Below are 57,671 nucleotides of genomic sequence, written 5' to 3'. Positions count from 1 at the left end.
GTACCAGTTGGTTGCCAGCGGGTTGCGGCTGGAGAGCACCATATCCACCAGACCGGCACTGAAACCGAAACCGGCCATCCAGTGCATGGAGGCAGCGATGAACACGGAGATACCGGTCAGCACGGCGTGGATGACATACAGTACCGGAGCTACGAACATGAAGGAGAATTCGAGCGGCTCGGTTACACCGGTGAAGAAGGATGCAAAGGCAGCAGCGATCATGATGGACGCAACTTTCTCTTTGTTCTCTTTCTTGGCGGAGTGGTAGATGGCCAGAGCGGCACCCGGCAGACCGAACATCATGATGGGGAAGAAGCCAGCCTGGTACATACCGACCACGCCTTTCACCTGATCCAGGCTCTTGCCAGCGGCCAGAGCGGCATCGATGGTAGCCTGACCACCCAGGAAGTTCGGGATGTCGTTGATACCGGCCACGTTGAACCAGAACACGGAGTTCAGGGCGTGGTGCAGACCAATCGGGATCAGCAGACGGTTGAAGAAGGCGTAGATACCGGCGCCGGTGGAGCCCAGGCTCACGATGGACTCACCGAAGGAGACCAGACCACCGTAGATTGCCGGCCATACTGCCATCAGGATGAAAGATACGACGATCATCACGACGGAGGTTACGATCGGTACCAGACGACGACCGGAGAAGAAGGAGAGAGCCTTGTGCAGCTCGACGCTGCTGAAGCGGTTGTACAGCTCAGCGGCGATAACACCACACAGGATACCGACGAACTGGTTGCTGATCTTGGCAAACGCGGCAGGAACCTGCTCCACCGGGATGCTCTTGATCTGGGCCACAGCGCCCGGGCTCAGCAGGGTGGTAACGACCAGGAAGCCGACCAGACCTGCCAGAGCAGCAGAACCGTCTTTATCCTTGGACATACCGTAAGCAACACCGACTGCGAACAGTACGGACATGTTATCAATAATGGCGGCACCCGCTTTAATCAGGAAGGCAGCCAACGCGCTCTCACCACCCCAACCATTCGGGTCAATCCAGTAGCCAACCCCCATCAGGATCGCGGCGGCAGGCAATACCGCTACCGGCACCATCAGGGCACGGCCGATCTTTTGCAAATAACCGAGAATGTTCACGGTTCCTCTCCTTAGTTAATGTTTTTCTAGAAATTAAGTGCTTATCACGTTTGACGCATAAGCCATCAAGGCTTGATTTGCAGTCTAGGGCTTTTATTTCGCTGCGCAAATTAATAAACCGATAATCGTGATCGTTATCACCCAAACAAGATAAAGGTGGTGGATAGATGTGGCTTAGTTCGCAATCTTTATTTACGCTATAAAACAACTTAAATTCGTCTTAGCCCATTGCCACCGTCAAGCCGGTCGCAACCCGACACAGAGGTATCCATATGCGCCTGATTCCGTTGAAGTCCGCCAGCCAAGTAGGCCTGTGGTCTGCCCGTTACATCGTTGACCGTATCAATGCCTTCAAGCCGACAGCAGACCGCCCCTTCGTACTGGGCCTGCCCACCGGTGGCACTCCGCTCAATACCTACAAGCGTCTGATTGAGTTGCACAAGGCTGGCGAAGTGAGCTTCCAGAACGTGGTCACCTTCAACATGGACGAGTACGTCGGCCTGCCGGAAGATCACCCGGAGAGCTACCACAGCTTCATGCACAACAACTTCTTCAGCCACATCGACATCCGTCCCGAGAACATCAACATTCTCAACGGCAATGCCGAAGATCTGGTGGCCGAGTGCAAGCGCTACGAAGACAAGATCAAGTCCTACGGCAAGATCAACCTGTTCATGGGCGGCGTGGGTAACGACGGCCACATCGCGTTCAACGAACCTGCCTCTTCCCTCTCCTCCCGCACCCGGGTCAAGACCCTGACCGAAGATACCCGCATCGCCAACTCCCGCTTCTTCGGTGGCGATATGGAGCAGGTGCCCAAGCTGGCGCTGACCGTGGGTGTCGGCACCCTGATGGATGCGGAAGAGATCATGATCCTGGTGACCGGCCACGGCAAGGCACTGGCTCTGCAGGCCGCCGTGGAAGGCAGCGTCAACCACATGTGGACCATCTCCACCCTGCAACTGCATCCGAAAGGAATGATGGTGTGTGACGAGCCCTCCACCATGGAGCTCAAGGTCAAGACCGTTCGCTACTTCCAGCAGCTGGAAGCCGCCAACATCGGCCGTCTGTAAGGAGCGCCCATGTACGCATTGACCAACTGCACTCTCTATACCGGCAGCTGCGTGCTGACCGGTTACGGGGTGCTTATCGAGGGCGACAAGATTGTCGCCATCTCCCGCGAGGCCGAGCTGCCTGCGGGTATCGAACAGATTGACCTCAAAGGCGCCAATCTGACCGCCGGTTTCATCGACGTGCAGCTCAACGGCTGTGGCGGCGTGATGTTCAATACAGAGATCACCACCGAAACCCTGGCCACCATGCAGGCGGCCAACCTGAAATCCGGCACCACCAGCTTCCTGCCGACCCTGATCACCAGTCCGGATGCGGACATGAAGCAGGCCGTTGCCGTCACCCGTAACTACATGGCCGCCCACCCCAACGAGGTGCTGGGTGTCCATCTGGAAGGTCCCTACACCAACCTCAAGCGCAAGGGTATCCACCCTGCCGCGCAAATCCGCCAGCCAGCGGACGAGATGATCGACTTCTTCTGCGCCAACGCGGACGCCATTGCCAAGATCACCCTGGCACCGGAGCGCAACGATCCGGCCCACGTTCGCCGTCTGGTGGATGCGGGGATCCTGGTCTCTGCCGGCCATACTGCAGCCAGTTATGACCAGGCGATGGCTGGTTTTGACAACGGCATTCGCTTTGCCACCCACCTCTACAACGCCATGACCCCGACCCTCAACGGTCGCGAGCCGGGTGTGGTGGGCGCCATTTATGACCGCAAGGATGTCTACGCTGGCGTCATCGTCGATGGCCACCATGTGCACTGGGCCAACGTGCGTCTGGCACACAAGATCCTTGGTGAGCGACTGGTGCTGGTTACCGATGCCACTGCTGCGGCAGGGGCACCGGAAGGGTTTGAGAAATTTGATTTTTGTGGCACCACCGTCTTTTTGCGCGATGGTCAGTGCATTGACGAGAATGGTACACTCGGCGGCTCCTCCCTCACCATGATTGAAGGGGTGGAGAATCTGGTCAAGCAGGTCGGATTACCGCTCGATGAAGCACTGAGAATGGCCAGCCTCTATCCCGCGCGCGCCATTGGATGGGACTCACGTCTCGGTAGTATCCAGGTCGGTAAAGTAGCCAACCTCACTGTCTTCGATCAGGACTTCACGGTCCGTGGGACCGTGGTTAACGGACACTACACACAACAGTGACATCATGACTGGCGGACAAATAGCAAACGTAGATCTTATCAAGCAGGTCAACAGTGCAGCCGTATATCGGCTCATCGACCTGCAAGGCCCCATCTCGCGGGTCAAAATTGCCGAGTTGAGTCAGCTGGCCCCGGCCAGCGTGACCAAAATAACCCGGCAACTGATCGAGCATGGCCTGATCAAGGAGACCTCTCCGCAAGCCTCCACCGGCGGGCGGCGAGCCATCTCGCTGACCACCATCAAGCATCGCTTTCAGTTTGTCTCCGCCAAGCTGGGCCGTGGCTACCTGCAGCTGAGTCTCTATGATCTCGACGGCAAGGAGCTCGACCAGCACGTCATTCAGGTGACCGAGATCGACCAGCAGCCCGTGGTCGACATGCTGCTGCGGGAAATTGGCGCCTTCATCGACGCCAACGCCGAGCGCAGCCGCAATCTCATCAGCATCGCCCTCACCATGCCGGGTCTGGTCAATCCGGAATCCGGCATGGTCATCTATACCCCCAAGTACCAGATCCGTAATCTGGGACTGGCGAAGCTGCTTGAGAACCACTTTAACCTCCCCTGCTACGTGGGCAACGACACCCGCTCGCTGGCGCTGGCCGAACACTTCTTCGGCGAGTCCCGCGACTGCATGGACTCAATTCTGGTGAGCGTCCACCAGGGCACAGGCTCCGGGATCATCACCAAGGGTCAGGTGTTCCTCGGCCAGAACCGCAACGTCGGCGAGATCGGCCATATCCAGGTCGAGCCGCTCGGCAAGCGCTGCCACTGCGGTAACTTCGGTTGCCTTGAGACCATCGCCTCCAACGAAGCGATCATCGACAAGGTGAAGGAGCTTATCAGCCGCGGCCACCAGAGCTCGCTGCAGGAGAAGCACATCACCATTCAGGAGGTGTGCAAGGCGGCGCTGGCGGGCGACGAACTGGCTCGCAGCGTCATCGAGAACGTCGGCGAGCATCTGGGACGGGCGGTAGCCATCACGGTCAACCTGTTCAACCCGCAAAAGGTGCTGATCGCCGGCGAAATCACCGCAGCCGAAGAGATCCTCTTCCCGGCTATCCGCCGCTGCGTAGAGCACCAGTCCCTGCCAAGCTTCCACCGTGGCCTGCCCATCGTGAAGGCGCGCTTCCAGAACCAGCCGACCTATGGTGGCTTTGCGCTGGTCAAACGTGCCCTGCTGGAGGGAGACCTGCTGCAGATCATCATGGAGCAGAAGTAAGGTTTATCTTTTGCAATAAAAAACGGCAGCCAGTGGCTGCCGTTTTTTATTGGGCGAATCTCGACCCCTTATTACTGACTTCTGCAGGCTTTGAAAAGATCCAGCTCCCCGTCGTAGACCTTGGTCTGCACATCCATGATCCCCAGCATCGAGTGGAACAGGTTGTCGTGGGAGAAGCGCTTGCTGCTCGCCTCCCCGGCCAGGCAGCTCATATCCAGCTGACGGGCGGCCACCATTTGCGGAGAGAGCCAGGTCAGCAGGGGGACTTTGGTCTGATCGTCCGGCGCGAACTTGTAGGGTGTGCCGTGCAGGTAAAGCCCCATGGCCCCTAGCGACTCACCGTGATCCGAGAGGTAGAGCAGGCCGGTGTTGTACTTGCTCTCCAGAGCCTTGAGCTTGTCGATAAGCTGCGCCACCACCTTGTCGGTATAGCGGATAGTGTTGTCATAGGTGTTGACCAGCTCCTCGTCGCTGCAGTTTTCAATGTCGCTGCGCGGGCAGTCGGGCACGAATACCCGATCACTGGCTGGATAGCGGCGATAGTAGGTCGGACCATGGCTCCCCATCAGGTGAAAGACCACCAGCTTATTGCCCTTCATTCGGGCGATCTGCTGATCCAGCCCTTCCAGCAGTACCTCGTCATAACAGGAACCACCCTTGCAGAAGGCCGGATAATCCTTTGGCGCTATATCGATGGTCGGCACATTGCGGCATACCCCCTTGCAACCGGCATCGTTGTCCTTCCAGAGCACCGAGATGCCGGCATGCTGCAGCACATCGAGCAAGCCATCCTGAGCGTTCGCCTGCTGCTCGTCATAGCCACGGCGAGTCAGGTTGGAGAACATGCAGGGCACCGAAACCGCGGTGGCGGTGCCGCAGGAGCGCACATCCCGAAACGAGACGATCCCTTCCTCTTTATCGGTAAAGCTGTTGGTCGGTTTGTCATAACCGTTGAGGGAGTAGTTTTTGCTGCGTGCCGTCTCCCCCACCACCAGAAACATCAGGGTCGGTTTATCCCCTTTGGCGATGACTTTGGCATCCGTCCCCAAGGGTTGATAAGGGATGGGAGTGGCAAATACCACGTCGCGGGCATATTTGTAGATGCCGTTGACATAGTTGGCCGGCACTATCTGCTTGCCCAGGATCCGATGATTGCGGCCGATCGAGACGTAATCCTGATAGTAAAGTGCGGCAACACCTCCTACGAACAGCAGCGAGAGGGCCAGTGCGCCAGCCCTGATGGCCAGCCCCTTGTACCAGTTTTCCGGATAGCGCACCTTCAGCGACCAGAGCACCACCATGGGTAACACGCCGGTCAGCAGGAACCAGAGCACAACCGGCACATTCAGGTAGGAGGTCGCCTCGCTGTTGTTGGTCTCCACTATGTTCTGGATCATGCTGGCATCGAAGATGACGCCGTACTTGAGCATGGCGTAACTGACGATGGAGCCCGTCAGGATCAGCAGCGAAAAGAAGGGCTTGAGCAACCAGCGGAAGGTAAAGGGGATAAAGACAGCGTTGAGTGCGGCAAGCAGCACCAGAGGAACCGAGATAACGAAACCGGCCCGGACATGTTCCAGGCCACTGATAACAGAATAAAAACGAAGAAAGAAAGGCCAGTTCAGCACCAGTGCAAAAAAGAGCACCAGCAACAAATTCACCTTCATCACACCGAGCGTGATGCGCATAGAAGACTCCTGAATGCCGGACGACACAATAAATGGCGGGGCAACACTACCAGAAACAGTGCCGCCAGCGTAGAAGGCAAAAATTAAGCGCGAATTAAGAGATAACGCAGCGCTCCGTGCGCATCATCACAGCCTCGCATCCAGTCAGCCGTTGCCTTGGTTTTTTTGTTGTCTATCCATCGGATTTTGCTAGCTTGTTGGGTAGGCATTCAAGAAATGCGAGTTGATCAATGGCACTGATCGAAGCCTCTATAGAACAGCTGAGGGTTGGCCACTTTATCCATCTTCCCACTGGATGGACAAACCATCCTTTTATGTTCAATGCCTTCAAGATCAAGGATCAACAGCAGCTGGACATCATTCGCCACCTTGATCTGAACCTCATGATGGTGGATCCCGACAAGAGCGACCTGCCGATCGAGCCGCTGCTGCGCGGCGATGTGCCCGATGCCGGCCCCGACCTCGAAGAGCTGGAAGAGCTGATCGCCTCGGGCCCGCCCCCCTTTGACGAAAAAGCCTTCCGCCGCTCCATGCGTGCCGCCGACAAGGCATTTGGCCAGTCAATGAGCGAGTTGCGCGACGCATTGGGATCCCTCAACCTGAAACCGGACGAGGGACTGGCCAATACCGCCCAGATTGTTCGCAATGCCGCCCTCCAACTCAGTCAGCATGAGGGTCCGCTTGGGCTGCACCTGATCCGCAACCCCCACACCGACATTTTGCTGCAGCACAGCCTCAACGTGGCATTTATCGCCATGCTGATGGCACGCGAACTGGGCATGAACCCCATCGAACTGGAAGAGACCGGTCTGGCCGGACTTATCCACGATATCGGCGAGCTCAAGATACCGAGCCAGATCATCCAGAAGCGTGGTGAGCTCAGCAAGGCAGAGCAAAATTTTCTCAACATGCACCCGCAATACGGGCTCGACATGCTGACCCAGCTCAATGCCTTCGAGCCCAAGATCCGTCAGGTGGCACATCTGCACCATGAACGGCTCGACGGCAGCGGCTATCCGCTGGGGATCAAGGGAGGGGAGATACCACCGCTGGCACGTCTGATTGGACTGGTGGACTTTTATGACGAGCTGCTGCATCCGCGCAGCAGCGCCAATCCGGCGGCGCCCAGCCAGGCCATCAGCCAGCTCTACAAACTTTCCCAGAAGAAGTTCGATCAGACGCTGGTCAAGCTGCTGGTCAAGGTGCTGGGGGTTTATCCACCGGGATCGCTGGTGAAACTCTCGGACGAAACGGTGGCGCTGGTGTTGTCCACCGAACCGACCATGCCGCTCAAACCGAAAATTCTCACCTATATCAAGGGACAGCGCCCGGAAGCCGTACCGATGATCGATCTGCGCGAGGACGAGCGCACCATCACCGCCTTTATCAAGCAGGAAGAGCTGGATGAGGGGCAACGGCTCTTCTTCAATCTGACCCGTCGCTTCTGTTACTACTTTGCGTTTTGAGTTATCCCCAGAAGCTGGGGATAACTCATTGGACAAACCGGAATAATTGCTCGAAGACCCGCCGAAAGGTTGTCATCTGACCATGTATAAAAAACGCCCAGCCATTGGGCCGGGCGGAGCATGCCACCTCCGTGTGGCGTATCCAGCGGATACATTCATGCTCCATCCACCAATACCAACCCCGGTGCGCTTACACAAATATCAATTTAACTTGCTGATTTAATATGGTTTTATCCATCCGTTCTGGCAAACTGGCAGACCGTGCCGCCCCGTTCGGCCGCCAGAACAAGATCCTGATCACACTTATGCACGGACTGGCGATTATTTCACCCGACTTATGAGGAGCGTTTTTTATGCAGTTGGTCCTCTCCTTGCTGCAGCAGATGAGCGTCAGTCTGGTGATCGCCTACCTCTTTTCCAAAAGCCCGCTGCTGCGACCGCTTGCCAACTATTCTGTCAGACTACCTCACAAGGTACTGATATACATTATTTTTTCCAGCTTCTGCATCCTTGGCACCTATGTCGGCCTCGACATTGATGACGCCATCGCCAATACCCGGGCCGTCGGGGCCGTACTGGGCGGCTTGCTGGGTGGTCCGCTGGTGGGATTTCTGGTCGGACTGACCGGGGGTTTGCATCGCTATACTCTGGGGGGATTCACCGATCTCGCCTGCGCCATCTCCACCACCTGCGAAGGGCTCTTGGGCGGCATAGTGCACTGGCGTCTGATGCGGGCCGGCAAGATGGATGCACTGTTCGAACCGCGCATCGCCTTCTTTACCACCCTCTATGCCGAAATCCTGCAGATGGTCATCATCCTGCTGGTGGCGACCCCGTTCGACAAATCCCTGCTGCTGGTGCGTACCATCGCCACCCCGATGATTTTGGCCAACTCCTGCGGTGCAGCGCTCTTTATCAGCATGATCCGCGATCAGCAGCAGATGTATGAGAAGTTCTCTCGGGTCTTCTCCGCCAAGGCGCTCAATATCGCCAACCGAACCGTGGGGATCATGAGTCAGGGCTTTACCCCCGAGGCGAGCCACAAGATAGCCCGCATCATTCAGGAGGAGACCGGCGTCGGCGCCGTGGCCATTACGGATACCGACAAGATCCTTGCCTTTATCGGCACCGGCGAAGATCACCACTTGCCGGGCACGCCCATTACCTCTGCCATCACCATGCGCGCCATAGAGCGCAACAAGGTGTTGTTCGCCGATGGCAATGCTCAGCCCTATCGCTGCAGCCTTTCGCCTCAATGCCAGTTGGGCTCGGTATTGGTGATCCCGCTGCAGGGGGACAAAGGAGTGATCGGCACCATCAAGCTCTACGAGCCCAAAAAGCGGCTCTTTCTCAAGATCAACCACACCCTGGGAGAAGGGATTGCCAACCTGCTGTCACAACAGTTGCTGGCCGGTCGGCTGGAGCAGCAGCAGCGGCTGCTGGTGCAGTCCGAACTCAAACTGATCCAGGCCCAGATCAACCCCCATTTTCTGTTCAATACCCTCAACACCATCAGCGCCATCACCCGCCAGGATCCGGGCAAGGCGAGGGATCTGCTGCTGCATTTGTCGCGATTTTTCCGCAAGAATCTCAAGCGCCAGAGCGGCCTTACCACCCTGCAGGAGGAGCAGGAGCACTGCCGCTCCTATCTGGAGATCGAGCTGGCCCGCTTTGGCGATCGACTGACGGTGCAAAACGATATTCCGGCCCATCTGGCCACGCTGCAGTTGCCAAGCTTCACCCTGCAGCCCCTTATCGAAAATGCCATCAAGCACGGCATCTCCACCCTGCTGGAGAAGGGGTGCCTGCATCTCTACACGGAAGAGACACAGGAGACAGTAACCATCCATGTGAAGGACAACGCCGGTGCCTGGCAGCCACGTCCGGCCGGAGATGGACTGGGAATGACCATAGTGGATCGGCGCCTCAAGAGCGCCTTTGGCGAGCGCTACGGGGTGACAGTGAGCTGCGAGCCGGAGCTGTGGACGCGCGTCTCCGTCACCTTGCCCAAGGAGCAACCATGATCCGGACCCTGATAGTCGATGATGAACACTACGCCCGCGAAGAGCTGAAACAGCACCTTGCCTGTGATCCCGCCATCGAGATAGTGGGGGAAGCAGGCAATGCCATCGAGGCGCTGCCGCTTATTCAGCGCCTCAAGCCAGACGTGGTCTTTCTCGATATCCAGATGCCAAAGCTGAGCGGCATGGAGCTGGTCGCCATGCTTGACCCCCTGCCCCGCATCGTCTTTGTCACCGCCTTTGACGAGTACGCCATTCAGGCCTTCGAGGAGAACGCCTTCGACTACCTGCTCAAGCCGGTGGAACCGGCGCGGCTGGCCAAGACCCTCGCCCGTCTCAAGCAAGATATCTCCCCACAACCGGTCGAAGCGCTGGCCCCTGCCATCCGCCATATTCCCGGCTATCTGCACAACCGGGTACGGCTGCTGCCCATTGCGCAGGTGGAGTATGCCTTCTCCGATCTGGGCGGCGTCCATGTCGCCTGTCAGGGCGAACTGTTCCACACCCAGCTCACCCTCAAATCCCTGGAGGAGAAGAGCCCGCTGCTGCGCTGCCACCGTCAGTATCTCATCGCCCCCGACGCCATCTTCGAGATCCGGCTGCTCGATAACCAGCTGGCGGAGATAGTCACCCCGAGCGGCGCCCGGGTGCCAGTCAGCCGCCGCTACCTGAAAGAGCTGAAGGAGCAACTAGGGCTGGAGTAAACCGTGGAGTGTGCGCCTGATCACAGCCGCCGACCGCTCGGCACGCCATGGCGCCGCTCATCTTTTTTCACCTGCCATTAACAGCCCAACGTCCTAGAGTGGCTGCGCACACCTAAAAATAACAATGCAGGAGCGTAGCAATGATCTGGTTCTTCCTCTGTGTCGGCTTACTTGTGGCCGGCTACTTCATATACGGCAAATTCATCGAACGGATATTCGGCCCGAAACCGGAGCTGAAAACCCCCGCCATCACCATGGCTGACGGGGTGGACTATGTCCCCATGTCGGACAAGAAAGTCTATCTGGTTCAACTGCTCAACATCGCCGGCGTCGGCCCCATCTTCGGCCCCATTCTGGGTGCCCTCTATGGCCCGGTCGCCATGCTCTGGATCGTCTTCGGCTGCATCTTCGCCGGTGCGGTTCACGACTACTTCTCCGGCATGCTGTCGGTGCGCGCCAGAGGTGCCTCGGTACCGACCGTAGTCGGTGAGCATCTGGGCAATGCCGCCAAACACTTCATGAACCTGTTCGCCGTGGTGCTGCTGATGCTGGTCGGCGTGGTGTTCGTGCTAAGCCCGGCAGGGCTGCTCGCCAACCTCACCTCCACCGATCTGGTCTACTGGATCATGGCGATTTTTGCCTACTACATCCTCGCGACCATAGTCCCCATCGACAAGATCATCGGCCGCTTCTACCCCATCTTCGGCGCCCTGCTGGTCTTCATGTCGGTCGGCCTTATCATCGGTCTGATTGTCTCCGGCAAAGGCTTCTACAACACCGGGATGGACTTCTCCAATCTGCATCCGACCGAGCTGCCGCTCTGGCCGCTGCTGTTCATCACCATCGCCTGTGGCGCGGTATCCGGCTTCCACGCCACCCAGTCACCGCTGATGGCGCGCTGCATGCAGAACGAGAAGTCAGGCCGTTTCATCTTCTACGGCGCCATGATCGGTGAAGGGATCATCGCCCTTATCTGGTGCACCCTGGGTCTCTCCTTCTACGACAGCACCGAAGCGCTCAACGCCACCATGGCCAACGGCGGCCCGGCGGCCGTAGTGCACGAAGTCTCCACCAGCCTGCTCGGCACCGTGGGCGGCATTCTGGCCATTCTCGGTGTGGTGATCCTGCCTATCACCTCCGGCGACACCGCGTTTCGCAGTGCCCGCCTCATCGTGGCGGACTTCCTGAAGCTGACCCAGAAACCGATGGCCAAGCGACTGCTGATCGCCATCCCCATGTTCATTCTTGGTTTCATCATCTCCAAGGCCGAGTTCGGGGTGATCTGGCGCTACTTCGGCTGGGCCAACCAGACCACCGCCGTCATCATGCTGTGGGCCGCTGCCGCCTTCCTCATCAAAGAGGGCAAGCTGCACTGGGTCTGCACCATCCCGGCCATGTTCATGACCGCCGTGGTGTTTACCTACCTGGCCAACGCCCCCATCGGGTTCGGGCTGGAGATGGGGATCTCGACCATCATCGGTCTGGCCGCCACCACCATGATTACCGTGGCCTTCCTGGTGAAATTCCGCCAACCGCTGGTCAGCAACCCCAGCGAAGGGTGATGCCGGTATCCGGTTGTAAAAAAGGGGGCCAACAGGCCCCTTTTACATTGACAAAAAAGCCAATAAAACAACCCGTTATTCCCTTAAGCTCCTATACAGCACAAGCCCTTAAGATTCCGTGCGGCCTGACGATAAATATGTGATTTTCAATTGCTTTCCCGAATATATGAATCAATGATAAAGCTGTGCTTGAAGCCAGTGGAGGTTATGCATGTTCCTTGATTACTTTGCCCTTGGCCTGCTCGTCTTTGTCGCGCTGGTCATCTTCTACGGAGTCATCGTGATCCACGATATTCCTTACGAAATCGCCAAACATCGGAATCACCCTCATCAGGATGCCATCCATGTTGCCGGCTGGGTCAGCCTGTTTACGCTGCACGTGTTGTGGCCGTTCCTCTGGATCTGGGCCACCCTCTACCGCCCTGATCGGGGCTGGGGCTTTAACCAGCGCCTGCAAAAAGATGAAGACGATATCGCGGCCCTCAGAGAGGAGCTGGCAGAGCTGAAAGGCCGTCTCAACCATATCGAACAGCAAGAGCAACAGGGATAAATCATGGACCTGCTACTGATCCTGACCTACACGGCACTCTGCGTGGCCATCTTCAAAATCTTCCGGATCCCGCTCAACAAGTGGACTGTTCCCACCGCAGCGCTGGGTGGCGTGATCCTCATCGGCACCCTCATCATGCTGATGAACTACAACCACCCCTACTCCGAGATGGCGCGCAACTACTACCTCTCAACCCCCATTGTGCCGCTGGTCAAAGGCCGGGTGGTCGAAGTGCCGGTACAAGCCAACCAGCCGGTGAAAAAGGGCGACGTGCTGTTTCGCCTCGATGACGAGCCTTTCAGACTGAAAGTGGATAGCCTGACTGCCCGCCTCGATGCCAACAAGGATCAACTCAAGTCGATCGATGCCAGACTGCGCTCCGCCAAGCTGGATCGGGATCGCGCCAGCGACCTGATGCGCCGTGGCGTCGGCAAGCAGCGTGACCTCGACGTCACTCAGGCGAGCGTGGACGAGATCGCCGCCCAGATGGATCAGCAACGCGCCATGCTGGAAGATCTGCAGGCTCAGCTCGATGAAGCCAAATACCAGCTGGCCCAGACCGTGGTCTATGCCCCGAGTGATGGCCATGTGGTGCAGCTCGCCCTGCGTCCCGGCATGATCGCCACCCCTTTCATGTATCGTCCGGTGATGACCTTCATCCACAAGGATGAGACCGCCTATGTCGGCTGGTTCTGGCAGAACAGCATGCAGCGTCTGGCGGTGGGTGACGAGGCCGAAGTGGTGATCGACGGTATCCCCGGCAAGATCTTCAAGGGCAAGGTGACCGCAGTGATCCCGGCCATCGCCGCCGGTAACGTGCAGGCAAACGCCATGCTGCTGGATCAGACCAGCGCTATCCGTCCGGGCCGCATGCCGGTGCTCATCTCCATCACCGACCCCGAGTGGGCCAAGTATCAGGTGATTGCCGGTGCCAGCGGACAGGCCGCCGTCTATACCGAGTACTTCCACCACGTCTCGGTGATGCGCAAGGTACTGCTGCGCATGGCAAGCTGGATGAACTACATCTTCCCCTTCCACTAAGCACAATCTATTCAACGGGCCGGCATCATGCCGGCCCGCTGTTTTTGTGGCGGCAAGACCCCTATAATGGCGCCATCCTACCCTGCCCCGCGCCAAACCTGCATGTTCGTTCTCAGACCCTACCAGACCGACGCCGTCAACGCCGTTATCAGCCACTTTCGCAAACACCCGGATCCCGCCGTGGTGGTGCTGCCCACCGGGGCCGGCAAGAGTCTGGTGATCGCCGAACTGGCCCGCAAGGCACGTGGTCGGGTGCTGGTGCTGGCCCACGTCAAGGAGCTGGTGGAGCAGAACCACGCCAAGTACGAGGCGTGGGGGCTCAAGGCCGACATCTTCGCCGCCGGGCTGGATCGCAAGGAGGCAAGCGCCCAGGTGGTGTTTGGCTCGGTGCAGTCGGTTGCCCGCAATCTGGATGCCTTCGACGGGGCGTTTTCGCTGCTCATCATCGACGAGTGCCACCGGGTCTCGCTCGATGACGACAGCCAGTACCATCAGGTGTTAGGCCACCTCAAGGCCGCCAATCTGGCCCTCAAGATCCTCGGTCTCACCGCAACCCCCTATCGGCTCGGGCTGGGCTGGATCTACCGGCGCCACTACCACGGCATGGTCAAAAGCCACGGTGAGCGGCTGTTCGGCGACTGCGTGTTCGAGCTGCCGCTGCGTTTTATGGTCAAAAACGGCTACCTGACGCCGCCGCGCATGGTGGATGCCCCCATCGTTCACTACGACTTCAGCAAGCTGGTGCCGCGGGAGAACGGCCTCTTCAGCGAGGCGGAGCTCAACGGCGAGCTCAAGCGGCAGGAGCGGGTTACACCCCATATCCTGAGTCAGGTACTGGAGTATGCCGCCGACCGGCAGGGGGTAATGATCTTTGCCGCCACCGTCGAACACGCCCGTGAAATTCACGGCCTGCTTGGCGCCCGAGGCCAGCAGGCAGCCCTTATCACCGGCGAAACGCCGGGGCCGGAGCGCGATGCCCTCATCAACGCCTTCAAGGCGCGCGAGCTCAAGTTTCTGGTCAACGTGGCGGTGCTCACCACCGGCTTCGATGCTCCCCATGTCGATCTTATCGTGATGCTCAGACCTACCGAGTCGGTCTCGCTCTATCAGCAGATCGTCGGGCGTGGCCTGCGCCTCTCGCCGGGCAAGGAGGATTGTCTGGTGCTCGACTACGCCGGCAACAACTTCAACCTGTTTGCTCCCGAAGTGGGGGAGCCTCGCCCCCACGCGGGTACCGAGCCGGTGCAGGTGCCCTGCCCTGCCTGCGGCTTTGCCAACACCTTCTGGGGCAAGACCGACGAGGATGGCAAGGTGATCGAGCACTACGGCCGCCGCTGTCAGGGACTGTTTGAAGATGACGAGGGCAACCGCGAAGAGTGCGACTACCGCTTTCGCGCCAAGATCTGCCCCGCTTGCGGCGCCGAAAACGACATCGCTGCCCGCCGCTGCCAGAGCTGCGATCAGCTGCTGGTGGACCCTGACGACAAGCTTAAAGAGGCGCTCAATCTCAAGGATTGCATGGTGATCCGCTGCGCCGGTCTCACCTTCACCGCAGGGCGCGGCAAACAGGGGGAGCGGCTGGAGGTGACCTATCACGATGAGGATGGTCTCACCCTCAATGAGTACTTCGGATTTCACTCCGAGGGCGCACGGCGCTTGTTTCAACAGCACTTTGTGCGTCATCATTGGCCCGCCCCGGGTCTGGAGCCCGAATTTGCCACCCTGGCGAGCGTGCTGGCGGCAGAAAGCCAGTTTCGCCATCCCGATTTCGTCATCGCCCGCAAATCGGGGCGCTTCTGGCAGATAAAAGAGAAGATTTTTGATTATGAGGGTCGCTATCGCACCGCCAACTCGCTGGCGTGATGGCCAGTGGCGACCGGCATAAATCGTATGAATTGCTTTGCCACGGCCGATCCTGCATCGGCGGGTGAAACAAGGTTGAATTATCAGGGTCAGTGCTATCGGTCTGGCCCCTTCGTCACGTTAGAGGATGTTATGCAGCGGCTGTTGATTGGTTTTTGTGCTCTTTTCTCTCTGGCGGCTCATGCCGCCCCGCTGACGCCCCCTCAGGGTGGCCAGTACGCCATCATAGTGCAGGGCAACAACGGCGTTGAGTTTGCCCGTCATGCGGATCAGATGATCGCCCCCGCTTCCACCATGAAGGTGCTCACCGCGCTGGCGGCCCGTCTCGAGCTCGGCGCCGACTTCCGCTTTGCCACCGACATTCAGGCCCAGCCCGGCGCCAAGCAGGGCAACGTCATCAATGGCGATATCTGGATCAACTTCGTCGGCGACCCCACCCTGTCACGGATGGATCTGCTGGCCCTGTTCAAGCAGCTCGGCGTCAACCAGATCAAGGGCAACGTCTACGTCAACACCGGCGCCTACAACGGCTACGAGCGCGGCAACGGCTGGTCGTGGGGGGATCAGACCCTCTGCTTCGCAGCTCCCGTCTCCTCGGTCATCATCGACAAGAACTGCGCCTACGGCACCATCACCGCCACCCAGATCGGCAAACCGGCGGTTGGCAATGTGGCCACCGGCGTCCCCATCGGCATCGGTGCCGACAACGTGGAAGTGATGAGCTACGCCGACATGGCGCGCCAGTTCTGCGCACTGGAAGTGGACATGGCCAAGGGCAACTTCTACGAGCTCAAGGGCTGTATCACCCCGAGCAAGGATCCGCAGGGTCTGCGTTTCGCCATCCACGACGTGGAAGCCTGGGGCTGGGACAACATCCGCTGGGCGATGGACCGTGCCGGTATCAAGCATGACGGCCTGCTGCGGGTCACCCACAAGGCACCGGACAACGCCGAGACGCTCGGCACCCACTACTCGGTCTCCCTGCCGGTGATGCTGGCCAAGATGCTGAAGAAATCGGACAACCTCTATGCCGATACCTTCCTCAAGACCGTAGGTCGCCACTACTACAACAAGCCGGGCAGCTATCGCAGCGGCACCATGGCGGTGCGCGCCATCCTGACCAAGAACGGCATCGATCTGGGCAACGCCACTCTGGCCGACGGCTCCGGCCTCTCCGCTCACAATCTCATCAGCGCCCGCCAGATGCTGTCGGTGCTGAACTTCATCCAGAAAAATGATGCGGAACTTGGCCTTATCAAGCTGCTGCCAAGCTCGCAGGTGGATGGCACTCTGGCGTAGCGGCGCAGCGTCACCGCCCCCATGATGAAGAACAAGGTGCATGCCAAGACCGGCACCATCACCGGCACCTCCAACCTGGTGGGCTTTATCGATACCGCCGGTGGCCAGCGCAAGGCGTTCGTGATGTTCCAGCGCGGCCTGTCGCAAGACCCGGCGACCCACGATCGCTACCGTGCCAGCAAGGCCCCCTGGCCCTGGACCGTGTTCGAGAAGGGGGTGCTGGAGAGCATCTACCAGCAGCAGCCGATCCAGATTGCCGACGAGAACTGAGGCAATAGAATCGCTCGAATCACGGTATCGACAATTTCAACTTTAAGTCGTGACGAGGGGGGGATATGCTGTCCCCTGCCTCTTATCAATGGCCTGACCTGACGGTTTCACACAACGGCCTCACCAACGGAGAGAAAAGATGTTTGCAGTGATTTTTGGTCGCCCCGGCTGCCCCTATTGCGTTCGTGCCAAGCAGATTGCCGAGCAGCTGGTTGAACAGCGCGATGATTTCAAATTCCGCTACGTCGATATCCACGCCGAAGGCATCACCAAAGAAGATCTGGCCAAGAGCGCCGGCAAGCCGGTCAACACAGTGCCGCAGATCTTCCTGGACGAGCAGCACATCGGTGGCTGCACCGATTTTGAAGCCTACGCCAAAGAGCATCTGGGCCTCTATCAGCAGTAATGCCTCTGTCGCTGACAACAGCGCAAAAAAATCCGGCGCCATTGGCGCCGGATTTTTTTATGGGGCAATCACAGGATCACGGCGTCAGCGACTGGGCGGCAAAGCGCGCAATGATGGGGTTGTGATCGGAGGAGTCGGTCGCCGGTGAGCTCACCTCGACCAGATCCAGATTGCGGTAGTAGAGGTGATCCAGCGGACGACCGAAAGCGGTTCGGCGCAAGTCAGGCACCGGCACAGCCTCTTGCAGGCCCAGCTCTTCAACCAGCTTGCTCAGCCAGAACTGGCGTTTGTCGCTCCAGGTGTTGAAATCACCGGCCAGGATCACCGGCCCCTGATGGCGGCGCACCAGCGCGGTCAGATCGTTGAGCTGCTCGCGGAAGGTGGCCATTCCCAGTTCGAAGTTGACCGCATGGAGGTTGATCACCAGCACGCCGTCAGGATCGCCTTGCAGCGGATAGAGGCTCACCAGCCCGGATTTGGGGATGCGCAGCAAGGGCTCGGGGGAGCGCACGCCACAGACGAACGCCTGCGGGGTCTTGGCTACCGTCATCACTCCGAACGACACACCGCCCTGGGTGAAGGCCTGCAGCTGTTGCCACTGGAAATCACCGGCGCGCAGCCAGTCGAGCATCTCGGGACGGGTGGCCGACTCTTGCAGCAGCACCAGATCCTGCCCCTTGGCGTAGCTGTCCATCCCCTCGCGCCAGTTCTTGCGCTGTCCCTTGTAGAGGTTCCAGACCGTGATGCCGAATTCACGGGGCAGCGCCGTGGTCGCCAGCGCCACCAGCGGCGGACGCTGGCAGTCGATACCCGGCACAATCCCATCGGCCGTGACCAGATGGTTCTGATCCGGCACCTCGAAACAGCCTACCAACCCCAGGGTCAGCAGGGAGGTGCCAAGAATGCGATAACTATTTTTCATCGGCTAAACCGCCCGCCTTTGCTTTGTATCTTGACCATCACAAACGTCATCAACGCCGACTAAGCTGATAGTCCCTGTTCCACTCAACCAGAAGGACGCTGTCTCATGGCGAAAGAACTTCGGTACAACGTGACGTTTTATGATCAACAAGGAAACTGTCATCAAGTGGAGCTGGCCACCGTCTACCAGATAAGACGGGACCCTCAATGCGATCTCTGTCTGTTCGACACCCTTCAGTATGTAGGGTCAGAGGAGATGCTGGAACGCATGATACGGCAAAAAACCGGGCTTGAGCAGGAAATATCCATCATCAACGCCCGGCTTATTTGATCAGGCACTCACCGGAACCGGGCGGGATTTGCCGTGTTCGTCGATGGCGACATAGGTGAAGATCCCCTCGGTCACACAGTAACGCTGGGCATCGTTTTCCCGCAGTACCGGCTTGACCCACACCTCCAGCTTGAGCTTCATGGAGCTGCGGCCGATCTTCATGCAGCGGCCGTAGCAGCAGACCACATCGCCCACCTTGACCGGACTGTGAAACGTCATTCCTTCGACGGATACGGTACAAATACGTCCTTTTGCCAGCTCCTTGGCCATAATGCCCCCACCTATATCCATCTGGGACATGATCCAGCCACCAAAGATGTCGCCATTGGGGTTGGTATCGGCTGGCATTGCCAGGGTTCTCAGCAACAACTCCCCATCGGGGTGACGTTTTGTATCTACCATCATTACCGCCTCTCTCTCATGGATGGCGGCATGATAGGGGGCGATCACCCCCTTGGCAAACCTCAATTGCCCGAGGCGGCGAGCTCGGCAAACCAGTGGGCCGGATCGGGCCAGCGATAGTTGAATCCCATCTGCTGGCAGATCAGCTGACCGTCGATGGGCTGAAATTCACCGGCAGGCTCGATAAAGACCGGCACGGGCAGCCCCTGCTGACGCGCCGCAAAGGGGTAGAACTGCTCGCGGCGCGGATGCACCGGCGCACTCAGGTTGAAGACATCCCCATCCTTGCCCCGCTCCAGCAGCAAGATGCAGGCCGCCACCACATCGTCCAGATGGACCAGATTGACCGACTGGGCGCCGCCATCGAGAGTCTTGCCCGCCAGGAAACGGCCGGGATGGCGATCCGGGCCATAAAGGCCGGAGGGGCGCACTATCATCACCGTTTCGAAACCGGCCGCCAGCACCGCCTGCTCCGCCGCCAGCATCCGCTCGCCACGGGCATGGCGCGGTTGGGGTTCTTCCCCCTCCTGTTGTCCTGCGCCCCACACCGAGGTGGCGCTGACAAACAGCACCCGCCGGGTGCCATTCGCTTTGGCCAACGCGCAGGCCCTTGCCACCGCCTGCGGATAGTCATCGGTCTTGCTCGGCGGTACGCAGATCACCAGCGATTCGCAGGGGATGGGCCACGGCGCTTGTTGATCAGCAACGGGCATCTCGGCAGAGCCCATGTTGGCAGAGATGGTCAGCGGATAGGCGTTGATCCCCTCCCCCTGCAGACGGGCCGCCTTCTCGGCGCTGCTGACCGTGACAGCAACCTGCTTGCCTGCCGCTAGCAGAGCTCGCGCCAACGGCAACCCCAGCCAACCCGCCCCCAGAATACCGATAGTCCCGGCGATATATTGTTCTGTCATCGTCCCTTACTCCTGCTTGACGCTATTTGCCCCGCAGCTTACCTGCCTTGGAAAGAAAAGGAAGCCTTAACCTGCTGATAGATAAATGCCACCAATATAGTGACATTATTTTTTTAGAAACGAATGATTACAATGTATTTTTTGTTTTTTATAAAAACACCATTCGTTCTAAGTCGCAATTAAGTAACACTTTAATATTTACCTCATGATGTTAGAATTTTCATAACATCTTTATAATCCATTGGTTCACCACCACTATTTCTAAATGTGTAAATTTTTCTAGAATTTTCCCAACTAGAGCCTAATGAAACATTGTAGTTAGCTTTCCAGTATTCTTTTGTTGCTACAAAGGAATCTGAAGGAGATGCTGTTGTAATGATGCTGATAATTTCCATTGCCATCATAGAGATTTTTTCAACAATTCCTCTGGAGTATTCATGTGCAATTGACTCTATATTTAAATGTATACATAGATGACAAAAATGAGTTGATGTGTAAACCTCAACACTATATACATATTTTAGAGAGTCTACCATCTCCAAAAAATCCAAATTTAAGAATGCGTTTGGATTCTTGTTGGCCAAAACAAGCTCAAGATGAAATAATCGTGAGTTAGGTAATATCGGACTAGGAATATCTTCCGGGTAGCTAATTACTTCACCACAGATATAAAAATATTCCTCTGGAATATCAAACATATCATTCCCAGTAATAGCGATCATATGCCTTGCTTTATTTGGATCTAAAATATCCACTCCAGATAAACGTAATAGTGCCGACTTGATATTTTGTTGGCTATGCTCAAATTCTATTTCATCAGGCAACCTTAACACAGATGCGAAACCATCCTTACTTCTTCCTCGTGTTTGAGATGGATAGCCCAGTAATGAAAAATGTAGCCAACCACAAACAATATGCTTTCCGTCAACCCAATCAATATGTTCATCTGGTTCTGGTATATGTTCAAAAGGCCAAGATTCAAATTTCTCAATCAAGCAAAAGATCGATTTTTCCCATCCAGCTTTAAGTCGCTCTTTTGAAGCAAGCTTTTCTAACTGCGCTTTCCAACCAACTCTAGTTTTTATTTTATAGTCTAAACATACATTCAATTCTTGATTATATAACCTGATATAGCCAGCCTCTGTAACGCGAGCATCATTAACACCAGTCCAATCAACTTGACCATCTACGCTAATGAAGTCTAATTCTCTACCAATGTAACTTTCGGTAACGATATAAGTACTTGGACATAAATCCAGATCGATCTCTGTACCTTCCCCATCATTGTTTCTAGCCGCAATATATGATTTTCCAAATCGAAGGCTAAAACCGCATAGTTTTTCTTTCATCCAATCCAACAGCAGATAAACAACTTTATTCTTGAACGATTCAATTGATGCTAATGAGTCAAGCCCTTCCACAACCAGTTGAGAAAATAAAAATCTATATCCCCCACCCTCTTCAATGGTTAATGGTAACGGTGCTTTATAAGGCTCAAAGCGATCCGTATCCATTCTGCTTGCTAATATTCTTATCTTAAGATTTGGAAAAACATCTTTGAATTTCTCCTCTAAAACCACCAAATTATCTTCGCCAGCATGCTCTTTAATTACATAAGGTAGATCATCTACGTGCTCTCTAACAAGAAATGGAATTCGAATAGAAGGCTCTCTTTTACAGATAGACTCACCATCAAACCATATAGACCTAAGTAATGGACTTTCTAAAACTAACAATCCAAGCTCATCACCATCTATGAATGACAACTGGAGATTTGGATAATTATCAAGGTACTCTCTTTTGGCTTGGGGAGAAATTTTCGCATTGGTTATAAATAAACCTTTTGAATAGTTAAATTTAATCAAAGCCATTGGTAGCTCAGATAACTCCCTAGAACTGCATGTCTTTTCACCATCTTCATGATATTTACATTGAACTAATGTTCTCTCACCATCGAGCTCAGCATAGAGATCTCTCCCCCCATCTCCAGGCCCGTCTGTTTTGTGTATTTTGGAAAACCCCTTTGAAAACAATAAGTCAGAAACAAGATCAATTAATATTCTGGAATCTATATTTTTCGTTATTAATTTCCTGATATCTTCATAGCCTTTGTACCCCATATAAGTAAAACCTCCTAATAAAAAAACCTCAAAGTTTTATGAAGGAAAAACCCCAAATTAACACCTTATACTATTTTCATCTTATGTATAAGTAATAAAAATATTTATTTCATTAGGGCATTTTATTAAAACTTTAACTGTAAAGACATATGCAAAATGAAAACTTCGATTTTAAACACTCTGCACTCACTATACATATAAGCGGGCCACTGGCCCGCTTGGTTATATTTCACTCACTCCATTCTCACACCGGCGGATGGAAATGGCTGGCTTCGCGGGTGGCCATCTCCTCGTAAGTGGCCCACTTCTGCCACGCCACTTTTTGCGCCACCTGCATCAGCCGCTCGGCCTCCTCCGGATGGCTCTGGGCCAGCACCCGATAACGGGTCTCCTCCTGCCGATATTCAGCAAGGGGAATGGAGGGGCGCAGGCTGTCGAGGCTGAATGGGTTCTGCCCAGCGCTGCGCAATACCGGGTTGTAGCGCATCAGCGGCCAGTGACCGGAGGCCACGGCGCGTTTTTGCTGGGTCAGGCCAAACTCCATATCGATGCCGTGGGCGATACAGTGGCTGTAGGCGATGATCAGCGACGGGCCCGGATAGGCTTCGGCTTCACGCAACGCCTGCAGCGCCTGCTGCGGGTTGGCCCCGAAGGCGATGCGGGCAACATAGACGTTGCCGTAGGAGATGGCCTGCAACGCCACATCCTTCTTGGCCAGCGTCTTGCCCCCTGCCGCGAACTTGGCGACGGCACCGAGCGGGGTCGATTTCGACATCTGGCCGCCGGTGTTGGAGTAGACCTCGGTATCCATCACCAGCACGTTCACATCGCGCCCGGAGGCGAGCACATGATCGAGCCCCGATGAGCCGATATCATAGGCCCAGCCATCGCCGCCGATAATCCAGACCGAACGGCGCACCAGCTGATCGATAAGCGACAGCAGCTCGCGGGCCTTGCCGGATTTCACCTCTTCCAGCCGCTCCCGCACTTGCGCTACCCGGGTGCGCTGGGCGCGGATCTCCGACTCCAGCCGCTGCGGGGCGCTAATCAGGGTATCGACCAGCTCTGGGCCCAGCTCCCCCTTCATCGCCTCAAGGGCCGCCACCGCCTGACCGTGATGCTGATCGGCAGTGAGACGGAAGCCAAAGCCAAACTCGGCGTTGTCCTCAAACAGGGAGTTCGACCAGGCCGGCCCCTTCCCTTCGCCGTTCTTGGCCCATGGCGTAGTCGGCAGGTTGCCGCCGTAGATGGAGGAGCAACCGGTGGCGTTGGCCACCAGCATGCGATCGCCAAACAGCTGGGTCAGCAGCTTGAGATAGGGGGTCTCGCCACAGCCGGCGCAGGCACCGGAGAACTCGAACAGGGGTTCGAGGAACTGGGTGCCGCGCACCGTGGAGAAATCCACCCGCTCGCGGGCAGGCCACGGCAGGCTCTCGAACCAGCGCAGTGCCTGCTTCTGACCAGCCAGATGGGGCGCTTTGTCCATCATGGCGATGGCGCGCTCGCCTTCATGGCTCTCATCCGCTCCGGCCCGCACCGGACAGGCCTGCACGCACTGGCCACAACCGGTGCAATCTTCCGGGTAGAGCTGCAAGGTGTAGCGGCTGTCGGGGAAGCCCTTGGCGGTGACGGGCACCGACTGCGCTGCCTCGGGGGCGGTCGCCAGCCAGTCCTGATGGTAGAACTTGGCCCGCAGCGCCGCGTGGGGGCAGACAAAAACGCAGTTGCCGCACTGGATGCAGATATCCGAATGCCAAATCGGGATCTCGCGGGCGATATCCCGCTTCTCGAAGCGGCTGGTGGCAGTGGGGTAAGTGCCATCCACCGGCAGCATGGAGACCGGAATAAGATCGCCGCGCCCCGCCAGCATCTCGCCAGTAACCCGCTGCACAAACTCGCTGCCACCCGGTGCCAGTGGCAGCGGATAGTCGCTGATCTGCTCTTCACCGGCCGGGATGGCCACCTGATGGAGATGGGCCAGGGTGTCGTCCACCGCCGCGAAGTTGCGCTCGACCACCTCGGGCCCCTTGCGGGCATAGCTCTTCTCGATGCTCTCCTTGATCAGCGCAATCGCCTCATCCCGCGGCAAGATGCCAGCCAACGCGAAGAAGCAGGTCTGCATGATGGTGTTGATGCGATTGCCCATGCCGTTGCGCTCGGCCACCCGATCCCCATCGATGCAGTAGAGGCGGATATCGAGGGCGCGGATGCGGGCACGCAGCCGCTCGGGCAGCTCGGCCCAGACCCGGTCAGGCTCATAGGGAGCATTGAGCAGCAGGGTCGCCCCTTCGGCAGCATGCTCCAGCAGATCGACCGACTCGACAAAACCCCACTGGTGGCAACCGATAAAGCTCGCCTGCTCGATAAGCCAGGGGGCATCGATGGGCTCGGGGCCAAAGCGCAGGTGGGAGACGGTGCGCGAGCCCGACTTCTTGGAGTCGTAGACGAAGTAGCCCTGAGCGTGGAAGCCCTCCAGCTCGCCGATGATCTTGATGCTGTTCTTGTTGGCGCCGACTGTGCCGTCGGCACCAAGGCCGAAGAAGAGCGCCCGCACCCGACTGGCGGGCTCCAGATCGCCGATGGGGTGCCAGGCCAGACTGAGGCCCGACACATCATCGACAATCCCCACGGTAAAGCGGGGGCGCGGCGTATCGGATGCCAGCTCCTCGAATACCGCCGCGCACATGGCGGGGGTGAACTCTTTGGAAGAGAGACCATAGCGGCCGCCACTGAGCCAGGGCAGCCGCTTGATAAGGCCGCGCTGCAAGCCGTCGATCAGCGCGCTCTGCACATCCAGCAGCAGCGGCTCGCCACCGGCGCCCGGCTCCTTGGTGCGATCCAGCACCGCCATGCGCCGCACGCTCTGCGGTAGCGCATCGAGCAGAGCCTGTACCGGGAAGGGGCGATAGAGGCGAATGACCAGCACACCGGTCTTGCGATCCTGCCGATTGAGCCAATCCACAGTCGTGCGGGCGGTGGCCGCTCCCGAGCCCATCAGCACGATGACATCGGTGGCATCGGGCGCGCCGTGATACTCCACCAGCCGGTAGTGACGACCGGTCAGCTCGCCGAGGTTGTCCATGCACTGCTGCACCCGCGCCGGTACCGCCTCGTAGAAGGGGTTGACGCTTTCGCGGGACTGGAAATAGGTATCCGGGTTCTGGGCGGTGCCACGCATCACCGGATGATCCGGGTTGAGGGCCCGCGCACGGTGGGCGCGTACCCAGTCGTTGTCGATCAGCGCGCGAATTTCATCTTTATGCAGCGCGGTGATCTTGTTCACCTCGTGGGAGGTACGGAACCCGTCGAAGAAGTGGATAAAGGGCACCCGGCACTGCAGGGTGACACTGTGGGCGACCAAGGCCAGGTCCTGCGCCTCATGCACCGAGCCGGAGGCAAGCATGGCAAAGCCGGTGCTGCGCGCCGCCATCACATCCTGATGGTCGCCAAAAATCGACAGCCCCTGCGCCGCCAGAGAGCGGGCCGCCACATGGAACACCGCCGAGGTCAATTCACCGGCGATCTTGTACATGTTGGGCAGCATAAGCATCAGCCCCTGACTGGCAGTGAAGGTGGTGGCGAGCGCCCCCGCCTGCAGGGCGCCGTGTACCGTACCGGCCGCCCCCCCTTCACTCTGCATCTCTACCACGGTGGGGATGTTGCCCCACAGGTTGGTCTGCCCCTCCGCCGCCCAGGCGTCGGCCAGTTCGGCCATGGTCGAGCTCGGGGTAATGGGGTAGATGGCACACACTTCGCTCAGCTGATACGCCACCCGGGCCGCGGCTTCGTTGCCGTCAACCATGATCAGTTCATGTTTCATTGGGACTCCTCCGGTTGGCGCAGCTCGATGGCGTGACAAGGACATTGGTCGTGGCAGGCACCGCAGCCGGTGCAGCGCTCGGCATCCACCTGATACCCCAGACCCGGCCCCAACTTGGCGATGGCCTGCTCGGGGCAGCTGCCGTAGCAGCCGTCACACTCGAAGCAGTTGCCGCAGGAGTAGCAGCGCGCCGCCTCGTAACGGGCGGCCACCTCATCCAGCCCGCCGATGATCTCGCCAAAGTCGTCCCGCGCCGAGGGCGGTTTGACCGGCTGACTGCTGGCAGGGGCATGGGTCTGGAACCAGAGCTGCAACTGCTCCGGCCCCACCAGCGGGTAGGAGAGCGGTTTGTGATAGTGGCGACCACGCAGCCAGGCATCCATATGGCGTGCCGCCTTCTTGCCGTGACCGGTGGCGATGGTAACGGTGCGCTCGGAGGGCACCATATCGCCACCGGCAAACAGACCCGGCACATCCGTCATCAGGTTCTCACCAACCTGCACCACCCCCTCCTTGTTGACCCGCACGCCGGGAATGCTCTCCAGCACCGAGAGGTCGACCTCCTGACCGAGCGCCAGAATAAGGGAGTCCGCTTCGAGGGTTTCAAACTTGCCAGTGGGCACCGGTTTACCCTCGGCATCCAGCGCCATCACCTCCACTTCGATGCTGGTGCTATCGAGCTGGCGGATGGTGCGCAGCCAGTTGATCTTGATCCCCTCCTCCTCGGCCTCGTCGGCTTCGAAGGCGTGGGCCGGCATATGGTCGCGGTCGCGGCGATAGATGATCATCGCCTCTTCAACACCGAGGCGACGAGCGGTGCGGGCCGCGTCCATGGCGGTGTTGCCGCCACCGTAGATGGCCACCCGCCGCCCCAGTTTGGGCGGCGGCAAACCTTTCTCTTCGGCCAGACTGGCCTGTTCGAGGAAACTCACCGCATCGAGGATCTTGCCCGCTTCCCGGGCCGGAATATCGACCCGCTTGGCCAGATGGGCGCCAATGGCCATAAAGACGGCGTCAAAGCCCCCCTCGTCGCGCTCGCGCAGCACATCCTCCACCTTGTGGTTGAGGGTCAGGGTCACCCCGGCCGCTACGATGCGGGCCACCTCCCGATCCAGCACATCGCGAGGCAGACGGTAAGCGGGAATACCAAAGCGCAGCATGCCGCCCGCCAGCGGCCCCGCTTCACGGATCTCCACCTGATGACCGAGCCGGTTGAGGTGCCAGGCGCAGGAGAGGCCGGAGGGGCCGGCGCCGATCACCAGCACCTTCTTGCCGCTGGCAGGGGCTGGTGGCGCTGGCTGCCAACCGCGGGCCAGCGCTTCGTCGCCGAGGAAGCGTTCGATGGCGTGGATAGAGACGGATTCATCCACCTGACCGCGGTTGCAGGCGCTCTCGCAGGGGTGATAGCAGACCCGGCCATGAATGGCAGGCAAGGGGTTCTCTTCGATCAGGGTCTGCCAGGCCGCTTCAAAGCGACCGGCCTGCGCCAAAGAGAGCCAGGCCTGGATGTTTTCTCCGGCCGGGCAGGCGTGATTGCAGGGTGGCAGGGCCGGCCGCCAGACGGGTAGCCGGGTACGCACCGGGCCTGTTCCCGTTTTCAGGGAGAGATCCGGCAATGGGGTCATGTCCAGTTGTTTGCTCATACATTGCTTTCTTCTTTTTGTGTGACAGGCCCCACCCGATGGCGCTTGATACCGTGTAGCCGAGGCGGACGGTGGCCGGATGAGGAAGAAGCGAAAGCGTTAGAAACTGGGAACTGACCTGATAATGGCGGCTTTTTTGTACTGATTAGCGAATCAGGATCAAAAAATGTTGCATTGAATGGGTGGTTTTAAACAGAACGTGACCGGGATAACATCTTTCCCGCTTGACTCCACTCCTTACCTCGCCAAGGTTGCGGCCAAGCGGGCAAAAACCGGATAGCCTGGTTGCCCCTCTGCGATTTTTTGCAAAAAAAACTGCATCTATCGAATCCGCATCTCTGCGCCCCGTAAAGAGATTGCCCCTCGCAGTTGGAACCGTTATGTTCCCCTTTTTCCAGGCGACTGCGCCGCTTCACAAGGATACGAAGATGCCAAGGCTAGACAGCATTCACCTCTACCCCATCAAATCGACCGCCGGCATGCCTCAGGCACGCGCCCGGGTCACCCAGGAGGGGCTCGCAGGGGATCGCCGCTACATGGTGGTCAAGCCTGATGGCACCTTCATCACCGCCCGTACCCACCCCCAATTGCAGCAGGTGGTTGCAACTCCAGTTGCAGGCGGCCTGCAACTGAACTATCCGGGGTTCGAGCCGCTCGCCCTGCAAGAGTCCGACTTCAGCCGAGCCCCGCAAGCGACAGGGGTCTGGGGCGACAGCTTCACCGCCCTGCATACAACCCCCATCGCCGACAGCTGGCTGAGCCGGGTGGCTGGCGAACCGGTAGCGCTGCTTTGGCTCGGCGAAGAGTCTGACCGCTTTCGCGAGAAGACCGGCACCCGGGTCAGCTTTGCCGACGGTTATCCGCTGCTGCTGATAAGTCAGGCCTCGCTGGATGATCTCAATCTGCGCTCCGATGCGCTGCACCAGATGAGCCAGTTTCGCACCAATCTGGTGGCGAGCGGCACCCGCCCCTTCGAGGAGGACAGCTGGGTGCGCATCCGCATCGGCGAGGTGGAGTTTCAGGTCGCCAAGCCCTGCAGCCGCTGCATCATGACCACGGTGGAAGCGGGCACCGATCGCTTCAATGCTCTCAAAGAGCCGCTTGCGACCCTCACCCGTTACCGCCGTGGCGAGGATGGCGAGGTCTACTTCGGCCAGAACCTGATCGCCCTGAACGAGGGGTGGATTGAAGCGGGTAGCGAGATCGAGGTACTGGAGCGCAAGCGCCCAGCCCCCTACCCTGACGGCGCACCGAAAAAGCGCGAGCTGATCTGCGTGGCCCGCGAACCGCTGGCCCGGGATCTGGAGACCTTCTGGTTCGAAGCCGCCGATGGCGAGCCGCTGCCCGACTACCTGCCGGGCCAGCATCTGCCCATCAGCCTCGATATCAAAAACGAGCGGGTTCAGCGCCGCTATACCCTGAGCTCCACACCGGATCGGCCGGAGCGCTACAGCATCAGCGTCAAGAAGGTGGGGGGTGGTCGCATCTCCCACTGGCTGCACCAGCAGATGCAGGTGGGCAACACCCTGCTGGCCGCAGCGCCGGCTGGCGAGTTTCACCTTGGTGCCGAGCGCTCGCTGCTGCTGCTCTCGGCAGGCTCCGGCGTCACCCCCATGCTGGCGATGGCCCGTACTCTGGCCTTGCGCGGCGAGCTTGGCGATGTCCACTTCATGCACCTGTGCCGCAGCGAAGCGGATATTCCGGCCGCCAGCGAGATGCATGCCATGGCGCAGCAGGGGATGACCCTCACCATTATCCTGAGCCAGCCGGACAGTCACTGGCAGGGGCAGAAAGGGCGGCTCGGCGATAAGCATCTCGCGCTGGTCAAAGGGTTGGCCGGACGGGAGGTGTTTATCTGCGGCCCCCACGGCTTTATGGCCGATGCGGCGGCAAAAGTGGCTGCGCGCGGCGTGCCTGCCGCACGCATCAGACAGGAGAACTTTGGCGGCGCCATTCTCTCGGTTGCCCGCGCTCATCAGCCAGTGCAACTGCGCATCGGTGAGCGGGAGTTTGCCGGCAACAATCAGGGCACCATCCTCGATCAGGCCAGCAAGCAGGGGGTGGATCTCCCCTGGAGCTGCCGCGCCGGCATCTGCGGCAGCTGCAAGCAGACGCTGGTCTCGGGCGAGGTGGCGCATCCCGACGCCCCCGCCATCAGCGCCGCCGAGCGGGCCGAGGGCAAGATCCTCACCTGCTGCGCAGTGCCGCTGACCGACCTCGTCATCAAATAAGGTGATCGAGCCGCGATAACACGCGGACAATAAAAAACGGCTGCCGAGGCAGCCGTTTTGCTTGGTAGCAACTGGCGAGATTAACCGCGCAGAGCGGCGATCCGCTGCTCGATGGGCGGGTGGCTCATGAACAGCTCGCTCATGGAGCGCTTGCCGTTGATGCCAAAGGCCATCATGGAGCCTTCCAGCTGCGGCTCGGCACCGCGGGAGAGGCGCTCAAGGGCGGCGATCATCTTGTCGCGACCGGCCAGCTTGGCGGCACCGGCATCGGCGCGGAATTCACGCTGACGGCTGAACCACATGACGATGATGGAGGCGAGCACGCCAAACACCATCTCCAGCACGAACACGGTGATCATGTAGGCAAAGCCACCGGTGCTGCTGCTCTCTTCATCGTTGTTGGAGCTGAAGAAGTTGCTGATAACGCCAGCCACGATGCGGGCGAAGAACATCACGAAGGTGTTCACCACACCCTGGATCAGGGTCAGGGTCACCATGTCGCCGTTGGCAACGTGACTCACCTCGTGGGCCAGCACCGCTTCTGCCTCGTCGCGGCTCATGCTGTAGAGCAGACCCGAGGAGACGGCCACCAGCGAATCATCGCGGCGGGCACCGGTAGCAAACGCGTTCATCTCGGGAGAGTCGTAGATCCCCACTTCCGGCATCTGGATCCCGGCTTCACGGGCCTGACGGGCCACAGTGCTCACCAGCCAGTGCTCGGTCTCGTTGCGGGGCTGCTCGATCACCTGGACGCCATAGCTGCGCTTGGCCATCCACTTGGACATCAGCAAGGAGATAAAGGAACCGCCAAAACCGAACACGGCACAGAAGACCAACAGGCCGGAAATACTGGACTTGTTGATACCCAGAACCGAGAACAGGATATTGAGTACCACCCCCAGCACCAGCATGACGGCCAGGTTGGTCACCAGGAATAGTATTATTCGCTTCATATTGACTCCTTGTGAGAATAACGGACATGGCCGGGGTTCATTGAACCTCCCTATCACCATGTTATGGATGGCATTTTAGGGAGATTCGATGAATGTTCGCTGAATATGCCGTCACAGCAGTGGCGAGATATCGAGTCGGCCCTGCAGGTTAGCTTCAAACGGATTGTTTATAAAGGGAATTTCCCCCAGAAAGGGCGCCGGCAACAAGCCCCTGAGGGTGTCCAGATTTTCCTGATAGTGGCTCATCGAGCTGTGCAGCCGATTAATAACCCAGCCTGCGACCGGCAGCTGATCGTTGCGGATGGCGGCAAAGGTGAGCAGCGCATGGTTGAGGCAGCCAAGCTTGGCCCCCACCACCAGAATCACCGGCATGTTCTCCTGCTTCACCCAGTCTGACAGCAGGTGCTTGCGATCCAGCGGCAGATACCAGCCCCCCGCCCCTTCGACGATGGCAAGCTCGGCCCCCGCCTGTTCAATTTTTCGCAGCCCCTCGCTCAGCCCCTGCAGGCTGATGGGCTGGCGCGCCTCGCTGGCCGCGATGTGCGGCGCAATCGGCGGCTCATAGGCATAGGGGTTGACCGTCTCGTAAGGCAACGGCAGGCTCGCCGCCTCCTGCAACAGGACGGCATCGAGGTTGCGCAGCCCCTCGGGCGTGCGGGCACATCCGGCCGAGACCGGCTTGTAACCCGCGCACTTGATTCCCTGTGCGCTGAATTCCCGCAGCAGGGTGCGCGCTACCAGCGTCTTGCCTGCGTCCGTGTCGGTGCCGGTGATAAAGAATGACTTCATAATGCTCTCTCCTTGGCAGGAGAGGGCCCAACGCGCCCCTCCCCCTCATACTCTGGCTGGTTCAGCAAGGTTTGCCGAGCCGGCCCAGACAGACCCGGTAACTGGCCACCAGCTGGCCATCGGGCTGACGAAATGCTTCATACGCCTGAGCCAGCCGCTGCAATCTGGCGCGCCCGCTCAGTCCGGCCGGTGCACTGCGGGCACACTCATCATTGATCTGATTTGCCCCGATCCCCTTGAGATCGCGCAACAACTGCGGCAATTCAAGATAGGCAAGATCCCAGTTTCTGCACTCAAGCCCCGGGGCAATGGCGCCCGCCGATAACAACGCCTGCTCCAATTGTGGCAGGCCAAGGAAGCGGTTGACATGGGCTCGGCCATCTACTTGCTGCCAGGCGGCGCGTAGTTGCCAGAGCGATTCATCGAGCAGGGTGGAGAAGAAGATCTGACCGCCGGGTTTGACCACCCGCAGCAGCTCAGCGAAGGCCTGCGCCGGTCGCTCGCACCACTGCAGCGCGAGGCTGGAGAATACCCAGTCGAACACGTTATCGGCGAAAGGGAGCTGCTCCGCATCGCCGCATACCAGTCGGGCGCCGCTGCCGCGCAGGGCCGCCTGCTCCAGCATGCCGGGGGCGAGGTCCAGCCCGGTTAGTCCGGCGCAGCGGGTAGCAAGATGAGGCAGGAAGAAGCCGGTGCCGCAGCCCAAATCGAGCCCGCAGCCCCGACGCTCCTCACGTACACCAGCCGCGCTCATCAGCTCGAGCAGCGCCAGCCCCACCTCCTGCTGAAAACGGGCATGGGCGTCGTAGTGACGAGCCGCCGCCCCGAAACGGCGGGCGAGCTGCGCCTTGTCTACCGTTTGAAAACGCTCAGCCATGGCAAGCCTCCCTAACCGTTGTCGCAGCAGGGCAACCCCCCAAGGCATCAAGCAGGCGATCCACATCCTGCTCGCGGTGGGCTGCACTCAGGGTCATGCGCAGCCGGGCCGTACCGACCGGCACTGTGGGCGGACGGATGGCGCCAGCCCAGACGCCGCGATCCCGCAGTCGCTCGGCCAGTTGCAAAGCAGCAGAGCTCTCTCCCACCAGCAGCGGCTGAATGGGGGTGTCGCTGGCACCGAGTTGCCAACCCAACGCCTCTGCCCCTTGTCGGAAACGGGCAATGAGCTTACCAAGATGGGCGCGGGCCTCATCGGCGGCGCGTACCAATTCGATACTCTTGCTGACCGCGCAAGCTTGCGCGGCGGGCATATGGGTGCTGTAAACATAGTGGCGGGCGAAGTTGACCAGATACTCCACCAGCTCGCGACTACCGCCGACAAAGGCACCGGCGACGCCAAGCGCCTTGCCAAAAGTGCCCATCTGGATGTGTACGCTGGCTGGATCTACTCCCTGCGCCGCCAGGGTGCCGCGCCCCTCGGGGCCCAGCACGCCGAGACCGTGAGCATCGTCGATCATCAGCCAGTTGCCGCTCCGGGCGGCGAGGGTTGAGAGCTCGCGCCAGGGGCCCTGATCCCCGTCCATGCTGAACACCCCTTCCGAAACAATCAGTCCACGATTTGGCTCAAGCTGCCGTTCAAGGGCCGCCATATCGTTGTGGGCAAAGCGCTTCATCTTGCAGGGGAGCTGGCTGCCCATCTCCTGCAGGGAGGCGTGGTTGAGTTTGTCCTGCCACAGCAGGTGTTCCTTGCCGAGCAACGCTTTAAGCACCGCCTGATTGGCCGAAAAACCGCAGTTGAAGAGCAGCACCGCCTCCACTCCGAGCCACTCGGCCAGGGTTTCCTCGAGCTCCTGGTGGGCACGGCTGTAACCGGTCACCAGCGGCGAGGCGCCGGCGCCCGCGCCATAGCGCTCAATTCCCGCTTTGAAGGCGGCCTTGATGGCGGGGTGATCCGCCAGCCCCAGATAGTCGTTGGCAGAAAAGTTGAGGTAGTTGCGCCCCGCTACCCTGAGGCGCCCGCCACTCGCCCCGTCGGTCGCGATGCGGTTGCGCAGCAGACCCGCCTGCTCACGCCCGGCCAGCGCAGCGCCCAACCCAAAGGGGCCCGTTACTGCAGGGCCGTTCATGACCGCGCAGCCCCGGCTCGTGGGCGGGTAGCGTCATAAAACATCTCGGCGGGTTCGTTCTGGCGGCTCACCTCGGCCAGCAACTCCTCTTCTTGTACCTGATCCGGCTTCTGGGCCCGCTGGGCGGGACGAATGCCGAGCTGCTTGAACAGCTGCATATCGCTGTTTTCATCCGGATTGGGGGTGGTCAGCAGCTTGCAGCCATAGAAGATGGAGTTGGCCCCAGCCATAAAGCACATCGCCTGCATCTGCTCGTTCATCTTCTCCCGCCCGGCGGAGAGGCGCACATGGGAGGCTGGCATCATGATCCGCGCCACGGCGATGGTGCGGATAAATTCGAACGGATCGAGGTTCTCCTGATCCTCCAGCGGCGTCCCCTTTACCTTGACCAGCATGTTGATGGGCACACTTTCGGGGTGGCGCGGCAGGTTGGCCAGCGCCATCAACAGGCCCGCCCGATCTTTCGCCTGCTCACCCATGCCGACGATGCCGCCGGAGCAGACCTTCATGCCAGCACTGCGTACATGTTCCAGCGTATCGAGCCGGTCCTGATAGGTACGGGTCGAGATGATCTCGCCGTAAAACTCCGGCGAGGTGTCGAGGTTGTGGTTGTAGTAATCGAGCCCCGCAGCCCCCAGACGTGCCGCCTGATCGGCGGTGAGCATCCCCAGCGTCATGCAGGTCTCCATGCCGAGCCCGCGCACCTCCTCGATCATCCGGATGATGTAGGGCATGTCCTTCTCTTTGGGGTTACGCCAGGCGGCCCCCATGCAGAAACGGGACGAGCCGTTGGCCTTGGCTTCGCGGGCCCGCTCCAGCACCTTCTCCACCTCCATCAGCCGTTCGGCCTCAAGGCCAGTGTGATAACGGGCGCTCTGGGGGCAGTATTTGCAATCTTCCGGGCAGGCACCGGTCTTGATGGAGAGCAAGGTGCTCACCTGCACTTCGTTCGGGTCAAAGTGGGCGCGGTGGACGGTCTGAGCCTGAAACAGCAGATCGTTGAATGGCAGGGCAAACAGGGCCTGAACCTCGGCGAGCGTCCAGTCATGACGAAGGGCGTGACCGCCTGTGGTGAGAGCATTCATACATGGCTTCCGGTTGTTATTGGTGGGATCCTGCGCCCGCCATCCTTGCAAAAGGTCTTTGCAAGAGCGTGAGCGCAAAACCCGCTGCCGGGCTCGTGCGAATAGTGATCTGCGCAGAGCCAAGTGGCTGAAATTGTTGGCTAGTGTAGAGAGCCCGCGTAGACTGTCAACACCGACCAGATCAAACCAATTGACAACAGAACAACAAATGACCAACCAAGAATTCGACCTGCACCATGTGTGGCACCCCTACACCTCTCTCACTCACCCCCTGCCCTGCTATGAAGTGGCCAGCGCCAAGGGGGTGAAGATCACCCTCAGCGATGGCCGTGAACTGGTGGATGGCATGAGCTCATGGTGGGCCTGCGTGCACGGCTATCAGGTGCCGGAACTGGACGCCGCCGCCACCGCCCAGCTCGGCAAGATGTCCCACGTGATGTTTGGCGGCCTCACCCACGCCCCGGCGGTCGAGCTCTGCCGCAAGCTGGTGGAGATCACTCCGAAGGGGCTGGATAAGGTCTTTCTGGCGGATTCCGGCTCGGTAGCGGTGGAAGTGGCGCTCAAGATGGCGCAGCAGTACTGGCACGCCAAAGGGACGCCCAGAGCCAAATTTGTCGCCCTGCGCAGCGGCTATCATGGCGACACCTTCGGCGCCATGAGCGTCTGTGACCCGGATGGCGGCATGCACGAGCTCTACAAGGGATTCCTGCCCGAGCACCATTTTGTCGAAGCGCCGAGCTGTCGCTTCCACGCCGAGTGGGACGAGCAGTGCGTGGTGGAGCTGGCCACACTCATGGCGGATCATCACGAGGAGATCGCCGCCATCGTGCTTGAGCCCATCGTGCAAGGGGCTGGCGGCATGCGCTTCTATCACCCCCGCTACCTGCAGTGGGTGCGCGCCCTGTGCGACGAGTTCGGCGTACTGCTCATCGCTGACGAAATCGCCACCGGCTTTGGCCGCACCGGCCAGCTGTTTGCCTGCGACTGGGCCGGCATCACTCCCGACATCATGTGTCTGGGCAAGGCGCTCACCGGTGGCTATCTCACCCTCTCGGCGACCCTCACCACCGAGCATGTCGCCCGCACCATCTGTGACGGCAAGGCAGGGGTCTTTATGCACGGCCCCACCTTTATGGGCAATCCGCTTGCCTGCGCGGTGGCCAACGCCTCCATCGAGTTGTTGCTCGCCTCGCCGTGGCAGGAGCGAGTACGCGCCATAGAACATCAACTGCGTACCGAGCTGGTGGAATTGACCCTCCACCCAGCAGTGGCCGATGTGCGGGTGCTCGGCGCCATCGGGGTGGTGGAGATGAAAGAGCGGGTGGACGTGGCGCGCATCCAGCGCAAGTTTGTTGAACTGGGCGCCTGGATCCGCCCCTTTGGCAAGCTGGTCTACCTCATGCCTCCCTTCGTGATCACCCCCGAAGAGCTTAGGGTATTGACCGGTGCCATCAGCCAGGCGATTGCCGAGGGCGAGTTTTAAACATCATCGCGGGCGGCCTCACCGGTCGCCCGTCTGTGGCATCCCCATTTGATATATAAAGAGGGCAAGTTTATGCACCTCATTCAGCGTTCACTTGCCGGAATGTGAGCAAAACACCAGACCTGAGGCGCCAAGAGGGGTAGACTGCTGCGGTTTTACCATCAAGAAAGATTGCTCATGCGCCTCTCCATTGCTGCCAAAATCAACTTTTTCCTGCTCTTCATCTTCTCCATGGTACTGGTCTTCTCCGCCGCCTATCAGGCGGTGCGCGAGCGCGATCTCATCCTGAGCCTCATCAAGGAGCAGAGTCAGGAGCAGACCGAAGCCTACTTCGACGGCCTCAACATGCTGATGCTGACCGGCAAGATGGATGCCCGCGACACCCTGCGTGCCAAGTTTCTCGAGCACGCTCATGTGGAGGATGCCCGCATCGTCCGTGGCGACGCGGTGAGCAAACAGTTCGGGCCGGGGCGCCCCGCTGAACAGGGCAAGGATGACTATGACCAGCTGGCGCTGGCGGGCAAAGGGAGCCTGGAGGTGGTGCACAACGGCATGCACAGCCGGCTGGTGGTGACCCGTCCGCTGCTGGCCAAGAAGGATTTTCGCGGCACCGACTGCACCAGCTGCCATCTGGTACCGGAGAATACCGTGCTCGGCGCCGTCCGTTTTGATTACTCTCTCGACTCCCTCTTTACCCGGGTCGAGCAGAATATCCTCACCTCCGCGCTAATTCTCACCGGTATCTTCGGGCTGGGGCTGCTGCTGACCCTCTGGGTCATCCGCACCTGGATCGTCCGCCCCCTCAACCAGCTGACCCGCTCCATGGAAGAAGCCACCGATATGCATGACTTCGGCCACCGGCTGGAGGGGGACGATGGCGACGAGATTGGCCGGCTGGCGCTGGCCTACAACCAGATGCTCGACAGCGTGGAGCGTCAGCTTGGCAAGCGTCCCGTTTGCAGCAAGCGGGATCATGAACAGACCCGTACGACGGGCCAACCAGAAGACTAGAGATAGTAGAAGAGCAGGCTGGCGATAAGGATAAGCAGGAGGATCGCCAGATGGACGTGCCGGGCATCCTCCCGGCGGCGATGACGCTTGCGGCCAACAAATAGCGCCACCAGGGTCAGCAGACAGCAACCCCACAGCCCGTGCAGCAGCCAGGGGGTAAAAACCGGATCCCATCCGGCCCGCACGCTCTCGCCGCCATAGACCAGAAAACCGTAGGCTCGCTCGGGACGGGCGTGGTGATAAATAGAGAGCAGCACGATAAAGCCACCCCAGCAGAGCAGTACCAGCCCCTGCAACAGCCGTGTCAGCCAATCGGGCCCCTGCCGCCGATCTTTCACTCGCCTCTCCTGCCCCGCGACCTCATATCGGGTGAACCATGCCGAAAACCCCACCAGAGTCCGACATTTTTGCTTGTTTATCAAACCCGCGCGGGTAAGATTAACGGCTTAGTCTGCCATCATGGGCCAATGATTGCCCGGGCCAGACCCATAGCGCTGCAAAGAACAAGCTGGAGACAATATTTCGATGACGCACGCATCCGTAGTTGATGTGCTGACCGGTAAACATGCGGTTGGCACCACCCTGACTGTACGAGGGTGGATCCGGACTCGCCGTGATTCCAAGGCGGGGATCTCATTTTTGGCCATTTCCGATGGCTCCTGTTTCCATCCGGTACAGGCCGTCGTCCCCAATACCCTGGCCAATTACGAGAATGAAGTGCAGCGTCTGACCACAGCTTGCTCCGTGGAAGTGACTGGCGTCGTGACCGAATCCCAGGGCAGCGGCCAGGCGTTCGAACTGCAGGCCACCGAAGTCAAGGTTGTCGGCTGGGTCGAAGATCCGGACACCTACCCGATGGCCGCCAAGCGCCACAGCATCGAGTACCTGCGTGAACAGGCTCACCTGCGCCCGCGCACCAACATCGTTGGCGCCGTGACCCGGGTTCGTCACTGCCTGGCTCAGGCCATTCACCGCTTCTTCCACGAAGAGGGGTTTGTCTGGGTAGCGACCCCGCTCATCACCGCCTCTGACACCGAAGGTGCCGGCGAGATGTTCCGCGTCTCTACCCTGGATATGGAAAACCTGCCGCGCACCGACGCCGGCAAGGTGGACTACAACGAAGATTTCTTCGGCAAAGAGGCCTTCCTGACCGTATCCGGCCAGCTGAACGCCGAAACCTATGCCTGTGCCCTCTCCAAGGTCTACACCTTCGGCCCGACCTTCCGCGCCGAAAACTCCAACACCAGCCGTCACCTGGCCGAGTTCTGGATGGTGGAGCCGGAAGTGGCCTTCAACAATCTGGAAGATAACGCCGCGCTGGCCGAAGCCATGCTGAAGTACGTCTTCAACGCCGTACTGACCGAGCGCCGCGATGATCTGGAGTTCTTTGCCCAGCACGTGGACAAGGATGCCATCGGTCGTCTGGAGCGTTTCGTCTCCTCCGACTTCGCCCAGATCGACTACACCGACGCCATCGAAGTGCTGCAGAACTGCGGCAAGAAGTTCGAGTTCCCGGTCTCCTGGGGTATCGACCTCTCCTCCGAGCACGAGCGCTATCTGGCCGAGGAGCACTTCAAGTCTCCGGTAGTCGTGAAGAACTACCCGAAAGATATCAAGGCCTTCTACATGCGCCTCAACGACGACGGCAAGACCGTTGCCGCGATGGACGTACTGGCTCCGGGGATCGGCGAGATCATCGGTGGCTCTCAGCGTGAAGAGCGTCTGGACGTGCTGGATGCCCGCCTGGCCGAGATGGGCCTGAAGCAGGAAGATTACTGGTGGTATCGCGACCTGCGTCGCTACGGCACCGTGCCGCACTCCGGTTTCGGTCTGGGCTTCGAGCGTCTGGTGGTCTACGTGACCGGTATGGGCAACGTCCGCGACGTGATCCCCTTCCCGCGTACCCCGCGTACCGCCGAGTTCTGATAACGACAACCTGTCGCACAGATCTGAAAAGCCGACCTTCGGGTCGGCTTTTTTATTGCCCGCTTTATAGCGATACTCAGGATCAATCGGCACAAGGGATCTGTAGCCCATGGGATATCGTCTGCTTCTGTTACTGTTACTGCTCTCTCCCCTGCGGCTTATGGCCGAAACCGTCCGTCTGACCACGCTGGAGTGGCCCCCGTTTACCACCCAAAGCCTGCCCGATGGCGGCCTCACCGGCCATATCGTCAAGCGCGTCTTTGCCGAGGCGGGGCTGGAGGTGGAGTTCGATTTTTTCTCCTGGCAGCGGACGGTGTGGCTCGCCTCCGATCCGGCCCATGGCTATATCGGCTACTTCCCCGAATATCTGGCCGACAACCAGAGCGACAAGTGGCGTATCTCCGCCAGCGTGGGAGACAGCGTGCTGGGGCTGGCGCAGAAGGCGGGCAAGCCCATCCCCTGGCAACGGCTTGAGGATCTGGTGCCCTACCGGATCGGCGTGGTGGCGGGCTACGTCAACACCCGGGAATTTGACGCCATGATGGCGAGCCAGCAGCTCCACACCTTTGCCGTGGATGGCGATCACCTCAACCTGCGCAAGCTGCAGCGCGACCGGCTCGACCTCGCCGTCATCGACCGGGATGTCTTCTATTGGCTGATCCGCCACGATGACAAGCTCCATCCCGAGCAGCTCCAGTTCAATCCGAAGATCCTCGAGCACAAGAGCCTGCACATCATGTTCCGCCCCGATCAGCAGGCGCTGCAGCAGCGGGTGGACAAGGCGCTGGCCAGACTCGATATCCAGAAACTGAGCGAGGAGTACCAGCGCCGCTATCTGGCCGATAAATAAGGACTCTTTCGGAATGAGCGGCAAAAGGCCGCCACTGCCGAAAAAAACATCCGAAGAGCCCCCTTTTTACCCCTCTTGTCCTCCTGCCAATCATCTGCAGCCTGTTTTCATTTGCCTCCCTTCTTCCATGCTTTTACACCACCCCATCGGGCAAGATGCCCCTGCTTAAGGGATGGCAACCGGATGAAAAAATGATGGATTTGTTATTAGGTGGTTTTTAAGTGGTTTAATCAAAAATTCATCGAGTTATTGAAGTAACTCAATTTTTTCACTTTTGCAGGGGAGCAAAATAATAACTAACCCTTTTGGGCTAATTAAAAACAGACAATGACAATTCATGGTTCAGGCTACCCGCGGCAACATGGGTTGAATCACACGAGGTAATGGAATGATCTTGATGGAATTTTTGGTGGTACTCGGCTGCTTGCTGCTCGGTACCCGCTTTGGTGGCATGGGGCTTGGTCTCATCAGTGGTATCGGTCTCTTCCTGCTGACCTTCGTTTTCGGTCTGGTGCCGGGCGAACCGCCGGTGCAGGTAATGCTGACCATTCTGGCGGTGATCGGTTGTGCCGCCACCCTGCAGACCGCCGGCGGTCTCAACCTGATGATGCAGGTAGCCGAGCGTCTGCTGCGCCGTCACCCGCAATACATCACTATCCTGGCACCGCTCACCACCTGGACCCTCACCTTCCTGTGCGGTACCGGCCACGTGGTCTACACCATGTTCCCCATCATCGCCGACATCGCGCTGCAGAAGAACATTCGTCCCGAGCGCCCGATGGCTGTCGCCTCCGTTGCCTCCCAGATGGCCATCTGCGCCTCGCCGGTATCGGTTGCCGTGGTCTCCATGGTCTCCATTCTGGCGGCTGGCCACGGTATCGGTCAGGCCTATGGTCTGCTCGACATCCTGATGGTCGCCATCCCCTCCTCCCTGACCGGTGTCATCGTGGCGGCCCTGTGGAGCCTGCGCCGCGGCAAGGATCTGGACAAGGACGAGGAGTTCCAGGCCAAGATCCAGGATCCGGAGCAGCGCGCCTTCATCTACGGTGGTGGCGAGACCCTGCTCAACACCAAATTCCCGAAAGAGGCCTACTGGTCTACCTGGATCTTCTTCGCCGCCATCGCAGCCGTGGTGCTGCTGGGTGCCGATGAGGCGCTGCGTCCCGTCTTCACCATCAAGGACAAGACTGGCCCGCTCTCCATGAACCTGGTGATCCAGATGATGATGCTGATCGCTGGTGCCATCATCCTGATGCGCTGCAAGGTCAAGCCGGGCGAGATCGCCAACGGCGCCGTCTTCAAGGCGGGCATGGTCGCCATCTTCTCCGTATTCGGGGTTGCCTGGATGAGCGAAACCTTCTTCCAGGCCCACATGCCGCTGCTCAAAGAGACCCTGGCCCACGTGGTACAGGCCCAGCCCTGGACCTACGCGCTGGTGCTGTTCCTTATCTCCAAGCTGGTAAACAGCCAGGCCGCCGCCCTCACCGCCATCGCCCCCATGGGTCTGGCGCTGGGTGTGGAGCCGAAACTGCTGATCGCCTTCCTGCCGGCGAGCTACGGCTACTTCGTGCTGCCGACCTACCCGAGCGACCTGGCCTGTATCGGTTTCGACCGCTCCGGTACCACCCGCATCGGCAAGTTCATCATCAACCACAGCTTCATCATTCCGGGGCTGATCGGGGTGGTGACCTCCTGCTCGCTGGGCTTTATCCTGACCAGCATCCTGCTCTGACCGGCAATCGCTGTTCAATCGCTGCCACAGGCCCCCGCACGGGGGCCTGTGTTTTTGTGGCGCACTCCATACTGCTTTGCCAACTGCCCGCACTCTGGGTAGCATGACCCCTCTTTTCTTTGCGGAATCTTCCCCATGTCTCGCGTCATCGTGCTCTGGAGCGGCGGCAAGGATGCCATGCAGGCCCTCTGCCATGCCCGTGAAGCGGGCCATCAGGTGGTGGCACTGGCCACCTTTGCCCCCCCAGCCCCCCGCTTTCTGGCCCATCCCCTGTCGCAAGTACGTCGGCAGGCGGCGGCCCTCGCGCTGCCCCATCTGCTAGTCACCATAGAGGCGCCGTTCGATCTCGGTTATGAGCGGGCGCTGGCCAAACTTAAGGAGGAGTGGCAACTCGATGGGGTGGTCACCGGCGATATCGACAGCGTGGGTGGTGCGCCTAACTGGATCCGCGAGCGCTGTCGCCCGCTTGGTCTCACAGTTCACACCCCGCTCTGGCAACTCTCCCGCGAGGCGCTGCTGGCGGATCTGCTGGCCCGCGGCATCGTCGCCCACCTCTCCTGCGTCGATACCAGAGTGTTGGCCCCCGAGTGGGTGGGACGCACCCTCGATGCCACTACCCTCGCCGAGTTGCAGCAGTTGGCAGCAACCCAAAGCTTTGATGCCTGCGGCGAGCAGGGGGAGTACCACACCATGGTGACCGACGGCCCGGGCTTTGCCGCGCCGCTGGCACTCGGCCACTGGCAGGTTGCCCATCAAGAGCAGCTTGCCTATCTGCTGGAGGATGAGGGGTAGCGGCGCGGCGCAGCGCTGTTCTATGTCTCTGCACCGGTACGGCTGATAACAAAACGGGAGGCGATGGCCTCCCGTTTTGCTTGTCTTTGACGCCGACCTATTTGGCCAGCTTGCCCAGCACCCGCTGCAGCAGGCGGATACGCGGCTCGATGCTATCGAGCAGCAGGAATTCCGCCTCCGAGTGGAAGCCACCGCCCATGGGGCCGAAGCCATCCAGCGATGGCACACCCGCCGCTGCGGTAAAGTTGGCATCCGAGCCGCCACCGGCCTCCAGCCAGTTGAAGGTGATCCCCTCCTCCTTGGCTGCCGCCTCCACCAGCGCCATCACGGCCTCGGTGTCGCCACTCGGGCGCATCGCCGGCTTGAAGGTCTGGCGATCCACCTCGACCCGACAGCCCGCAAGGAAGGGGTTGTTGGCCATAAAGGTGAGCCGCTCGTGTACCGCTGCCGCCTCTGCATTGCTCCAGAAGCGCAGATCGACGATCGCCTCGGCAAAGTCGGGCACCACGTTGACGCCGGTGCCGCCCTGTACCACGCCGACATTCATGGTGGTGCCGGTCTCCATATTGACCTGTTCGTTGATGGCCAGCACCCAATGAGCGAGTTCGGTGATGGCGGAGACCCCTTCGGTCAGCGCCGAACCGGCGTGGGAGGCCTTGCCGTGGAAGGTAATACGGTACTTGGCATTGCCCTTGCGGGCGCTGATGAGATCGCCGCTCGGGCGCGCTGCTTCGGCCACCAGCACGCAGCCGCTCTGCCTGGCTTTTTCCACCAGCCAATCTTTGGACCAGGGGGAGCCAATCTCCTCGTCGCAGTTGCAGCAGACCAGCACCTTGAGCTTGGCCAGCTGCGCCGGATCCATCTCTTTCAGGGCATACCAGGTGGAGAGCAGGCCGCTCTTCATGTCCGAGACGCCGGGGCCAAAGGCCTGATTGCCTTCAATCTTGAGCGGGCGCTTGGCCGCCGTCCCCTCGGGGAAGACGGTGTCCATGTGGCCCACCAGCATCACGTCGTAGTGATCGGCCCCCGGGGCATTGGTTGCCTCGAGGCAGGGGCCGCACTCGGCGGCGAACTGGTGACGGGTCACCTGCCAGCCGATGGCCTCATATTTCTCGGTCATGATGTCGGCCACTTTGGCCACCCCGGCCGGGGTGCGGGTGCCGCAATCGAGGTTGATGAGCGGGGCCAGATCGGCCAGATAGGTATCGAGGGAAAACGGGCGCGTGAGGTTGGTCATTATCTTCTCCATGAAACAATCTGCGATAAAAGCAGCTTGTTTTTGCAACAATGCGGAACGGCGGGCTGTTACACCCGCCTTGCCAACAGCGGTCGACCTACCAGAACCGGGTGGCCGACCGCCCTGTAAACCACCGCTTTTACATGAACAGCAGATAGTTGAGGGTCAATGCCGTCACCAGCGCCCCCGCCATGGGCACGCAGGTGCGCTTCACCACCACGAAGGGGGAGACCTTGGCGATGCCCGCACAGGCGATCAGCACCGCCGCAATCGGGGAGACGGTGCGGCCAATACTGGAGGCGAGCTGCATCGGCAGCAGCATGGTCACCGCAGGTACGCCGAACTTGGCTGCCACGGCAGGCGCCAGGGTCGAGAAGCTGAGGAACGCCGCGTTGCCGGAGCCCATGATCACCGCGGCCACCATGATGAGGCCCACCATCACCAGGGTCATCAGACCGCTGCCGATGCCGGCATTGCTGGCTGAGTGCAGCAGGGTGTCGATAGCGCCAATGGCTTTGAGGGATTCGGCAAACAGCTCGGCACAGACGATGAGCGCCACCACGGGGCCAAACACCTTGCCCATGCCGTCGAGGAAGCTGGAGAGCCCGGCAAAGGCGGTGCGCACCGAGCGGGTCCGCAGCAGCTCGCACAACATGCCGATAAAGACCGACAGCAGCATGGCCACTTCCACGCTGACGCTGATGGTGGTCACCAGCAGTTTGGAGAAGGTCATCATCAGTACGAAGGGGATGATGGGCAGCAGGGCATACCAGGTGGGCGCCGCTACCGCGTCAGTGCCCTTCTCATCCAGCTCGGCGTGTTCGCCGCGATGCCGGGCCGGATCCCAGCCATCCTTGCGGTCACAGTGCCGCTGCCAGAAGAAGTGCAGCACCATGGTCACCAGCAGCATGGGGGCCACCAGCCAGATCTGGTAGTCAACGAAATAGCTGGTCGGATCCATGCCGGATTGGCCGGCGGAGAAGATGGCGTTGGTCTGGGTCGGGCCAATCTCGAACGCCTGGGAGGTGGCGATGACGCCACAGGCGGAGGCCGGGCTGATACCGAGGTTGCGCATCACCGGATACATGGTGACCATCAACAGCAGACCAAGGCCGGTGGCGGAGGTGACAAACAGGGAGACAAAGACCGCCACCAGATAGCAGATGGAGAGCATCAGGTAGCTGGACTGAATGCCTGCCACCGGTTTGACCGCCACCCGCACCAGCGCCTGGGAGGCACCGATATGGGACATGTAGGTGGCAAAACCGGCCACCGCCATGATGGTGAGGCCGAGGCCCGCCGCACGGTAGGAGAAGATCCCCTTGAACACTTCGAACAGATCGAACAGGGCGAAGCCGGTGCTCTTGTCAGCGGGCAGAATGGGGTGCAATCCCAGCCAGTAGGCCAGGGTGAAAATGGCCATACCGGCCAATGCCAGCACCGCCTGCGGGTTGTAATCCTTGATGATGCCGTAGACCACGGCAACCAGTATGAGCAAGACGAAGACGAGTTCCAATATTCACTCCTGATAAATTTATCGAAGAGCGAAATCTAGTGATCTGACCAGAACTTGCCTTTGATCCCCATCAATAAAGGGGCCATCACCGTCATCAGACAGCATAATATGTCGAGCAAGTAACACTTTTTCATCATTCACACTACCGAGAACCGTTTTACACGGTTTAATCGGGAATTGTGTAACGCGACTCCCCTCTTTTTTGCGTTGGATCAACATAAGCCGCCCCCGAAGCGGCCAAGATGCGCATCGACAAGAGCGACCATTTCGCGCCGGAGAGAGTTATGACAAACCAAGCCACCGCAGGTGTCTCGACCTGCGATTATCAGCTGTGGGATATCCTCGTCGAGTCTGCAAAGGAACGCACCACCATTCGTTACTCCAAACTGGCCAAAATGGCCGGACTGGAGCAGCGTCAGGACGAACTGCGCACCCTGCTGCAGCGCGTTCGCATGTACTGCACCGAAAACCACCTGCCAATCCTCTCCGCCATCGTGGTGGACGATGTGGGCAAATACAGCGGCCTCTCCTCCAGTCTGCCCGACGCCCCCTGGGAGCGCGCCCGGGTCTTTGATCACCCCTGGCATCCGCTGCACTGATACCAGCTGCCCCGGCAGCACAGAAGAGACACTCTTCTGCCTCTCCAGAGCGCGCCACCCGGCGCGTTCTGGCTATCTGGATCCCCGCTTTTCCTCCTCTCGCCCCTTCCGACGGTGCCATCAGCGTTGCCATGGGATCGCCACAATGCCAGAATCGGGCCCTTGCACTCTGTTGATTCGGATTTTCGGGCGCGGCCACGACCAGCGCCCACAAGAGAAGGACTCCCCATGGCCACCACCCTCTATGGCATCAAGAACTGCGAGAGGTTAATTATGGAAGAACCACAAAAAAGCCTGAGGTAACCACAGGCTTACTGATTTACTTAAAGCTTGGAAAATCAATTAGAAAGCACCATTCTGGCGTAACGCAGTTGTGAACCCGCTAAACGCTTTTGCATGTGTAGATGAGTTGGATACATCTTTGCTACCTACAGGTGAGAAGCTAGCTACCATGTACTTCGTGTAGGTTGAGACTTTCATCTTCACAAGCTTAGACTGAGCGATCTTTTCGTATTCCTTCGTAGAAATACAGAACCGACGGAGTGAAAAGCTAGGGACAGATACATACATCAAACCAGAGTAGACGGTTGCTCCGAAGTCTGTATGTGCACTACAAACCCGCCCATCAATCATCTGACCATCAGCATTGATTTTCAGTGCTACCACATTCTCTATCTGAGGGTAAATCGCGTCCAGATACACATCCTTACTACCCGAATGCCACTCCAGATTGATAAACAAATTGTACTGTTCACCCATTCCCAGAATGCTATCTACGGATACTATTGTCTTTTCCGCCTCGAAAGAGTCTTTTTTAACAACCACATCTCCGGATGGTTGCTCACTCAGTGACGCACACCCACTTATTAATCCAACTGCCAGCATGGCAGCCCCAAAAACAGCTTTCATCTTCATCCCTAAATTATTGTTTTGATTAGCTAAAAGTGAGGTTTCCCTCACCAAATAATAGCAGTATGGTTATGTATGCAGTATCCGGTGAACACTTGACACACTGATACCCAACCGCTTTGCCACTGATGCCTTAGCGATGCCCTGCGATAGAAGACGCAGCACCTCGTCCCGCTTTTCCATCGCGGTCGGCTTTCGGCCCTTGTAGACCCCTTTTGCCTTAGCCAAGGCAATCCCTTCCGCCTGACGCTCCAGCATGATTTCCCGCTCGAACGTGGCGATAGCTCCGATCATGGTCAACATCAGCTTACCTGTCGGGGTAGCCGTATCGATGCCCAAATTCTGGATCTGCAATGTTACCCCTTTGGCGTGTAGCTGGTCTGTGATCTCCAGCAAGTGCCTAGTGTTTCGAGCGAGTCGATCTAACTTGGTGACTTTTAGCACGTCCCCAGACCGGGCGAACTCGAGCATCGCCTGTAGTTGCGGCCTATCCGTCTTGCTACCGCTGACCTGCTCATGAAAAACTTTTTCACACTCCGCCAGAGCTATCAGTTGCTGCTCCAGCGATTGCCCCGTGGTCGAGACACGGGCATACCCGATGATTGCCATGATGGCCTCCCAATAGGCTCAAGACCCTGCAAGAAAAACGTGTCAAAACTCGAAAACCAACCCGTGTGACAGGGGTTGCCGGGGGTGCTTCCGGTCTGTCACACGGGCATGGTCTATTGAGCGTCCGGCTCCTTCGGCGGGGGCGGCGGTGTCTGCATCGAGTTGACGGCCTCCTTAATGAGGACGCCCAAGGCTGCCAGCAGTGCCGCCTCCAACGCTTTCAGTAACGGGTTTCCTTGCTGCTCATTCATACGCCTTCTCCTTGCTGGATGGCTCCCGACAAGGGGCCAGATGTGATGTATTCCATGGGATTCTCCTATGGTGTTGGTCTCATCTGGCTTATACCGGCGTTTGGTCTGAATGTTGCCTGCTCGTTTTCCTTGTGCTGGTGGGGTTTGGGATTGTTTTTGCCGGGCAATCAACCGGGCAAGATCGTTGCAATCTTCTCGGAATCTCTCCTTCGGGTGGCTGGTAAGCTCCCCCCTCGGTGCAGTAAATAGATAAGAGTCAGTGTAACTAAACGGGTATATATATCGGGCTGGAACAGCTGGAACACCAGACACATACCGCCGAAAAGCCCATGAACACGCTGTCGGATGTGTCGATGAGACTCAAATCGACCAGACACATCACCCCGAAATGTGTCGATTGGCAGTCACTCGCGGCGGGGTCAGACGGTGATAGGCCAGATTACCGCTATGCCTCTGACTCAACCGCCAGCCAAGCCGCTCTGCTATCGCTTTAAGGTCTCGTCCCGGCTGAGCTGGATATCGTAGATACCCGGCTGGATCGCAGGTATAAGCACTCTGGGCAGAATCTCGCGTGATATCAAGATGTCGGCCATCACCCGGCTCTGCCATAGCCATCAACAGCCCTTGCAGGTACTCCTCCACGCTTAGGATGCGTCCCTGAGCACGACAGATGGTGGCCCACAGCTCTTGTTCCTCGTGCCGTATCCTGAGCGGTCTGAGGCCCGTCTGCTGCTCGATGTAGGCATCACGCTGGTGGTCTGCTTGGCGGTTCGCTGGCTCCAGATGATAGGCTTCATCAAACTCCAGCAAGTACACCTCCTGCCGGATCGGTTTGTCAAAATACTTCCCGTTTGGGTCGAACCACTGCAAATCTACCCGAAAATCCACCCGGTAAGGGTCGCAATCGAACTGCGGGATCACCTCCATTCGCAAACCCGGTTGCTGCATTTGAAAGTAAGTAACCAGCGGGGCCAAGTATTCCACATAAAATGCAGCCTCATGGCGGCTTTGCCTTTCATCATGTGGTAACTCCAGCCCGGTAAGCTGCTCGATCTCCGCTATTAGCCTCAGGTTTAAGTGAGAGCTGGGGCCATAGGTCAACACAGCCAAGGCTTGTAAGGGAGTCCACGTCCCCAATCCATTATCCGGTTCGGGAACCTCCGGAAGGTCGAGTCCCTGCACCTGCTGGATGTTGGCGATTGCCCGCTTGACGTACTGACTGAATCGTCGAGTGCTTCGCTGACTGAATCCAGGAATCTGCGAGAGCAATGCTTTTGGGTCGATGCCCCTCTGTGAGTGGTGCCCAACAAAGATGCCTACCACGTCCAACTCCCCTTGTAATGCCTTCACTTTGACTCTTGTAAACTCAAGTCCTCAAACTCATCATCCAGACCGCTGGACGCATCTTTCCGATGTGACTCATACTCATCGGTCTCACCCTTCACCCACGCAGCATCAATATAGGGAGCCTCTGAGGTTGTCCTTAACAACTCCTCACCACTGAGATCTCTAACGCTACTACCTGCCAGCTTGGGTTTGAAAGCTTGCTCTAGCATGAATTTATCATCTAGCCCCTTAAATACTGCGGCCAGATCATAACCATCGTAGCTAAATTTGACCTCTTTCAGCACTGCTTTCAATTGGCTATTAAATAGTTGACGCTGCTCAGTGCTGATCAGTTCTTCTGGTTTCAGTAGATTGAGAATAGTTTTTTCTGACAGCTCTAGGCTCATGAGCTCGCTCTCAATTTCGTGTATTTTTTCCTCTAAGGCTTCGCAGTTAGCTTTAATCTTTACAAATTCTTTTCGAAAAGTAGCATCATCATCAAAATCTAATATGGATTGAGCTGCTTTACTCTTCTTTCTACTCTCAACATCGAGCTGAGCAGTCAATGTGGCCAACTGTTCTTTTAGAGATAAAACCTTCTCATTCTCCCCCACCCGTCTTTGCATTACTTCTGATAGAATGCAGACTGCTTGTAATAACTGAGGCTCAACTTTGTTATAGAGCATGTTTGGCAGATTGCACCCTGTGATATTCTGCTTAGGACAAACAAGATAGTTGCGAGGGCTCCCTACTCGTCCTTTATTTTGGTAGCGTAACGCCTCCCCACACTGACAACGAAGTATACCGCTAAAGAGGTTGTTATAAGTGCCTTTCCGATAGGAACCACTATGATTACTTCTCTGGCTGATAATATGCTGCACTTCGTTGAATAATATTGGCTCGACTATTGCCGGATAATATCCCCAGATAGGGCTACCCTCCGGAATTCGCTTGCCATCCTTTATTTGATGTGGCTGAAATACCCCAATCACAGATTCGCTCTTAATAACCGCTTGAATGCCTGCTGGACGCCAGTCAGTTTCTTTTCCAAAAGTCTTATAACCCTTATCCAGAAAGATCTTGGCTATTTGCTCATAGCCACAGCCGGATTTGGCCAACTCAAACATCTCGTTCACAACGGCTGTTCGTTCGGGGATTGGCATGATCTTACCCTCCTCCCATTTCAGCCATGAGGGAAGACGAGAGTTTTTCATTACTTGATTGTTGTCTCTGGCCTGTTTGCGGCCTTTGTCCCAAGCTTTGCGACTACGGTCACTCTTAGTTTCTGACTCGTTATTAGCACGCACCATGAACATAATAGAAAGCAATAGATTTTGAGTCTCAACCTGCCCTGAGCGATACACCGCATTATCATCAAGGGTAACGATCACTATGCCTGCACTAATGATGGCAAGGAATTGACTTAGAGCTGCCTCAACAGCTTGTCGACTTAGGCGGTCTACTGACTCGACCAATAAATAAGAACCTTGCTCAATTTTTCCACTCTTCACTGCATCAAAGAAGCGACCCAAGGCTCCTTCCGTCATGTTAGCCCCACGAAATGCACTCGTACCAAGGTCATCAATCGTCTTCTCTACAAGCTGGAGATTGTGCTTGGCACAGTAGTCGGTAGCCTTCTGAAGCTGACGGTGATAACTGTCTCCCTGTGCCTGCTTTGGGGTACTGAATCGAATGTAGGAATACGCCTTCGGGGGACGGCTCATGACAACTCCTTTTACATTGGCCCACATTCAGGAAGTAGTGAACAAGGCTGAGAACTAAGATGAGGTGAGCCTACCAGAATGACGGCACTTCTAACAATATTCATTGTGTTTTTTTTTGCCAAACATCGATCATATCGACCAATGCAAGCCTTCTACCATGGTGGCTAACCCAAAGCGGCCTCGTTTCCATGCGTGGAGATCGTCTGTATGCTACAGCCCATCAAACGGAACACGGTGAACCCCATGGAAAACAAGAGCGAATGTAAAGTCGTACTTTACGGCATTTCCCCCAAGAACTGCGACACCATCAAGAAAGCCCGCAAGTGGCTGGATGAGGCCGGCATCGACTACCGCTTTCACGACCATCGCGCCGATGGCCTGAACCCGGACGATCTCGACCGCTGGCTGGCCAAGCTCGGCTGGGAAGCGCTGCTCAACAGTCGCGGCACCACCTTCCGCGCCCTGCCGGATGAGGCCAAACAGGGGCTCGATACCGCCAAGGCGCGCGCCCTGCTGCTGGAGCACCCGGCGATGATCAAGCGCCCGCTGCTGGATCGTGACGGCGAACTGACCCTGGGTTTCAAGGCCGATCACTACCAATCCCTCTTCTCCCGTTAAGGACAACTAAGGACAACTGATGTCGGATGTCATCGCACTGGCCAAGGATCTGATCCGCCGCCCCTCCGTTACCCCGCTGGATGAAGGGTGCCAGACCCTGATGGCGGAGCGCCTCGCCAAACTCGGCTTTGTTATCGAGCCCATGGTATTTGAGGACACCACTAACCTCTGGGCCCGTCGCGGCAGCGAGGGGCCGCTCTTCTGCTTCGCCGGTCACACCGACGTGGTGCCCGCCGGGCCATTGGAGAAATGGCACACCCCGCCGTTCGAGCCGACCATCAGGGATGGCGTGCTCTACGGCCGTGGCGCCGCCGACATGAAGGGCTCGCTGGCAGCCATGGTGGTGGCGGTCGAGCGCTTCGTGGCCGAGCATCCGGATCACGCCGGGTCGATCGCCTTCCTTATCACCTCCGATGAGGAGGGGCCCTTTATCAATGGCACCACCCGTGTGATCGACACCCTGGAAGCGCGCAACGAGAAGATCACCTGGTGCATCGTCGGCGAGCCCTCCTCCACCGCCGTGGTCGGGGATGTGGTGAAAAATGGCCGCCGCGGCTCCATCACCGGCGATCTGCTGGTGCGCGGGGTGCAGGGCCATGTCGCCTATCCCCATCTGGCGGACAACCCGATCCACAAAGCCGCGCCAGCGCTGGCTGAACTCGCCGCCACCGTGTGGGATGAGGGCAACGCCTACTTCCCCCCCACCAGCTTCCAGATTGCCAACATTCAGGCGGGCACCGGCGCTTCCAACGTCATTCCCGGCGAACTGCACGTCCAGTTCAACTTCCGCTTCAGCACCCAGCTGACCGACCTGGATATCCGCGAGCGGGTCGAGGCGCTGCTGGGTAGACATGGTCTCGATTACCAGCTGAACTGGACCCTCTCCGGCCAGCCGTTCCTCACCGACACCGGCAAACTGCTGGCGGCGGCGGTCTCTGCCATCGAGGCGGTCAATGGCCAGCAGCCAGCCCTGCTCACCACCGGCGGCACCTCGGACGGGCGCTTTATCGCCCCTACCGGCGCCGAAGTGATCGAGCTCGGCCCGGTCAACGCCACCATCCACAAGGTGAACGAGTGCGTGAAGGCGGACGATCTGGATCTGCTGGCCGACATGTACCAAGGGGTACTGGAGCGACTGCTGGCATGACGCAGGAACAGCTGATGGGGCTCGACGAGAGCCACCTTATTGTGGTGGGGCGCGGCCCCCACCGCCTGACCCCGGCGGCGGCGGCCTCCTTCAACGACATGCAGGTGGCGGCCGCCCACGCCGGTTTCAACCTGCAACCGGCTTCCAGCTGGCGCGGTTTTGATCGCCAGCTCGCCATCTGGAATGGCAAGTGGCGCGGCGAGCGGCCACTGCTCGATGCCAACAGCCAGCCCATTGATGCCCTGCAGCTGAGCGATGAAGAGCGGCTACACGCCATTTTGCGCTGGAGCGCCCTGCCCGGCACCAGTCGCCACCACTGGGGCACCGATCTCGACATCTACGACCCGGACTGCCTGCCCGCCGACACCAGGCTGGCGCTGGAGCCCTGGGAGTATGAAGCCGGGGGCTGGTTTGCCGACTTGAGCGAGTGGCTCACCGACCATATGGGGGATTTCGGTTTCTTCCTGCCTTATGCCAAACCGGTCGGCGCAGGCAGCGGCGTCGCCTACGAGCCGTGGCACATCAGCTTCGCCCCCGAAGCGGGCGAGCAGCAGCTCGACCCGGCGGAGCTGGCACTTTGCCTGCAACAGGCGGATATTGAAGGCAAGGCGACCATTCTGGCCAATCTGGACAAGATCCTGGCCCGTTACGTCACCTTGCCATCCACTGAATTGCCCTGCGATGAAAGGAGTAGCACATGAATCTCTGGCTCTGGATAGGGCTGCCACTGCTCTTTCTGCTCGGGCTGTTTCTCAATGCCATCAAAGACATGAAACGGCTGGAGAAGCAGTTGCCCAAATACAAGGACAAGATCCGTGAAGTGAAGGACGATGACGACGACTGAGTCGTGCCATCCGGGGAGCACCAGTGTGCTCCCTTCTCTTTGTCTGCTGTTTATCTCCTCCCCTTGCCTCTACTCCCCCGACATCAGGTTTCCATCTGACCATCACTGCCAACATCCCCTCCCACCCACTCTGCGGGGTCAGAAGATGGCGCGCGAGTGGTGAAAAAATGTCAAAAGATGCAAATTAATGCACGATTAAACCACACAAGGGGGTCTTAACTGCATATAATGTGCCTACTTTGCCGTTAGTCAGAAAGGAGTTCGCCCTTGGATGCAGTGACCATCAACAGTTTCTTTTTTGTCGGTGCCCTGTTGGTTGGAGCCAGTGTCCTGCTAAGTGCGCTCTCTTCCCGTCTCGGTATTCCCATTCTGGTCATCTTCCTCGCCGTTGGTATGCTGGCGGGGGAAGATGGCCCCGGCGGCATCCACTTCGCCGACTACTCCATCGCCTATCTGGTGGGCAACCTGGCGCTGGCCATCATCCTGCTCGACGGCGGCATGCGCACCCGGGTCTCCTCGTTCCGGGTGGCGCTCTGGCCAGCCCTGTCGCTGGCGACGGTCGGGGTAGCCATCACCACCGGCCTGACGGGGCTCGCCGCCGCCTGGCTGTTTGACCTCAACCTGATGCAGGGGATGCTGATCGGCGCCATCGTCGGCTCCACCGATGCGGCGGCAGTCTTCTCCCTGCTCGGCGGGCGCAGCCTCAACGAGCGGGTGAGCGCGACGCTGGAGATAGAATCGGGCAGCAACGACCCCATGGCGGTCTTTCTCACCGTCACCCTGATCGAGGTGCTGGCCAGCAGCCAGCAGGATCTCAACGCCGGTTTTCTGCTGCTGCAGCTCATCAAACAGTTCGGCCTTGGTGCCGGGATCGGCCTTGCCGGTGGCTGGCTGCTGTGGCGACTCATCAACACCGCCCGCCTGGCACCGGGGCTCTATCCGCTGCTCACCGTGAGCGGCGGCCTGCTCATCTTCGCCCTCACCACGGCGGTGGGGGGCAGCGGCATCCTCGCCATCTATCTCACAGGTCTGTTGCTCGGCAACCTCTCCCTGCGCAGTCGCAGCACTACCTTGTCGGTGCTGGATGGCCTGACTTGGCTCAGCCAGATCGGCATGTTTCTGGTGCTGGGGCTGCTCGCCTCGCCCCACAAGCTGCTGCCCATCGCCCTGCCGGCACTGGCGCTGGCGATGTGGATGATCCTGTTTGCCCGCCCCATCTCGGTCTGGATCGGGCTGTTGCCGTTCAAGAACTTCGCCCCGCGCGAACGCTGGTTTATCTCCTGGGTTGGCCTGCGCGGCGCGGTGCCCATCATTCTGGCGGTGTTCCCCATGATGGCGGGACTGCCCAACGCCCAGCTCTACTTCAACGTCGCCTTCTTCGTGGTGCTGGTCTCGCTGATTTTGCAGGGCAGCTCGCTGCCATTGGCCTCAAAACTGGCGCGGGTTGAAGTACCGGCCCCACCGTCGCCCATCAACCGCTCCGGGCTCGAGATCGATCTCGACAGCCAGTGGGAGACCTTCGTCTACCAGCTGGGGGAAGAGAAGTGGTGCATCGGCTCGCCGCTGCGGGATCTGCGCATGCCTGCCGGCACTAGGGTCAGCGCCCTGTTTCGCGGCCGCGAGCTGCTCCACCCCTCGGGCAGTACCTGCCTGCAGGCGGACGATATCCTCTGCGTCATCGGCCACGAGCGCGATCTGCCCGCCCTTGGCCAGCTCTTTAGCCAGGCGCCGGAGCAGGATCTCGGCCCGCGCTTCTTCGGTGACTTCCAGCTGGATGCCGCGGCGCGACTGGTGGATCTCGCCCCTATCTACGGGCTGGATGTGAGCGAGGTGGCGGATCAGACACTGGGCGATTTTATTGCCAGCCAGCTTGGCGATAATCTGGTAGTCGGTGACAACATCGAGTGGCAGGGCCTGATCTGGACCGTGGCCGAAATGGATGAGAGCATTCCCGTCAAGATCGGGGTTCGTTTTCAGGAAGAGGATCCGGTCTAGACGACCGGCCCATATCAAGTCCCCCAGCAAGAAGGGAGAGAGTTATGCCATATCAAAGTTTGCAGTCCGGTCTGCTGCCCCCCTCTGCCAATCTGGGGGTGATCGAGGGCTTTTTTGGCAAGGGATGGAGCTGGCAGGCCCGTGCCCGCTACGCCCAGTGGCTGCCGCGCCACGGCTACGGCTTCTATATCTACGCTCCGAAAGAGGATGGCTATCTGCGCAAGCACTGGGCCCTCCCCTGGCCCGAGCAGCAGCTGGCGGATCTCGCCGAACTGGCACGCCAGTGCCGTGCCAACGGGCTCGCCTTCGGAGTGGGCTTGAGCCCCATGGGGGCGCATCACGACTATGATCGCAAGCGCCCGGCGCTGCTCGAGAAGGTGCGCCTTATCGACGAAGTGCTGCAACCCGACATTCTGGCAGTGCTGTTTGACGACATGAAGGGGGATACCCCGGACCTGGCCCGGCACCAGCTCACCATCGCCCACGACATTGCGGCCCACAGCAAGGCGAGCCGCCTCATCTTCTGCCCCAGCTACTACTCGACCGATCCGGTGCTGGAGAAGGTGTTCGGCGCCATGCCACCGCGCTATCTGGAGGAGATTGGCGAGCAGCTCGACCGCCGCTTCGAGATCTTCTGGACCGGCCCCAAGGTCTGCTCGACCGAGTATCCGGCGGTACACCTCAAGCAGGTGACCGAGCTGCTCGGCCGCAAACCCTTCCTGTGGGACAACTACCCGGTCAACGATGGCAGCAAGGCGAGCAGCTATCTCTATCTGCGTGCCTTCGAGAACCGCCCCGCCGAGCTGGCGGATCTGCTCTCCGGCCACGCGGTCAACCCGATGAAGCAGGCGGCGCTCTCCGCCCTGCCGCTGGCCACCCTGCCGATGAGCTACAAGCTCGGCAAACAGTATGATCCCGACAAGGCGCTGCACGCCTCCCTCAACGCCACCTGCGGCCCGCAGATCTCGGCGATGATTGAGGCCGACCTGCCGCTGTTTCAGGATCTGGGGCTGGCCCGACTCACTCCCGAGCAGATTGCCGCCCTCAAGGCGCGCTACCTGCCGTTTCGCGATCAGGCTTGCGTCGATGAAATCGTGCGCTGGCTGGACGGCGAGTATGTGTTCGACCCGGACTGCCTGACCGATTAAACCGCCCCGCGGGGCTGGAAGGAGGTTGTATGGATGCACACCTGCTTTATCAGAATCTGGCGGTGATCGCCGCCTTTTTACTGCTCTACAGCCTGATCGCGGGGCGCTTCGAGTCAAAACTGGTCAACGGCCCCCTGCTCTTTCTGCTGACCGGCTGGCTGCTGGGGCCGGGAGGGCTGGAGCTGCTCTCCCTCTCCATCGACAGCGCCGGCATCAAACTGCTGGCAGAGCTGACTCTGGTGATCGTGCTGTTCAACGATGCCGCCAACACCAACTGGCAGGTGCTGCTGGCCAACCGCCAGCTCCCCATCCGGCTGCTGCTGATCGGCCTCCCCCTCACCCTGCTCTGTGGCGCCCTGTTTGGCCACTGGCTCTTCCCCGACCTGCCACTGCTGGAGATGGCGATCCTCTCCACCATTCTCGCCCCCACCGATGCGGCGCTCGGCAAGGCGGTGGTGAGCAACCCGGCAGTACCGGCACCACTGCGCGAAGGGCTCAATCAGGAGAGTGGCCTCAACGATGGCATCTGCGTGCCTGTGCTGCTCCTGCTGCTCGCTCTTATCGCCCCCACCGAGGAGCACACCGGCACCGCAGCGCTGGCCATCACCCTGATGCTGGAGGAGATCGGTATCGGTCTTTTGGTCGCCTTCGTGCTGACTGCCCTAACCGTCCGGCTGCTGAAAGTCTCCTATCTCAACGGCTGGCAACTGCCGCTCTGGCGTCAGCTCACCATGCCCGGGCTGGCGCTGCTCTGCTTTGCGCTGGCCCAGACTCTCGGTGGCAGCGGTTTTATCGCCGCCTTCGTCGGTGGATTGCTGATGGGACGGCGCCTTGGCGAGCACAAGCACGCCTATATGGACAGCAGCGAGGGGTATGGCGATCTGCTATCGGTGGTGATCTGGATGGTGTTTGGCGCCACCCTGATGCCCATCCTGCCGGAGCTGCTGCACTGGCAGTTCTGGCTCTATGCGGCAGCCAGCCTCAGCCTGCTGCGGATGGTGCCGGTCTGGCTGAGCCTCATCGGTACCGGCCTCAAGCCGGAGCTCAAGCTCTTTATCGGCTGGTTCGGGCCGCGGGGCCTTGCCAGCATCGTCTTTGCGGTGATGGTGCTGCAAAACGAGCCGGCCCTTATCGGCCAGCGCCCCATCATCGCCACCGTGCTCTGCACCATTATCCTGAGCGTCATCTTGCATGGCCTCACCGCCAACCCCTGGGTCGAGCGTTTCAAATCCCGCTGAGCTACTCGCCCATAAAAAATGCC

Annotated in this window: 48 protein-coding genes and 1 pseudogene (1 of these 49 running past the window's edge); 28 read left to right on the top strand and 21 right to left on the bottom strand. The window is 59.0% G+C overall.

Going from position 1 to position 57,671, the window contains the following annotated elements; all coding sequences use genetic code 11:
• Positions 1-1,104: the 5' portion of an N-acetylglucosamine-specific PTS transporter subunit IIBC gene (nagE, locus tag AACR93_RS16055; protein ID WP_043851328.1), read on the bottom strand. 375 nt of this gene lie to the left of the window's left edge; 1,104 of the gene's 1,479 nt are visible here — the first part of the coding sequence; its start codon is at positions 1,102-1,104; its stop codon lies beyond the left edge, outside the window.
• Positions 1,105-1,376: 272 nt separating this feature from the next.
• Between nagE and nagB the strand changes: the two genes are divergently transcribed.
• The 3 genes from nagB to nagC are packed head-to-tail and all read left to right on the top strand — an operon-like array spanning position 1,377 to position 4,551.
• Positions 1,377-2,177 carry a glucosamine-6-phosphate deaminase gene (gene nagB, locus AACR93_RS16050; RefSeq protein WP_043851327.1) on the top strand — a complete coding sequence of 267 codons (801 nt, stop codon included), beginning with the start codon at positions 1,377-1,379 and terminating at the stop codon, positions 2,175-2,177.
• A 9-nt stretch (positions 2,178-2,186) separates the two neighbouring features.
• Positions 2,187-3,332: an N-acetylglucosamine-6-phosphate deacetylase gene (nagA, locus tag AACR93_RS16045; protein ID WP_043851326.1), complete on the top strand. Its 1,146-nt coding sequence runs from the start codon at positions 2,187-2,189 to the stop codon at positions 3,330-3,332.
• Between the two features lie 4 nt (positions 3,333-3,336).
• Positions 3,337-4,551 (top strand): DNA-binding transcriptional regulator NagC, encoded by a 1,215-nt coding sequence (nagC, locus tag AACR93_RS16040; RefSeq protein ID WP_033113459.1) that lies wholly within the window; start codon positions 3,337-3,339, stop codon positions 4,549-4,551.
• 71 nt (positions 4,552-4,622) lie between these two features.
• Here the strand turns inward: nagC and AACR93_RS16035 are convergent, their stop codons facing one another.
• Positions 4,623-6,239 (bottom strand): phosphoethanolamine transferase, encoded by a 1,617-nt coding sequence (locus tag AACR93_RS16035; protein WP_043851325.1) that lies wholly within the window; start codon positions 6,237-6,239, stop codon positions 4,623-4,625.
• Positions 6,240-6,469: 230 nt separating this feature from the next.
• Here AACR93_RS16035 and AACR93_RS16030 point away from each other — a divergent pair, with 230 nt between their 5' ends.
• From AACR93_RS16030 to AACR93_RS15990, 9 genes and pseudogenes are all read left to right on the top strand, one after another.
• Positions 6,470-7,705, top strand: coding sequence for an HD-GYP domain-containing protein (locus AACR93_RS16030; RefSeq protein ID WP_042032413.1), 1,236 nt, complete (start codon positions 6,470-6,472; stop codon positions 7,703-7,705).
• Between the two features lie 353 nt (positions 7,706-8,058).
• On the top strand, positions 8,059-9,729 hold the full coding sequence (locus AACR93_RS16025; protein ID WP_043851324.1) for a sensor histidine kinase: 1,671 nt from the start codon (positions 8,059-8,061) through the stop codon (positions 9,727-9,729).
• Positions 9,726-10,430, top strand: a complete 705-nt coding sequence (btsR, locus tag AACR93_RS16020) for a two-component system response regulator BtsR (protein ID WP_043851323.1) — start codon at positions 9,726-9,728, stop codon at positions 10,428-10,430. The genes AACR93_RS16025 and btsR overlap by 4 nt, the downstream gene beginning before the upstream one ends.
• Before the next feature lie 140 nt (positions 10,431-10,570).
• Positions 10,571-11,992 (top strand): carbon starvation CstA family protein, encoded by a 1,422-nt coding sequence (locus tag AACR93_RS16015; RefSeq protein WP_043851322.1) that lies wholly within the window; start codon positions 10,571-10,573, stop codon positions 11,990-11,992.
• A 211-nt stretch (positions 11,993-12,203) separates the two neighbouring features.
• Positions 12,204-12,542: a DUF3302 domain-containing protein gene (locus tag AACR93_RS16010; RefSeq protein WP_033113465.1), complete on the top strand. Its 339-nt coding sequence runs from the start codon at positions 12,204-12,206 to the stop codon at positions 12,540-12,542.
• A gap of 3 nt (positions 12,543-12,545) precedes the next feature.
• A complete protein-coding gene (locus AACR93_RS16005) occupies positions 12,546-13,583 on the top strand; it encodes an HlyD family secretion protein (protein WP_043851321.1) in 1,038 nt (345 codons plus the stop codon).
• Positions 13,584-13,685: 102 nt separating this feature from the next.
• Positions 13,686-15,446 carry a DEAD/DEAH box helicase gene (locus tag AACR93_RS16000; RefSeq protein ID WP_043851333.1) on the top strand — a complete coding sequence of 587 codons (1,761 nt, stop codon included), beginning with the start codon at positions 13,686-13,688 and terminating at the stop codon, positions 15,444-15,446.
• Between the two features lie 132 nt (positions 15,447-15,578).
• Positions 15,579-17,015, top strand: a pseudogene (dacB, locus tag AACR93_RS15995) (D-alanyl-D-alanine carboxypeptidase/D-alanyl-D-alanine endopeptidase).
• Between the two features lie 139 nt (positions 17,016-17,154).
• A complete protein-coding gene (locus AACR93_RS15990) occupies positions 17,155-17,421 on the top strand; it encodes a GrxA family glutaredoxin (protein WP_033113477.1) in 267 nt (88 codons plus the stop codon).
• 76 nt (positions 17,422-17,497) lie between these two features.
• Here the strand turns inward: AACR93_RS15990 and AACR93_RS15985 are convergent, their stop codons facing one another.
• Complete coding sequence (locus AACR93_RS15985) at positions 17,498-18,343, bottom strand: endonuclease/exonuclease/phosphatase family protein (protein ID WP_042032407.1); 846 nt, start codon at positions 18,341-18,343, stop codon at positions 17,498-17,500.
• 105 nt (positions 18,344-18,448) lie between these two features.
• On the opposite strand from AACR93_RS15985, the gene AACR93_RS15980 reads away from it, so the two are divergent.
• The gene (locus AACR93_RS15980) at positions 18,449-18,673 is read left to right on the top strand and encodes a hypothetical protein (RefSeq protein WP_005337874.1); all 225 of its coding nucleotides are present in this window, start codon (positions 18,449-18,451) and stop codon (positions 18,671-18,673) included.
• On the opposite strand, the gene yciA is transcribed toward AACR93_RS15980, so the two are convergent.
• The 5 genes from yciA to AACR93_RS15955 all read right to left on the bottom strand — a co-directional run bounded on the left by yciA (position 18,674) and on the right by AACR93_RS15955 (position 27,569).
• The gene (yciA, locus tag AACR93_RS15975; RefSeq protein ID WP_033113469.1) at positions 18,674-19,078 is read right to left on the bottom strand and encodes an acyl-CoA thioester hydrolase YciA; all 405 of its coding nucleotides are present in this window, start codon (positions 19,076-19,078) and stop codon (positions 18,674-18,676) included.
• Positions 19,079-19,137: 59 nt separating this feature from the next.
• Entirely contained in the window at positions 19,138-19,986 is an 849-nt protein-coding gene (locus AACR93_RS15970) for an NAD-dependent epimerase/dehydratase family protein (protein ID WP_043851320.1), read from the bottom strand.
• A 203-nt stretch (positions 19,987-20,189) separates the two neighbouring features.
• Positions 20,190-22,106 carry a restriction endonuclease gene (locus AACR93_RS15965; RefSeq protein WP_082044134.1) on the bottom strand — a complete coding sequence of 639 codons (1,917 nt, stop codon included), beginning with the start codon at positions 22,104-22,106 and terminating at the stop codon, positions 20,190-20,192.
• Between the two features lie 244 nt (positions 22,107-22,350).
• A complete protein-coding gene (gene nifJ, locus AACR93_RS15960; protein WP_043851319.1) occupies positions 22,351-25,926 on the bottom strand; it encodes a pyruvate:ferredoxin (flavodoxin) oxidoreductase in 3,576 nt (1,191 codons plus the stop codon).
• On the bottom strand, positions 25,923-27,569 hold the full coding sequence (locus AACR93_RS15955) for an NAD(P)-binding protein (RefSeq protein WP_043851318.1): 1,647 nt from the start codon (positions 27,567-27,569) through the stop codon (positions 25,923-25,925). Before AACR93_RS15955 ends, nifJ begins: the two co-directional genes overlap by 4 nt.
• Positions 27,570-27,997: 428 nt before the next feature.
• On the opposite strand from AACR93_RS15955, the gene AACR93_RS15950 reads away from it, so the two are divergent.
• Positions 27,998-29,800, top strand: a complete 1,803-nt coding sequence (locus AACR93_RS15950) for an MOSC N-terminal beta barrel domain-containing protein (RefSeq protein ID WP_043851317.1) — start codon at positions 27,998-28,000, stop codon at positions 29,798-29,800.
• Positions 29,801-29,880: 80 nt separating this feature from the next.
• Here AACR93_RS15950 and htpX read toward each other — a convergent pair whose 3' ends face one another.
• The 5 genes from htpX to bioB form a co-directional block, all read right to left on the bottom strand.
• A complete protein-coding gene (gene htpX, locus AACR93_RS15945; RefSeq protein ID WP_041208392.1) occupies positions 29,881-30,753 on the bottom strand; it encodes a protease HtpX in 873 nt (290 codons plus the stop codon).
• A 111-nt stretch (positions 30,754-30,864) separates the two neighbouring features.
• Positions 30,865-31,545, bottom strand: coding sequence for a dethiobiotin synthase (gene bioD / locus AACR93_RS15940; protein WP_043851316.1), 681 nt, complete (start codon positions 31,543-31,545; stop codon positions 30,865-30,867).
• 58 nt (positions 31,546-31,603) lie between these two features.
• On the bottom strand, positions 31,604-32,419 hold the full coding sequence (bioC, locus tag AACR93_RS15935) for a malonyl-ACP O-methyltransferase BioC (protein WP_043851315.1): 816 nt from the start codon (positions 32,417-32,419) through the stop codon (positions 31,604-31,606).
• Positions 32,412-33,608: an 8-amino-7-oxononanoate synthase gene (bioF, locus tag AACR93_RS15930; RefSeq protein ID WP_043851314.1), complete on the bottom strand. Its 1,197-nt coding sequence runs from the start codon at positions 33,606-33,608 to the stop codon at positions 32,412-32,414. The genes bioC and bioF overlap by 8 nt, the downstream gene beginning before the upstream one ends.
• The gene (bioB, locus tag AACR93_RS15925) at positions 33,605-34,693 is read right to left on the bottom strand and encodes a biotin synthase BioB (RefSeq protein WP_043851313.1); all 1,089 of its coding nucleotides are present in this window, start codon (positions 34,691-34,693) and stop codon (positions 33,605-33,607) included. The genes bioF and bioB overlap by 4 nt, the downstream gene beginning before the upstream one ends.
• Positions 34,694-34,901: 208 nt before the next feature.
• Between bioB and bioA the strand changes: the two genes are divergently transcribed.
• Complete coding sequence (gene bioA / locus AACR93_RS15920) at positions 34,902-36,176, top strand: adenosylmethionine--8-amino-7-oxononanoate transaminase (RefSeq protein WP_043851312.1); 1,275 nt, start codon at positions 34,902-34,904, stop codon at positions 36,174-36,176.
• A gap of 177 nt (positions 36,177-36,353) precedes the next feature.
• The gene (locus AACR93_RS15915; RefSeq protein ID WP_042032532.1) at positions 36,354-37,187 is read left to right on the top strand and encodes a HAMP domain-containing protein; all 834 of its coding nucleotides are present in this window, start codon (positions 36,354-36,356) and stop codon (positions 37,185-37,187) included.
• On the opposite strand, the gene AACR93_RS15910 is transcribed toward AACR93_RS15915, so the two are convergent.
• Positions 37,184-37,525 carry a hypothetical protein gene (locus tag AACR93_RS15910; protein ID WP_043851311.1) on the bottom strand — a complete coding sequence of 114 codons (342 nt, stop codon included), beginning with the start codon at positions 37,523-37,525 and terminating at the stop codon, positions 37,184-37,186. The two genes, AACR93_RS15915 and AACR93_RS15910, sit on opposite strands and share 4 nt — an antisense overlap.
• 187 nt (positions 37,526-37,712) lie before the next feature.
• Here AACR93_RS15910 and asnS point away from each other — a divergent pair, with 187 nt between their 5' ends.
• The 4 genes from asnS (at position 37,713) to AACR93_RS15890 (ending at position 42,487) form a co-directional block, all read left to right on the top strand.
• Complete coding sequence (gene asnS, locus AACR93_RS15905; RefSeq protein ID WP_043851310.1) at positions 37,713-39,113, top strand: asparagine--tRNA ligase; 1,401 nt, start codon at positions 37,713-37,715, stop codon at positions 39,111-39,113.
• 109 nt (positions 39,114-39,222) lie between these two features.
• Positions 39,223-39,963: a substrate-binding periplasmic protein gene (locus tag AACR93_RS15900; RefSeq protein WP_041208382.1), complete on the top strand. Its 741-nt coding sequence runs from the start codon at positions 39,223-39,225 to the stop codon at positions 39,961-39,963.
• Positions 39,964-40,351: 388 nt separating this feature from the next.
• On the top strand, positions 40,352-41,695 hold the full coding sequence (locus tag AACR93_RS15895) for an anaerobic C4-dicarboxylate transporter (protein ID WP_041208381.1): 1,344 nt from the start codon (positions 40,352-40,354) through the stop codon (positions 41,693-41,695).
• A 135-nt stretch (positions 41,696-41,830) separates the two neighbouring features.
• Positions 41,831-42,487 (top strand): hypothetical protein, encoded by a 657-nt coding sequence (locus AACR93_RS15890; RefSeq protein WP_043851309.1) that lies wholly within the window; start codon positions 41,831-41,833, stop codon positions 42,485-42,487.
• 97 nt (positions 42,488-42,584) lie between these two features.
• On the opposite strand, the gene AACR93_RS15885 is transcribed toward AACR93_RS15890, so the two are convergent.
• Entirely contained in the window at positions 42,585-43,724 is a 1,140-nt protein-coding gene (locus AACR93_RS15885; protein WP_043851308.1) for a M20 family metallopeptidase, read from the bottom strand.
• A 139-nt stretch (positions 43,725-43,863) separates the two neighbouring features.
• The gene (dcuC, locus tag AACR93_RS15880) at positions 43,864-45,240 is read right to left on the bottom strand and encodes a C4-dicarboxylate transporter DcuC (RefSeq protein WP_043851307.1); all 1,377 of its coding nucleotides are present in this window, start codon (positions 45,238-45,240) and stop codon (positions 43,864-43,866) included.
• A gap of 284 nt (positions 45,241-45,524) precedes the next feature.
• Between dcuC and AACR93_RS15875 the strand changes: the two genes are divergently transcribed.
• Positions 45,525-45,839 (top strand): hypothetical protein, encoded by a 315-nt coding sequence (locus AACR93_RS15875; protein WP_043851306.1) that lies wholly within the window; start codon positions 45,525-45,527, stop codon positions 45,837-45,839.
• A gap of 342 nt (positions 45,840-46,181) precedes the next feature.
• On the opposite strand, the gene AACR93_RS15870 is transcribed toward AACR93_RS15875, so the two are convergent.
• The 5 genes from AACR93_RS15870 to AACR93_RS15850 form a co-directional block, all read right to left on the bottom strand.
• The gene (locus AACR93_RS15870) at positions 46,182-46,748 is read right to left on the bottom strand and encodes a hypothetical protein (protein ID WP_043851305.1); all 567 of its coding nucleotides are present in this window, start codon (positions 46,746-46,748) and stop codon (positions 46,182-46,184) included.
• 69 nt (positions 46,749-46,817) lie between these two features.
• Positions 46,818-47,357 (bottom strand): recombinase family protein, encoded by a 540-nt coding sequence (locus tag AACR93_RS15865; protein WP_043851304.1) that lies wholly within the window; start codon positions 47,355-47,357, stop codon positions 46,818-46,820.
• 113 nt (positions 47,358-47,470) lie between these two features.
• Positions 47,471-47,608, bottom strand: a complete 138-nt coding sequence (locus AACR93_RS15860) for a hypothetical protein (RefSeq protein WP_010674054.1) — start codon at positions 47,606-47,608, stop codon at positions 47,471-47,473.
• Positions 47,609-47,986: 378 nt separating this feature from the next.
• Positions 47,987-48,958 (bottom strand): hypothetical protein, encoded by a 972-nt coding sequence (locus AACR93_RS15855; RefSeq protein ID WP_043851303.1) that lies wholly within the window; start codon positions 48,956-48,958, stop codon positions 47,987-47,989.
• Positions 48,955-50,658, bottom strand: coding sequence for a recombinase family protein (locus AACR93_RS15850; RefSeq protein WP_052497088.1), 1,704 nt, complete (start codon positions 50,656-50,658; stop codon positions 48,955-48,957). Before AACR93_RS15850 ends, AACR93_RS15855 begins: the two co-directional genes overlap by 4 nt.
• A gap of 243 nt (positions 50,659-50,901) precedes the next feature.
• Between AACR93_RS15850 and AACR93_RS15845 the strand changes: the two genes are divergently transcribed.
• From AACR93_RS15845 to AACR93_RS15815, 7 genes are all read left to right on the top strand, one after another.
• Positions 50,902-51,276, top strand: coding sequence for an ArsC family reductase (locus tag AACR93_RS15845; RefSeq protein WP_043851331.1), 375 nt, complete (start codon positions 50,902-50,904; stop codon positions 51,274-51,276).
• A gap of 19 nt (positions 51,277-51,295) precedes the next feature.
• On the top strand, positions 51,296-52,423 hold the full coding sequence (gene dapE, locus AACR93_RS15840; RefSeq protein WP_043851302.1) for a succinyl-diaminopimelate desuccinylase: 1,128 nt from the start codon (positions 51,296-51,298) through the stop codon (positions 52,421-52,423).
• Positions 52,420-53,124, top strand: a complete 705-nt coding sequence (locus tag AACR93_RS15835; RefSeq protein ID WP_043851301.1) for a M15 family metallopeptidase — start codon at positions 52,420-52,422, stop codon at positions 53,122-53,124. The genes dapE and AACR93_RS15835 overlap by 4 nt, the downstream gene beginning before the upstream one ends.
• A complete protein-coding gene (locus AACR93_RS15830; RefSeq protein ID WP_104015276.1) occupies positions 53,121-53,267 on the top strand; it encodes a hypothetical protein in 147 nt (48 codons plus the stop codon). The genes AACR93_RS15835 and AACR93_RS15830 overlap by 4 nt, the downstream gene beginning before the upstream one ends.
• A gap of 267 nt (positions 53,268-53,534) precedes the next feature.
• A complete protein-coding gene (locus AACR93_RS15825) occupies positions 53,535-55,262 on the top strand; it encodes a potassium/proton antiporter (RefSeq protein WP_041208372.1) in 1,728 nt (575 codons plus the stop codon).
• Positions 55,263-55,306: 44 nt separating this feature from the next.
• Positions 55,307-56,410: a beta-N-acetylglucosaminidase domain-containing protein gene (locus tag AACR93_RS15820; RefSeq protein WP_043851300.1), complete on the top strand. Its 1,104-nt coding sequence runs from the start codon at positions 55,307-55,309 to the stop codon at positions 56,408-56,410.
• 29 nt (positions 56,411-56,439) lie between these two features.
• A complete protein-coding gene (locus tag AACR93_RS15815) occupies positions 56,440-57,648 on the top strand; it encodes a cation:proton antiporter (protein ID WP_043851299.1) in 1,209 nt (402 codons plus the stop codon).
• Positions 57,649-57,671 lie beyond the last annotated feature (23 nt).

The organism is Aeromonas sp. L_1B5_3, assembly GCF_963866575.1.
Classification (GTDB): Bacteria; Pseudomonadota; Gammaproteobacteria; order Enterobacterales; family Aeromonadaceae; genus Aeromonas; species Aeromonas jandaei.
This window is presented reverse-complemented; position numbering and strand designations above follow the sequence as displayed.

Bases quoted from the DNA above. Each gene is read 5' to 3' on its own strand.
- AACR93_RS15830 (WP_104015276.1), top strand. From the start codon at position 53,121: ATGAATCTCTGGCTCTGGATAGGGCTGCCACTGCTCTTTCTGCTCGGG.
- AACR93_RS15900 (WP_041208382.1), top strand. From the start codon at position 39,223: ATGGGATATCGTCTGCTTCTGTTACTGTTACTGCTCTCTCCCCTGCGG.
- AACR93_RS15985 (WP_042032407.1), bottom strand. From the start codon at position 18,343: ATGAAAAATAGTTATCGCATTCTTGGCACCTCCCTGCTGACCCTGGGG.
- AACR93_RS15990 (WP_033113477.1), top strand. From the start codon at position 17,155: ATGTTTGCAGTGATTTTTGGTCGCCCCGGCTGCCCCTATTGCGTTCGT.
- bioA (WP_043851312.1), top strand. From the start codon at position 34,902: ATGACCAACCAAGAATTCGACCTGCACCATGTGTGGCACCCCTACACC.
- AACR93_RS16030 (WP_042032413.1), top strand. From the start codon at position 6,470: ATGGCACTGATCGAAGCCTCTATAGAACAGCTGAGGGTTGGCCACTTT.
- AACR93_RS15820 (WP_043851300.1), top strand. From the start codon at position 55,307: ATGCCATATCAAAGTTTGCAGTCCGGTCTGCTGCCCCCCTCTGCCAAT.
- AACR93_RS15845 (WP_043851331.1), top strand. From the start codon at position 50,902: ATGGAAAACAAGAGCGAATGTAAAGTCGTACTTTACGGCATTTCCCCC.
- AACR93_RS15860 (WP_010674054.1), bottom strand. From the start codon at position 47,608: ATGAATGAGCAGCAAGGAAACCCGTTACTGAAAGCGTTGGAGGCGGCA.
- AACR93_RS15875 (WP_043851306.1), top strand. From the start codon at position 45,525: ATGACAAACCAAGCCACCGCAGGTGTCTCGACCTGCGATTATCAGCTG.
- btsR (WP_043851323.1), top strand. From the start codon at position 9,726: ATGATCCGGACCCTGATAGTCGATGATGAACACTACGCCCGCGAAGAG.
- bioB (WP_043851313.1), bottom strand. From the start codon at position 34,693: ATGAATGCTCTCACCACAGGCGGTCACGCCCTTCGTCATGACTGGACG.
- AACR93_RS15850 (WP_052497088.1), bottom strand. From the start codon at position 50,658: ATGAGCCGTCCCCCGAAGGCGTATTCCTACATTCGATTCAGTACCCCA.
- AACR93_RS15950 (WP_043851317.1), top strand. From the start codon at position 27,998: ATGCCAAGGCTAGACAGCATTCACCTCTACCCCATCAAATCGACCGCC.
- AACR93_RS15895 (WP_041208381.1), top strand. From the start codon at position 40,352: ATGATCTTGATGGAATTTTTGGTGGTACTCGGCTGCTTGCTGCTCGGT.
- AACR93_RS15955 (WP_043851318.1), bottom strand. From the start codon at position 27,569: ATGAGCAAACAACTGGACATGACCCCATTGCCGGATCTCTCCCTGAAA.
- nagA (WP_043851326.1), top strand. From the start codon at position 2,187: ATGTACGCATTGACCAACTGCACTCTCTATACCGGCAGCTGCGTGCTG.
- AACR93_RS15915 (WP_042032532.1), top strand. From the start codon at position 36,354: ATGCGCCTCTCCATTGCTGCCAAAATCAACTTTTTCCTGCTCTTCATC.
- bioF (WP_043851314.1), bottom strand. From the start codon at position 33,608: ATGAACGGCCCTGCAGTAACGGGCCCCTTTGGGTTGGGCGCTGCGCTG.
- AACR93_RS16005 (WP_043851321.1), top strand. From the start codon at position 12,546: ATGGACCTGCTACTGATCCTGACCTACACGGCACTCTGCGTGGCCATC.
- AACR93_RS15980 (WP_005337874.1), top strand. From the start codon at position 18,449: ATGGCGAAAGAACTTCGGTACAACGTGACGTTTTATGATCAACAAGGA.
- AACR93_RS15835 (WP_043851301.1), top strand. From the start codon at position 52,420: ATGACGCAGGAACAGCTGATGGGGCTCGACGAGAGCCACCTTATTGTG.
- AACR93_RS16025 (WP_043851324.1), top strand. From the start codon at position 8,059: ATGCAGTTGGTCCTCTCCTTGCTGCAGCAGATGAGCGTCAGTCTGGTG.
- nagC (WP_033113459.1), top strand. From the start codon at position 3,337: ATGACTGGCGGACAAATAGCAAACGTAGATCTTATCAAGCAGGTCAAC.
- AACR93_RS15815 (WP_043851299.1), top strand. From the start codon at position 56,440: ATGGATGCACACCTGCTTTATCAGAATCTGGCGGTGATCGCCGCCTTT.
- htpX (WP_041208392.1), bottom strand. From the start codon at position 30,753: ATGAAGCGAATAATACTATTCCTGGTGACCAACCTGGCCGTCATGCTG.
- AACR93_RS16015 (WP_043851322.1), top strand. From the start codon at position 10,571: ATGATCTGGTTCTTCCTCTGTGTCGGCTTACTTGTGGCCGGCTACTTC.
- yciA (WP_033113469.1), bottom strand. From the start codon at position 19,078: ATGATGGTAGATACAAAACGTCACCCCGATGGGGAGTTGTTGCTGAGA.
- nagB (WP_043851327.1), top strand. From the start codon at position 1,377: ATGCGCCTGATTCCGTTGAAGTCCGCCAGCCAAGTAGGCCTGTGGTCT.
- AACR93_RS16000 (WP_043851333.1), top strand. From the start codon at position 13,686: ATGTTCGTTCTCAGACCCTACCAGACCGACGCCGTCAACGCCGTTATC.
- AACR93_RS15870 (WP_043851305.1), bottom strand. From the start codon at position 46,748: ATGAAAGCTGTTTTTGGGGCTGCCATGCTGGCAGTTGGATTAATAAGT.
- AACR93_RS15865 (WP_043851304.1), bottom strand. From the start codon at position 47,357: ATGGCAATCATCGGGTATGCCCGTGTCTCGACCACGGGGCAATCGCTG.
- AACR93_RS15970 (WP_043851320.1), bottom strand. From the start codon at position 19,986: ATGACAGAACAATATATCGCCGGGACTATCGGTATTCTGGGGGCGGGT.
- AACR93_RS16010 (WP_033113465.1), top strand. From the start codon at position 12,204: ATGTTCCTTGATTACTTTGCCCTTGGCCTGCTCGTCTTTGTCGCGCTG.
- asnS (WP_043851310.1), top strand. From the start codon at position 37,713: ATGACGCACGCATCCGTAGTTGATGTGCTGACCGGTAAACATGCGGTT.
- AACR93_RS16035 (WP_043851325.1), bottom strand. From the start codon at position 6,239: ATGCGCATCACGCTCGGTGTGATGAAGGTGAATTTGTTGCTGGTGCTC.
- AACR93_RS15890 (WP_043851309.1), top strand. From the start codon at position 41,831: ATGTCTCGCGTCATCGTGCTCTGGAGCGGCGGCAAGGATGCCATGCAG.
- nifJ (WP_043851319.1), bottom strand. From the start codon at position 25,926: ATGAAACATGAACTGATCATGGTTGACGGCAACGAAGCCGCGGCCCGG.
- AACR93_RS15965 (WP_082044134.1), bottom strand. From the start codon at position 22,106: ATGGGGTACAAAGGCTATGAAGATATCAGGAAATTAATAACGAAAAAT.
- bioC (WP_043851315.1), bottom strand. From the start codon at position 32,419: ATGGCTGAGCGTTTTCAAACGGTAGACAAGGCGCAGCTCGCCCGCCGT.
- dapE (WP_043851302.1), top strand. From the start codon at position 51,296: ATGTCGGATGTCATCGCACTGGCCAAGGATCTGATCCGCCGCCCCTCC.
- AACR93_RS15885 (WP_043851308.1), bottom strand. From the start codon at position 43,724: ATGACCAACCTCACGCGCCCGTTTTCCCTCGATACCTATCTGGCCGAT.